Origin of the sequence: Phocaeicola sp. ICN-14070 (genome assembly GCF_037892625.1) — a bacterium.
GTDB lineage: Bacteria > Bacteroidota > Bacteroidia > Bacteroidales > Bacteroidaceae > Phocaeicola > Phocaeicola plebeius.
In genome coordinates, this window is the sequence record NZ_JBBKBF010000018.1 from 1 (window position 1) to 57,512 (window position 57,512).

A 57,512-nucleotide genomic window follows, 5' to 3' on the forward strand; every position below is an offset into this window, starting at 1 on the left:
TAAACAAGAAAATATGGAATATGAGGCCTTAAATGTGGCTCCATATATTTATGAACAGGATGGAACAACCTTGACTAAGGTGGCGCGTTCTGAATTGGGGGTATCTGCTGATGGTCAGTTTACTCGTGCATATTCAACAACAAGATATCAAAGCATAAACCTCTATACCAATTATATGTTTTCACTGGCAGATAAACATAACTTTACTGTTATGGCTGGTTATCAGGAAGAAAACAATGATTTTAGCTGGATGAAGAATTCTGTTACCGGACTGTATTCAAATTCAAATCCTAATGTGGGTATGGGTACGGGAGATAAAGTAGTGGTAGATACTCGAAATGGATGGGCCACACGAGGATTTTTCGGACGTATCAATTATGATTATGATGGTAGATATCTGGTTGAATTGAATGGCCGATATGATGGGTCTTCACGTTTTGCTAAAGATAGCAGATGGGGATTCTTCCCTTCTGTATCATTAGGATGGAATATACATCGTGAAAAATTTATGCAGAAGGCCGAAGGATTTTTATCAAATCTTAAGCTCAGGGTATCTTATGGATTGTTAGGTAATCAGGCCAATGCCGGATTATATACATTTGCTTCCACAATGAATATCAATAATGGCTTAGGACAATATATATTCAGTGATGGTCGTCACATGTATACAAATCCTCCAGCAGTAGTTAACCCTAATACTACTTGGGAAAAAGTAGAAAGCAAAAATATTGGTCTTGATTTTGGTTTCTTTGGAAATGCTTTGACGGGTACTGTGGATATTTTCCAACGAGATACAAGAGATATGCTTGGTCCTGGACATGATTTCCCGGATATGTTTGGAGCATCAGCCCCTCAGGAAAACAATGCAAATTTGCGTGATAGAGGATGGGAGTTGTCACTGAACTATAGAGGAAAAATAGGGAAGGATATAGATTATAGTATTGGTGCTTCTATTTCAGATGCAGTAACCGAAATCACTGAATATTCAAATCCTACAATGAATGACCCGGCTGGTTCTTGGTATAAAGGAAGAAAGTATGGAGAATATTGGGGATACTTGACAGATGGGCTGATTCAGACAAAAGAAGAGGCTGATGCGTATAATAAAGCGTATGATTTGACTTACTTTAGTGGAAAACCTTGGGAGCCGGGAGATGTGAAATATGTGGATCTTGATGGTAAGGTAGGTGAAGATGGTAGAAAGATTATAGACCGTGGAGGTAATAAAGTGGGAGACATGGGTGATATGACCATCATAGGCAACAGTACTCCTCGTTATCAATATACAGTAAACGGTTCAATAAGCTGGAAGGGACTGAGTTTAAGTATGATGTTCCAAGGTGTAGGAAAGCGTGATTGGATGCCAAGTGGTGTTTATTTCTGGGGATTCAGTTCTTTTGCTCAGGTCACAGTATTTAAGGAACACATGGATTATTGGCGTCCGGATAATCCAGGTGCTTATTATCCAAAACCTTATATTAATAGTGCAGGAGGAGTAGGACCTTTCCAGGATAAGAATATACAGCCCACTGATCGTTATTTGCAAAATGCAGCATATTGTAGATTGAAAAACCTTACATTGAGTTATACATTGCCTGATGCATGGGTAAAGAAACTGGCTTTGCAGAAAGTACAGGTATTCTTCTCTGGTGAAAACTTGTTGACTTTCACAAAACTGAAAGGAATGTTTGATCCGGAAGCCATATTTACTTCCAATACTTATACCTCAGAAGGTGGCAAGAACTATCCGATGAACAAAGTCTTGTCTGTAGGTCTGATTGTTAACTTATAATACATTGATATATATGAAAAAAATAAACATACTTTTAGCAGTGGCTTTTTCTTTTGGATTAGCCGGATGTTATGATTTGGATAAGATGCCGGAGGGGGTACTTTCTACGACGAATCCGTTTCAGAGCGTAGGTGAAATAAGAAACTATGTGGACCGGTATTATGAAAGCGGTTTAATGGAACAAGGATTTATGGCTGGCGGTGGCGGCGGTATAGCAGGTCAGGACTATGATAGTGATAATATGACCAGTATGACAGCTGATACACGATTGATGGGACAAACATCATTAAGTAATGCTGTTGCTATACAGAATTATACCTATGTGAGAGATATTAATTATTTGCTCAATAATATCGAAAGCTGTCCTGAAAAAGGAAGTGCTGAATATAATCAGCTCAAGGGAGAGGCTTTGTATTTCCGGGCATGGTATTACTATAGAATGTTGATTAATTATGGAGAGTTAGCATGGGTAGACAAACCTTTGGAACCCAATATGGAGGTAATGATGCTGCCACGTGAAAGTCGTACATTTATTGTAGATAAGATTCTTGAAGATTTGGGAAATGCGAGAGACTTGATGGGTGAACAGGGTAATTCTGCTTCTATGAGACTTCATAGAGACGTGGCTCGTGCCTTGATAAGTGAAGTGGCTTTGTTTGAGGCTACTTGGGAACGCTATCACTACGCAAAAGAGAAGAGTAAATCTGAAAAATTTTATGATTATACATTAAGTGAATCTGAGTTGAATGCGAAGATTGAGAGCTATCTTGAAACTGCAATCACAGCATGTCAGCAGGTAGAATCTCGTAATGTATGGAAAATATACAATACGGGTGATATTCAAAATGATTATAGAAAATTGTTCGATACGCAGGATCTTACTACTAACCCGGAAATTCTTTGGTTCAAAATGTATGATGGGGATAAAGTGGGAAATAGTGTGACGCGTTACTTGAATACAGGAGGGGGAAACATTGGAATATGTGCATCACTTGTAGATGATTATTTATCAAAAGATGGTAGACCTTTGTATGGTGAGGAATTGCTGAATCTGAAGAAAAATTATCCCGATGAATTGAATCCGGAAAAACGCGATCCAAGATTGTCGCAAACGGTAGCTTTCCCAGGGCAGCGTATGAAGCCGGAAAGAGACGCCAATCCATACATCTTCCAATGGCCTTCTTTGGCTGGCGATGGAACAGCTTTTGGGACCAATTTAACAGGTTATGTCATGTTGAAGCATGTGCAGATAGACTGCGAAGGTGATTATATAAGTGAATATAAAGGTACGACACCTGCTATTCAGTTCCGTTATGCGGATATTCTGTTAAATCATGCGGAAGCTTTGGCAGAACAGAACGGTTCAGCAAATGCAAATGAAATTATCCGGGTGTTACAGCCTTTGCGTGACCGTGCCGGTATGCCTGCTGTAGATTTTGACAGAGAATATAATACTGATGCAAGTTATCCATTCAAGGATTTGGACAAATATGTACAGGTTGTTCGTCGCGAAAGAAGAGTGGAAACAGCATTAGAAGGAAAACGATTTAAAGATATTTTGCGTTGGGCGGCAGCAGAGGAGCTTATTATTGGTAAGTCACCTACAGGAGCATTGTTTATTGGAAGTAACTTGCCACAGCATTATGGCAATGAATTGAAGTATGATCAGGCAAGTGATAACAATTTGTTCCTGACAGGGAATAAAGGAGATGCTCTTCGTTATATTTTGCCTGTTCCACCGTCTTCTATGCCACAAGGATGGCAGTTTAAGCCCAATAGAGACTATTTGCAGCCCATACAGGAAAGAATGCTGAATTTGATGGATGGATTGTGGAAACAGAATCCAGGATGGTAGTAAGTTTCTGGTGATAATGAAAAAGGTTTTCCATATCTGTCCATAGTATGGAAAACCTTTATTATTAAATTTTTAATAGAATCGATATATGAAAATCAAACAATTAAAAAGATGGATGTTATTCATCCCTTTTGTATGTGGAATTTTGTCGTGTTCGCAAAAAGAAGTTACACTTGGAGATTTGGAAGTAATTCCCCTTCCTAATGAAGTTTCTCTATTGAACGACGGAACATCTTTTGTGATTGATGAGTCGACCACAATATGTTACCCGGAAGGTAATGAAAAAATGAAACGGAATGCAGAATTCTTGGCTGCGTATATAAAGCAAGTTGCTGCTACTGAAGTAAGGTTATCTACTGATGCTAAAGGAGAAGATAATGCCATTGTTTTAAGTCTGGACAATACTTTGTCAAACGATGAAGGATATGAGTTGAGTGTATCCAAAGAACAGATTTCTTTGAAGGGTAAAACTGAAGCAGGAGTGTTTTATGGGATACAGACTTTACATAAAGCATTGCCTGTAACAGATGGAACCACGCTTGCGGCTGTTCCTTGTGGAAGCGTAAAGGATTATCCACGTTTTGGCTACAGAGGCTTTATGGTAGATGTAGGCCGGCACTTTTTCAGTGTTGATTATTTGAAAGAGATTATTGATATGCTTGCTTTACATAATATCAATTATTTTCACTGGCATCTTACAGAGGATCAGGGATGGCGTATCGAAATCAAGAAATATCCGAAGCTGACGGAAATAGGTTCAAAAAGAAAGTGTACAATAAAAGATTGGGAAACAAAAGAGCTTGACAGTATCCCTGTAAGTGGATATTATACTCAGGAAGAAGCCAAAGAGATTGTCAGATATGCTGCCGAACGGTATATTACCGTTATTCCGGAAATAGATATGCCGGGCCACATGCTGGCTGCTTTGGCATCTTATCCGGAACTGGGATGTACGGGTGGTCCTTATGAGGTAGCAACAACTTTTGGGGTTTTTAGAAATGTGTTGTGTGGAGGAAATGAAAAGACGTTACAGTTCGCAAAAGATGTGATTAATGAGATAATGGATATATTTCCTTCTCCCTATATTCATATAGGTGGAGATGAATGTCCTAAATACCATTGGAAAACTTGTGCCAAATGTCAGAAAAAAATCAGGGAGTTAGGATTAAAGGCCTCAAAAGAACATACGAAGGAAAATCAGCTTCAGGCCTGGTTTATGGGTGAAGTGGAAAAAGAAATCCACAAACGAGGCAGGGAAATGATGGCATGGGATGAAATTTTGGCAGGAAATCCGGCAAAGTCTACTATTGTCATGGCTTGGACTACACCGGAAGCGCGTTTGAAGTCTATAGAAAGCGGATATAGAACAATAGCTTGTCCGATATCGAATCTGTATTTTAGTAATCCTAAATATAATAAATTAAAGGGGTTAAGTAGTATAGATAGAGTTTATTCATTTGAACCCGTTCCTGAAGAAGCTACCTCAGAGCAGAAAAAGAACCTGTTCGGGGCACAGGCTTGCATCTGGACAGAATGGACTAAGGATAGTGTGAAGATGGAATGGCAGATGATGCCTCGTATTGCTGCTTTGGCTGAAATTCAATGGACTGAGCCTGCAAATAAAAATATCCAAGATTTCTTGAAGCGATTGAAGCATCAGTTAGACGTATACAAAGTATATGGATATAACTATAAAGAGGATATACATGAAGCGCTGGATAAATAGGTGGCTAGAAGTTTGTTTTATAGGTTCTTGCGACTAAAAACAAAACACCCAACTTTACATCGTAAAGTTGGGTGTAATCTTTTAAATTTACTGATTTTCAGTATTTTGCGGAGAGACAGGGATTCGAACCCCGGGTACCTCGCGGTACAACGGTTTTCAAGACCGCCGCAATCGACCACTCTGCCACCTCTCCAAAACTCTTCGTGAGAGCTGCCTTGTTTTTCAAAGGCGGTGCAAAGGTAGGGATTATTTTTTACTTTGCAAATATTTCTGAATATTTTTTCTCTTTTCTCTTGGTCTTTCCGTCTTATTCCCGAATAAAGCGCTGTACTGAATATTTGCATATTTAAAGTAAAAAACAATGCCGAATAACAGTTTGTCATAACATTCCCTACGGAAAAATCGTTATCTTTGCACGGCTTTTTATAAGATAAATAGTTTTATTACATCATCTAAGGTATATTTATGAGTAAGAAGATTCTACTTAGCTGGCTTTTCATGGCCATTTTATGCTTGCCGGTACTGGCTCAGATACAGGAACCGGTAAAGTTTAAGACTGAATGGAAATCGGTTTCTGCTGATGAGGTGGAAATTGTATTTACCGGAAAAATGGAAAAGGGATGGCATGTATATTCTACCGACCTGCCTGAAGGAGGCCCTATTTCGGCTACTTTCAATACGGATAAGATTGAAGGGGCAGAGGTGGTTGGAAAACTGAAATCTGCCGGTAAGGAAATTGACAAGATGGACCCGATATTCGGTATGCAGGTTCGTTTCTTTGAAGGCACGGCTACCTTTGTGCAGAAAATCAAGTTGAAAGGTGGAAAATATGAAGTGAGCGGTTATCTGCAATATGGTGCTTGTAATGACGAAAATTGTTTGCCTCCTACTAATGTAGAGTTTTCTTTCAAAGGGGAAGCTGCTGGAAAGCAAACAGCGGAAGAAGCGGTCGCAACGACAGAGGACCTGATGTTAGCAGATACGGCATCGGTGGATTTGGTTCCGCTTCGCATTGGTGAAGATACGGCTGCGGGTGAAGCTGCCGACTACTGGAAACCGGTTATTAAGGAGTTAAGTTCATTTGGTGAAAACGTGAACAATGAGTCTCATTCATGGATTTATATCTTTTTTGCCGGATTTGTAGGTGGACTGCTGGCTTTGTTTACTCCTTGTGTATGGCCGATTATTCCGATGACGGTAAGTTTCTTCCTGAAACGTACCAAGGATAAACGGAAAGGTATTCGGGATGCCTGGACGTATGGCGCCTCTATCGTAGTGATTTATGTTACTTTAGGTTTGGCCATTACGTTGATTTTCGGTGCCAGTGCCTTGAATGACTTGTCTACGAGTGCGGTATTTAATATCTTGTTCTTCCTGATGCTGGTGGTTTTTGCCGCTTCTTTCTTTGGGGCATTTGAAATTACCCTTCCGTCGAAGTGGAGCAATGCGGTAGACAGCAAGGCAGAACAGACTACCGGATTGTTGAGTATTTTCCTGATGGCTTTCACGTTATCATTGGTTTCTTTCTCTTGCACCGGTCCGATTATCGGTTTCTTGCTGGTGGAAGTATCTACTTCTGAAAGTATCGTGGCACCGGCCATCGGAATGCTGGGATTTGCCATTGCGTTGGCTTTGCCGTTCACCCTGTTTGCACTCTTCCCGTCATGGCTGAAGTCCATGCCGAAATCGGGAGGCTGGATGAATGTCATTAAAGTGACACTGGGATTCTTGGAACTAGCATTCGCTTTGAAGTTCCTTTCTGTAGCCGATTTGGCTTACGGCTGGCGTCTGCTGGATCGTGAAACCTTCTTGGCATTGTGGATTGTGATTTTTGCGTTGCTGGGTATGTATCTGCTGGGAAAAATCAAGTTCCCGCACGATGATGACGATACTAAGGTAAGTGTGCCCCGTTTCTTTATGGCACTTGCTTCTCTGGCATTTGCCGTATATATGGTACCGGGCTTGTGGGGTGCCCCGTTGAAGGCAGTGAGCGCTTTTGCTCCTCCTATGCAGACACAGGATTTCAATTTATATAAGAATGAAGTGCATGCGAAGTTCAATGACTTTGATGCCGGAATGGAATATGCCCGTCAGCAGGGAAAACCGGTGATGATTGACTTCACAGGCTATGGTTGTGTGAACTGCCGTAAGATGGAACTGGCTGTGTGGACAGATCCTACGGTAAGCAAGCTGTTGAACGAAGACTACGTGCTGATTACGCTGTATGTGGATGAAAAAACCAAATTGCCAGAACCGGTGAAGGTGATGGAAAACGGTACGGAACGTACACTGCGTACGGTGGGCGATAAGTGGAGTTACTTGCAGCGTTCCAAGTTTGGAGCTAACGCACAGCCTTTCTATGTGTTGCTCGACAACGAAGGAATGCCATTGAACAAGTCTTATTCGTACGATGAGGATATTCAGAAATATGTGGAATTCCTGCAAACAGGATTGAAGAACTATAAAAAATAATCAGTATGATTGCACAAGCAGAAAGAGAGCGTATCATCGCACTCATTCAGCGGGAGGTGGTCCCTGCCATCGGTTGTACGGAACCGGTGGCTGTGGCTCTTTGCGTGGCCAAGGCTACGGAAGTATTGGGGAAGTGTCCGGAAACGATTACCGCACGTCTGAGTGCTAACATCTTGAAAAATGCCATGGGAGTTGGTATTCCCGGTACGGGTATGATTGGTTTGCCCATTGCCATTGCACTGGGGGCCTTGAAGGGTAAGTCGGAATATGGACTGGAAGTCCTGAAAGACATCACTCCCGAGAGTGTGGAAGAAGGAAAACAGATGATAGCCGGTCAAGGCATTAAGATAGAACTGAAGGAAGGTATCGAAGAGAAACTGTATATCGAGGTGGTTTGTTCGGCCGGTGGAGATGAGGCTACGGCTATCATCAGCGGAGGACATACGAACTTTGTGTATGCAGAGCGGAACGGTCAGGTTTTGTTCGATCATAGAACCAAGACGGGAGCTGAAGCAGATACAGAAGAAGTGGACTTGAATCTGAGCAAGGTGTACGACTTTGCTACTACAACTCCGCTGGATGAGATTCGCTTTATTCTGGAGGCCAAACGCCTGAACTTACAGGCGGCGGAACGTTCGTTTAAAGGAAATTATGGGCATGAACTGGGAAAAACCTTGCAGAGCAGCCGCAGTGAGCAGAGTATCATGGGAAGCAATACATTTACGCACATTCTTTCGTACACATCTGCTGCATGTGATGCCCGTATGGCAGGAGCCATGATTCCGGTGATGAGTAATTCCGGTAGTGGAAACCAGGGAATTGCTGCTACGCTTCCGGTCGTAGTTTTTGCGGAAGAGAATCACAAGACGGAAGAAGAACTGATTCGTGCCTTGGTACTCAGTCATCTGACGGCTATTTACATCAAGCAGAATCTGGGACGTCTGTCGGCTTTGTGCGGTTGTGTCGTGGCGGCTACAGGAAGTAGTTGCGGAATTACTTACCTGATGGGAGGGGAGTATAAGCAGGTAGCTTATGCCGTGCAGAACATGATTGCTAATCTGACAGGTATGATTTGCGACGGTGCCAAGCCAAGTTGTGCTTTGAAACTGACCAGTGGAGTTTCTACCGCTGTGTTCTCTGCCATCCTGGCCATGGAAGGAAAGTGTGTGACTTCAGTAGAAGGTATTATTGAAGACAATGTGGATTTCAGTATCCGTAATCTGACGAAAATCGGTTCTGAAGGCATGAACGAGACCGACAAGCTGGTGCTCGACATCATGACGCACAAGCATTGTGATTGAGTTGTTCCGGTAATGAAACAGACTACAGACGCGAATTATATACAACAACTCATTACTGAAGGTGAACATGTGCATCAGGATTTCAAATTTGCCATTTCCGATGCCCGGAAAATAGCGAAGAGTTTGTCGGCTTTTGCCAATACCGGAGGGGGAAGGTTGCTTATAGGGGTAAAAGATAACGGGAAAATAGCAGGAATACGTTCGGAAGAGGAGCTTTACATGATAGAAGCTGCAGCTACAATGTATTGTAAGCCTGCCCTACAACTTGAAAACCAATTATATAGGGTGGAAGGCAAAGATGTACTGGAGGTTTATGTTCCCGAAAGCAAGGAGAAGCCTGTCTATGCCCTCGATGAAGACAATCGGCCCAAGGCTTACTTGCGCATTAAAGATGAAACAATCTTGGCCACTCCGGTCCACTTGAACGTGTGGTTTCACAATAAAAAAGAAGTGGTAGTGACTTATACAGAGAAAGAACAGTCTATATTAAACCTGGTGGGGCAGCACGGCGAATTGACGTTGAATAAGTGTGTCAGGCTTTCAGGGCTTCCGCGGAAGCTGGTAATTGGTTTGCTGGCAGATTTTATTCGTTTTGACCTGGTGGAACCGGTATTCAGAGAGCATACATTTTATTTTAAACTCAAATCTGATTAATAAATTTCATGGATCTATTCACGAATATCATAAATGAAGCCAACTATGTCTTGTGGACTTATGTCCTGGTAATCATGTTGCTGGGATGCGCCATCTGGTTCAGTGTTAAGACTCGTTTCGTACAGTTCCGTATGTTGGGTGAGATGATCCGGTTACTGGGTGATTCGACTGCTAAGATAAACGGACACGAGAAACATATCTCTTCTTTTCAGGCTTTTGCCATTTCGCTGGCAAGCCGTGTTGGAACCGGCAATCTGGCTGGTGTGGCTACGGCCCTTACGGTAGGTGGACCAGGAGCGATTTTCTGGATGTGGATTATTGCGCTGCTGGGTTCCAGCAGTGCCTTTGTGGAATCTACGTTAGCCCAGCTTTTTAAAGTCAAAGGAAAACATTCCTATGTCGGAGGCCCTGCCTATTATATGGAGCGTGGATTGAAGAAACGTTGGATGGGAGTACTTTTTGCGGTACTGATTACGGTCACGTTTGGTCTTGCATTCAATTCGGTGCAAAGTAATACCATGAGTGCTGCCTTGCAAAGTGCTTTTTCTGTAGAGCCTTTAAACTCAGGAATTGTCATTTCGGTATTAACCCTTGTCATCATTTTTGGAGGTGTACATCGTATTGCTGCTATCAGTAGTGTCATTGTTCCTGTCATGGCTGTCGGTTATATTGCATTGGCTTTGTTTGTTGTATTGGCTAACATTGACCGTATTCCAGCAGTTGTTGAACAAATTGTCGGTAATGCTTTTGGCTGGCATCAGGCCGTTGGTGGCGGAATAGGAACGGCTCTGATGCAAGGGATTAAACGGGGACTTTTCAGCAATGAGGCTGGTATGGGATCTGCCCCTAATGCTGCGGCAACGGCTCATGTAACCCATCCCGCTAAACAAGGATTTATTCAGGCACTGGGAGTGTTTACAGATACTCTGCTTATTTGTTCCTGTACAGCTTTTATCATTTTGTTCGATGAGGATTATATTGGTAGTGGCCTGGATGGTATCCAGCTGACCCAAGCAGCGCTGACCAGTGAGGTTGGTAATATCGGAGGCATCTACGTAGCCATTGCTACTCTTTTTTTCGCTTACAGCAGCATTTTAGGAAACTATTATTACGGAGAAGCTAATATCCGCTTTTTCACTTCTCGTCAGTGGCCGGTAGTTTTATACCGTATGTTGGTTGGGGGGATGGTTTTGTTTGGCTCATTGGCAAGTCTGAATCTGGTATGGAACTTGGCTGATGTTACTATGGCTTTAATGTCCATTTGCAACCTGATTGCAATATTCTTGCTTGGCAAATATGCTTTTCGCTTGCTCGATGATTACTTGGCACAGAAGCGGAAAGGCATCAAAAGTCCGGTCTTTCACAAAGAGCAGATGAAAGATATTGAGCAGGATTTAGAATGTTGGTAACTATTTTCGTATCTTTGCAAATCAAAAAACAATAAAAAGTACAAGTATGAGTATATTTTCAAAACTATTAGGCAAGAAAACAGCAGAAGGTGCTGATGAAACGGTACGTGTGGGTGGAATGGAAGATTTCATGACGTTGATTCGTGTGTATTATCAGGCAGTAATGGCGGCTCAGCTGGGTATCAGTAACATTAACTTTCTGCCGGATTTGGCTGTATTTAAGCGTACATTGAAGGTTCCTACGCAGAATAATAAACTTGGTATCGCAGAGCGTACACGCTGCCGCAAGATGCTGATGGATATTTATGGTCTGCCTGAAACTTTTTTCAAGGAAATCGACGGCTCTATCAAGCGCAATTGCCGCAATGTGAACGATATAAAGAATTATCTTTTCATGTTCCAGGGATTCAGCCAGGATTTGATGATGGTTATCGGCAACCTGATGCAATGGAAGTTCCGTATGCCGGGTATATTTAAGAAGATGCTTCGTAACATGACGGAAAAAGCCGTACACGACATCCTGACAAAAGTAGACTGGAAGGATGATGGCGTACGTAAGACTTGCGGAAACATTCGTCAGTATCAGCATGCGCTGGGCTATTCTGAAAGCTGGATGACAGAATATGTCTATAACATCGTATTGCTGGCTAAGAAGGAACCTAAACCAAAAGCATGACGTTGGACGAGCATTTGCTTTCAGGAGTGGAGCATCATCCGCTGGAGCCCTTTCTTCCGGAGAATGCAGTCTTGCTGATGCTGGGTAGTTTTCCTCCGCAGAAGAAACGCTGGAGTATGGATTTCTTTTATCCCAACCTGCAGAATGATATGTGGCGTATTTTCGGCTTCATTTTCTTTGATGACAAGGATTACTTTCTCAGTCCTGAAAAGATATTTGATAAAGAGCGTATCATTGCTTTTTTGCGTGAAAAAGGGATTGCTCTGTACGATACGGCTTCGTGCGTGCGCAGGTTGCAGGATAATGCATCCGACAAGTTTTTAGAGGTCGTTTCGCCCACGGATATCGGTCTGCTTCTTCAGCAGCTTCCTTCCTGTCGGGCGGTGGTGACTACCGGTCAGAAAGCGACGGACGTGTTTTGCGAACAGATGGAAGCAAAAGAGCCGCCAGTGGGAGGGGGAAGTGCGTTTCATTTCAGAGATCGTGAACTGACCCTCTATCGGATGCCGTCTTCCAGCCGGGCTTACCCTTTAAAACTTGAAAAAAAAGCGGCGTATTATCGTCAGATGTTCAATGACTTATCTTTATTGTAGAGGGATTCAGGAAAAATATTTTTCGAAATCCCTTGCAGTTTCCAAAATTTGTACTACTTTTGCAACCGCAAACACGGGAATAGCTCAGTTGGTAGAGCATCGGTCTCCAAAACCGAGTGTCGGGAGTTCGAGCCTCTCTTCCCGTGCCGAGATAAAAAGCTGTAACTATTTGGTTACAGCTTTTTTCTGTTTATAGCCTATAGACAATGGGAAAAGAGTTTCCGGTGTCAGTCTCTTTTCCTCGTTTTTAAGGTGTATTTTGAAGAATGGGAGGAAAGTATATGAATCATCAATCTCAAGCAGTATTTAGCCGGAATTCGAGGCCGGTGGTTGTGATGAATTTTACAGGAGTGTACAATTATGAGCCTTTTGCTCGGAATCGTCAGTTTGTGTGGCTGGACTGCCAGCATTTGAATGGAACTGAATGCTATTGTGATGAAGAAGGTGCTTTTGCCTTGCAGCGCATGATAGCAGATTATTTTCCGCTGGGAATTCATTTTATAGATTCAGGAAACTATCATTATGTGACGAAATTTTGGACTGACAAGCTGACTACTCCATTTGCTTTACTGGTGTTTGATCATCATCCTGACATGCAGCCTCCTTTGTTTGAACATATCTTGTCGTGCGGAAGTTGGGTAAAAGATGTGCTCGATACGAATACGAATTGTAAAAAGGTTATTATTGCCGGTGCTTCAGACCGTTTGTTACAGGAAGTTCCAAAGGAATATGGTGACCGTATCCATTTTTATAGTGAATCTTCTTTGGATCAGGAAGCAGGCTGGAAAGCGTTTGCCTCTGAGCATGTGAGTGAACCTGTCTATATTTCTATAGATAAAGATGTGCTGGACCCTTCTTCTGCAATAACCAACTGGGATCAAGGTTCACTGACTTTATCAGAACTGGAGCAGTTGTTGGCCGTTGTATTTCGGCAAGAGCAGGTCATAGGTATTGATATTTGTGGGGAATGCCCTGCTACCCTAAATTTGTTTGAAGAGATGCGAGAGACGGAAATCGATAATCGGGCGAATGGAGAGCTATTGCGCTTTTTCCGTTCGTTTGAGAAGAGATAGTCTATGTCAGAAGTTGTATATTATAAAAAAAGTCCGAAACGTGTTTTGCTTCGGACTTTTTTATGGTAAAAAGGATAATTATTAGTCCAATACAGTTACCCATCCGTATGGATCAGCTTCGTCACCGTACTGGATGCCACGCAGCTTGTGATATAGTTTTTCGCTGATAGGGCCTGGTTTGCCATCTTTTGCAATGACGTATGACTTCTGGTTCTCCAGGTCGTCAATGCGGCCGATAGGACTGATTACGGCTGCTGTACCGCAAGCTCCTGCTTCTTCGAAGGTAGTCAGTTCTTCTTCCGGAATCGGACGACGTTCTACTTTCATTCCCATGTCTTCAGCCAGCTGCATCAAGCTGCGGTTGGTGATAGAGGGCAGGATAGAGGTTGACAGCGGAGTGACATAGGTATTGTTCTTGATACCAAAGAAGTTGGCTGCACCACATTCGTCGATGTATTTCTTTTCTTTTGCATCCAGATAGAATTCGCTGGCGTATCCTGCATCGTGTGCCATTTTGTTGGCGCGGAGGCTGGCAGCGTAGTTACCACCTACTTTAAATGTACCGGTTCCGAGTGGTGCTGCACGGTCGTACTGGCGGATAATTACGTATGGGTTAGTGGCAAATCCACCCTTGAAGTACGGACCTACCGGAGTGACGAATACCACAAACATGTATTCGCTGGCAGGATGTACACCTACTTGTGCACCTGTACCAATCAGCAGCGGACGGATGTAAAGAGAAGCACCACTTTCGTATGGAGGAATGAAGCGTTCGTTGGCTTTTACCACCTTCTTCACAGCTTCACAGAATTTTTCAGTCGGAAGTTCTGGCATCAGGATACCCCGGCAAGTGCTTTGCAGACGTTCTGCATTAGCTTCCGGACGGAAGATACGGATTTTACCGTCTTTTCCGCGATAGGCTTTCAGTCCTTCGAAAGCTTCCTGTCCGTAGTGCAGACAAGTGGCAGCCATGTGAATGTTCAAGGTTTCTTCTGAACAGAGTTCGAGTTCTCCCCATTTTCCGTCGCGATAGTAGCAACGTACATTGTAATCTGTCCGCATGTATCCGAAAGACAGATTCGACCAGTCTATTTCTTTCATGGTTATCTTATTTTATAAGTTTTTTGAATGTTCTTTTAGCTACGCAAGCAAAAGTACGGTTTATATTTACAAAATCCAACACATAACCATTCTTTTTTGACATAAATAAAGGGGATGGAAGAATACTTCCTCTTTTTGCAATAAAAATCTTTATGGTAAAGTCGTTTGTTTCTGTTCCTTAAATGTTTTTATAGCCAACTCAAGAGGGAAGTGTAAAAGAGTCATTGGGGTATTTGACTTGATTTTTTCTGCTGATATGGGCATAAAGAGAAAGATTTTCTGTAAGTTTGCATGGAATTGAACAGAGAGATAAATACTGCAAAAAGATTTTATAATTATTTGTGGGGTATCAAAATGAACTGAAATGTGTTTTTGTGTGATAAAAATGTTATATTAGGAGAGAGAATAACTGGATGAATTTGAAACTAAAATACATACTAATTGTTTTTTTGATTATTGGAATACGAGTTCGGATTCCTGCACAAGAAACGATTCTTCCTGCCATTCAGCAGCAGGAACAGATATTGAAGCGCAATCCTGAAGATATGAGAGCCTTGAAAGAATTATGTTTTCTTTATTTGCATAAGGCTGATTATCATAAAGCTGTAGAATATGGGGAAAGACTGTTTAAGGTAGGATATGAAAAGCAAGATTATAAGTTTGGTGTTCTTTATGCACATATTGGATTGGGGCAGGCGTGTATTATGTTGGGAGATACGACTGCAATAAACCATCTTGGGCAGGCTAAATTGTTGGCTGAAAGTGAGAGGAACGATTCAGCTTTATGTTCTATATATAATGGGATGGGACTTTATGCCAGCAATATTCATAGGGATTATTATTCAGCATTGCACTATTTCTTTGAAGGGATAGAAGCCGCTCACCGATGCCATTATAAAGAATTGGAAGCTATTCTGCTTGGTAATGTTTCCAGTGTGTATTTTTTGAAAGATGACCCGGCCGGACTTACTTATTCTTTACAGATTTATGAGTTAGGGCATCAGTTAAATTCTGCTTATCTTATTTTTATTGGAGCCTTGGATGCATCTTATATGTATTATTTGCTTCATGAATATGATAAGGCTTTACCTTATATACAAGAAGCTGAATTTATAATGAAGCAGAATGAATATTATAATCAAGGAAATGTATATGCTATTTATGGGATGATTGAGTTTGCAAAAGGCAATCGGGAACAGGCCGTAGAATATTATAAAAAGGGACTGTCCTTAAATGATATTAATCAGACCTCCTATAAAGTATTGTTGTTGAATGAATATGCCAAAGCTTTGGCAGAAGAAGGAAAAAACAAGGAAGCAATAGATTTGCTTTTTAAGGCTTTGTCTTATACAAAGGAAGAGAATTGCGAAATTCATCGTAATAAGGTGATAACCACTTTATCGGCTTGTTATGAGAATATGGGTCAATATGTGGAGGCATTGGCCTGGCAACGTAAGCTTCAGCAGGAAACTGATAGTATTTTTAATACGGATAAAGAAAAAGTCTTGAGTGAACTTCGTATTAAATATGATACGGAGCATCAGGCAAATGAGATTAAAAAGGGTAAGCTGGCTTTGCTGCAAAAGGAAAAGAAGGAGCAGGCTTTAATGGGTACTTTGGTCATTATTTTGCTGGTAGTATTTGCTTTGTGGTATCGTTATAAACGGCAAAATCAGTTGTATACCCGTATCGTTTGTCAGCATCAGGAAGCTATCCGAAAAGAACAGCAGTTAAGAGAAGTCATTACTTTACTGCGAGCACAACAGGAGAGTGTTTCTGCATCGTCTCCAATGAGTGAAAAATACGCTGCTTCTTCACTGACAAATGAGAAAAAGAATTCATTGTTTCAGCGTCTGGAAAAGCTTATGCAGGAAGATGCGGTGTATAAAGAGAATTTTTTGACGAAGGAACGGGTGGCTGATTTATTAGGTACTAACCGGACTTATTTGTCACAAGTCATCAATGAACAAACTCAACAGAATTTTACTCAATATATCAATAATTATCGAATTAATGAAGCTATTCGCTTATTGAGTGATCCGGAAACAGATCTTCCCCTTAAGGCTGTAGCGGCAGAAGTAGGGTTTAATTCAATGAGTACGTTTTACAAAATATTCCAGAATACGGTAGGAGTTCCTCCCAAACAATACCGTAACAAGGTAATGTCTATGCATAAGAATGCATGATACTGCCTTTTTATAACAAAATGTTGTCCTAATGTAACAATTGTCGAACTTGGATACGTCTTTATTGTTAAAGTTATATCTTTTTTTTACATTTTTGCAACGAGAGAATCGTAAAAATGTCTGAGGACATAAGTCTATAACCTCTAAAAAAGATGTAAGTATGGAAAAAAACGTATTGCACGACATTCGGCTCAAAATGGAATTTTTGCTACTGTGTGCTATGTTGGTCTTGTCTGTCTCTCCAGCTTATGCTCAGAGAAACCGTACCATTCATGGCATTGTAGTCGATGAAAACAAGGAACCCCTTCCTGCAGCTCATGTCAAACAGGTGAATGATGACCCTAAAGGATCGATTGCAGCGGTCATTACGGATATACAAGGGCATTTCACTTTGACACTTCCGTATGGCACGAAGGAAATAGAGGCTTCTTATTTAGGATATACATCTCAGCGCATTAAGCTGACGGCAACTAATGATTATTACATTGCTCTTCAACCTTCTACAGAACTGCTCGATGAGGTAGTAGTGACAGGTTATCAGACTATTTCAAAAGAGCGTGCCACAGGGGCATTTTCAAAGGTAGATGCCAAGAAATTGGAAACACAGCGTTTGAGCGATATGGGTTCTATGCTCGAGGGACGCGTGGCAGGATACAGTGATGGCAAGATTCGTGGAGTTACGTCCATGAATGGGTTGACCACTCCGTTATATGTGATTGACGGATTTCCCGTGGAAAAGACTACGAACGACGGCTATGGAAACTGGATTGAAAGTGTGCCCGATTTGAATATGGAAGATATAGAAAGCATCACTGTTTTAAAGGATGCAGCAGCTACTTCTATTTATGGAGCACGTGCAGCGAATGGAGTAGTGGTGATTACTACCAAACGGGCTAAGAAAGATGAACTGAATGTTTCTTTCTCGGCCACTCTTACAGTACAGCCGTACGACACGTATGCAGATAAATATTTGGCTGGGTCTTCTACTATGGTAGAGCTGGAGCGTGAATGGGCCAGACAGAATCCGCATTTGAGTGGGGATAATGTACAAAGCTACGCCCAAACAGTGCTGGATAATATGTCTTATTCTTCACTTGGCATACGCAATATCTTGAATTATTATGCGGGACACATCTCTCGTGATCAGATGGAGAGTAATCTGACGAATTTGGCTTCACAAGGTTATCGGTATTATCGGGATATAGAAAAATACGGTAAGCGTAATCCTTTTTCACAGCAATATAATCTGAATATCGGTAAAGGTACCGAAAAGAACACTTTTAATGCGTCTGTTTCCTATCGTAACAATCAGCTGGAGGATAAGTATTCAGAGAATAGAACCATTGGCATCAATTTGCAGAATTCTACGAAGATGACTTCCTGGCTTACCTTGGATGTAGGTACATATTTGAACTATGGGAAAGGTACTACGCAGTCATTTAACCTTTTCTCACCGGGGTATACTTATATGCCGTACAATGGGCTGGTAAATGGTGACGGTACGTATTACACCAATACAGAAGAGGAACGTTATAGCTTGTACAACTTGAATTTGCTGCATAACAACGGATTGTACAATCTGGATATTACTCCTTTAGATGAAATAAAAATGAACCAGACTAAGAACCGTGATTTCAGCAACCGAACATTTGCTCGTTTGACATTCAAATTTACCGACTGGTTGAAGTATACAGCTTCTTTTCAGTATGAATATGCGGAATATAAGACAGAACAACTGAAAAGCAAGGACTCTTACGAAGTACGTAATCAAGTGAATACATTCTCTACTTCCAATAATGATGGAACATCCACTTTTGCCTTGCCGTATGGAAACATCTTTTTCACTTCTTCCAATACGACACATGCGTATAATTTCCGTCAGCAGTTGGATTTCAATAAAACATTTGCGGATGTACATGATGTAACTATGATTTTAGGTACTGAAACACGGGAAAATAAACTGGAATATAATGATCGTACACTTTATAATTATGACCCTCAGTTGCTTACGTATAGCTTGATTGATGCGGGAGCGTTGAGTAATTTCCGTGGACAATGGGGATATGCATCATTCGGACAGCAGAATTTTGCTTATATCCGTGAACTGATTAACCGCTATGTGTCTGTGTATAGTAACGCAGCTTATACATACGATGGAAAATATATGGTAAGCGGTAGTATTCGCTGGGATAAGACCAATTTGTTTTCTACGGGTTCCAAATATCAGAAACGTCCTATTTGGTCAGTAGGAGCTGGATGGAATGTGGATCGGGAAAAGTTTTTCCATGTATCGTGGGTGAATATGCTAAAATTGCGTGCAAGTTATGGTATCGGAGGTAATATTGCCAAAAACTCTGCTCCTTATATGATTGCTTACTACAGTAACAATAATCAGGTAGGAGGTATCCAGGGAACTATTTCAAGCCGTCCAAATCCGAACTTGCGTTGGGAAAAGACCACTACATTGAATGTGGGAGTAGATTTTGCCTTGTTGGGAAATCGATTGAATGGTTCTATTGAATATTATAACAAACGGGGTACAGACTTGCTGGCTAACACGAACGGAGTTCCTACAGAAGGATGGGGGTACAGCACTTATTCCATTAATAACGGAAAAATGACGAATCAGGGATTTGAATTGACCTTGTCAGGAGATGTAATTCGGAATAACGACTGGAATTGGAATATCAGCGGTGTGCTGGGCTACAATAAGAATAAGGTAACTTATATTAATGTAGAAGCTCCTGTGTCGTATCTGGTAATTGATTATCCGACGGCTTATCCTCGTGTGGGAAATCCGTACAATGCGATTTACGGATACCAGTGGGCCGGACTGAGTGAAACGGGAACTCCTCAGGTGTACGATGCCAAAGGAAATTTATACACCGATATGACTCCTCCTGAGATTGAAGATTTAGTTTATTTGGGAACTACCGTACCGGTTTACAATGGTTCTATTAATACGAATTTGCGCTGGAAGAACTGGGAACTGGCTGCTCAGTTCTTGTTTGAAGGAGGGCACAAAATGCGTAATACCAATGTGGCTTTTATCTCTTCAGGTATGGGAGTCGTAAGCAAAGACATAGAGAATCGTTGGCGTGAACCGGGCGATGAGGCTTACACAGATGTGCCGCGCTATATTTCATCTGAGAGTGAATTGTACAACTATAACTACCAAAGCATGTATGCCAATTCGTCCATTAACGTGATTGATGCTACTAACTGGCGTCTAAGAAATTTGTCATTGACATACCGTATACCTGCCAGTGTGTGTCATAAACTATATTTGAAGAATGCACGTATCATGCTGGGTATGGAAAATGTATTTATGGTAGCCAAGAGCAGTAATGCCAAGTATTTGCTTGGTGGATATACGAAACCTAATTATCTGTGTGGCGTTTATCTGAATTTTTAACCTCGATTTTTGTAATATGAAACTTATGAATAGAATTATATATTTCTGTATTACATTGGCATGCTTTTTATGCAGCTCATGTAATGATTACCTGAATATTGCACCGAAAGGTAATAAGATACCTACGACTTTGGCGGATTTTGAAGCTTTATTGCGTGATCAGTATACCATCAGCAGAACGCCTGTAGAAAATGCCTTGTATTTGTTGAATGATGTATATCTGACAAATGCGAAGGTAAATACTCCGAGCTTGAGCCAGGCTAATTATATGTGGGATGAATCAGCTGACCGTATTATGCTGAATAATGCGGATGAGGGGACTTATTATGTACTTTATGGAGCTATTTCCAGTTGTAATCTGATTATCGCAAATGCACCTACAGCTACAGAAGCTACAGATGCAGAGCGAAAGGAAGTGATGGCGTATGCAAAAGTGATACGTGCACTTTGTTACGATGTGCTGGTTAATTATTATGCCGATACGTATGACAAGGCTACGGCAGCAGAGAAGCGTAGTGTACCTCTTATTACCAGTGCGGATATTGATGCTCCTTATACGCAGGTTTCTATTCAGGAAATGTATGATTTTATCATACAGGATACGAAAGAAGCCATTGAGATGGGAATTCCAGCACAATCCATGACGGCTATTCATCCGAATTTGGGAGCTGCTTATGCTTTGTTGGCTCGTGTGTACTTGCAGATGCAGAATTATGACGAGGCTTTGCGCTATGCGAACCTGGCTTTGGAACAGAATAATCAGCTTTTTGACTGGAATGCATTTTATGAGGAACATCAGGCGGCAATTGACGATCCGGATAATTATGACAAGATTGTTACCCCTATGCAATATGATTATGTGGAAAATTATTATTTGCGTTATGGAGTACAGTCAAACTTTGATAGTTATGAATACAACATACCAGTAGAAAGAGCTGGACGTTTTGAAGAAGGAGATGCTCGTTTCCTTTCACGCTGGAAATTGAAGGTAGACAATAATGATACATATTATAAGGCTTTGGAGTCTGGCTTCTTCAATCATGGCGGTTTGACAACTTGTGAAGCGTATCTTATTAAAGCGGAATGCCAGGCTCGGTTAGCTCAGAACAATGATTATGCTGAATCTATGAATACTCTGAATTCCGTGCGGATAACCCGTATTCGTCCTGATAAGTATCAGCCGGCTACAGCTGCTACACTGGAGGAGGCTCTTTCTCTGATTCGTCGTACCAAAGATAATGAGTTGATATTCTCTATTGTTCCTTTTGCAGACGCCCGTCGTTTTAATCTGGAAGGTACGTATGCCAGTACTTTAATCAAAACTTATGAGGGGAAGGAATATAGTTTGAGTCCGACGTCTCATTTATGGACCATGCCTTTTCCGGCAGGAGCTCTTAATAATCCTGGAAACGGATCGATAGAACAAAATGTATCTAAATAAACATTATTATGAAAATGAAGAAAATCTCTGGTTTAGCCATTTTAGGTTTGATGATGCTGTCATGCGGCAGTCAGCCGAAAGTAGATGGCTATGTGTTGAAAGGTAATATTGAAGGCTTGCCCGACGGCACGCATGTGCAGTTGGTACCGGTAAGCCATGACAGTGAATTGCCTTTTGCCGATACGACGGTAGTCAACGGGCAGTTTGTGTTTACAGGAACAATGGAAGAGCCAAGAGCTTTTCATTTATTGGTGAAAGATGCGTATGGTTCGCGTAATCTTATGTTGGAAAATGCCCAGATGGAGGTTACGGGAAAGCTGGTGGCCAAGAAGGAATCTGACGGGGGAGTTTCCTATAATCTGTCTTCTTTGTCGGTAAAGGGTTCTCCGCTGAGTGCGCGTTATGATTCGTTGTTGTCTGCGCGGACGTATCTGGACTCGTTATATGCCTTCAATGCCCGTAAATTTGCTGCTTTTGACAGCTTGATGATGGCTGCTTATAAATCAAAGGATCAGGCGAAAATTAAGGAACTTCGGCAGAGTGAGGATGGTAAAGCCAGGGCAGCTGCCGATAAGGTATTTTTTACTACGGTAGATTCACTGTATCATCAGGTAGTCATGGCGAACAAGGATTCATTCTGGGGGCCATTGATGATGATTTCGTTTACCAGCTATTTGAGTGAGGATATGAAACCTTGGTATGAAGCATTGTCTTCTGCTGCCAAGGAGTCGTACTACGGGCAGAAGGTAAAAGAAGAGCTTTATCCGGCAGGTAAAGAAGGTACGGTGGTACCCGATTTTAAGGTTAAAGATAAATCAGGAAAGGAAGTAGCCCTTTCCACATTACGACAAGGAAAAAAATATGTGCTGATTGATTTTTGGGCTTCCTGGTGTAACCCGTGTCGGAAAGAGATTCCGAACCTGAAGAAGCTTTATGCACAATATAGCGAAAAAGGTTTTGAGATTGTAAGTATCTCTATCGATCAAAAGAAGGCTGACTGGGAGAAAGCTTTGAAAGAAGAGGGACTTCCTTGGCCGAACTTCCTGGATGAAACAGGAGTCGCTGCACTCTATAAGGTGAAATTTGTACCTACAATGTATCTGATTAATGCAGACGGTGTGATGGTTGGTGAAAATTTGCGAGGTGAGGCTTTAGCTGAGAAATTGAAGGAACTTTTCCAATAGGCCAAAGAGAATCGGGAAATGCCGATTCTGATAGTAATCATATAGAAACGGCACATAAATCTGGTTACTCGGATTTATGTGCCGTTTTTTGTGGGTTTCTTTCAAAGTAACTATCAATTATATAAGAACTGTCGTTTCTATAAAAAGAAAGGAGTGCAATAGCACTCCTTCTTTCATGCAATCTCGTATATCGGATTATTTTTTACGGTTGGCTTCCACCCACTTGCGGGCATTTACGAAGGCTTCCATCCACGGAGTAATCTGGTCTTCTTCTTTGCGGTCAAGCGGATAGTATGCGTTTTCCCATGGGAAGCAAGCACGTTCCAGGTGAGGCATCATGGCCAGATGACGGCCGTCCTGGCTGGCGATACCGGCTACGCTGTAGTCTGAACCGTTCGGGTTGCCTGGATATTCATCGTATGAATACTTCAGCACTACGTTGTAGTGGTCTTCCGGATAAGGCAACGAGAACTTACCTTCTCCGTGAGCTACCCAGATACCCAGTTTAGAGCCGCTCAGTGAGCCGAACATCACGCTGCGGTTCATCGGTACGGTTACACCCAGGAAGTTGGATTCAAACTTATGTGAGTCGTTATGCAGCATCTTGCCTTTCTTCTTGTCTTCCGGAGTAATCAGTCCCAGTTCCATCATCAGCTGGCAACCGTTGCAGACACCCAGTGACAATGTATCTTCGCGAGCGTAGAAGTTGTCGAGGGCAGCCTTTGCTTTCGGGTTGAACAGGAAGCTTCCGGCCCATCCTTTGGCAGAACCCAGTACGTCGGAGTTAGAGAATCCACCGCAGTAAACTACCATGTTGATGTCTTCCAGTGTTTCACGTCCGCTAATCAGGTCGGTCATTGTTACGTCTTTTACGTCGAAGCCTGCCAGATACAGCATGTAAGCCATTTCACGTTCACCGTTAGTTCCCTTTTCACGGATGATGGCTGCTTTGATGCCGCTCGGTGTACGACGGTTCGGATCGAGACCGAACTGCGACAGCTTGCCGGTGAATGACTTGTCGAATACAAATTCCAGCGGTTGCTGCTTGTAGTTTTCGAAACGTTTCTTGGCACAGCCGTTCATGCTCTGCTTGCGGTCGAGCAGGTAAGAAGTAGAATACCATACATCACGCAAGTAGTCGATACCGAACTGGTAAGTTGCATCGTGCAGAGTTGCCAGAATGTGACGTTCTTCAGTCGGCACACCAATCTTCACGTAACCTACACCTGCATCTTCCAGAATCTTCTTGACTTCTGTCTTGTGTTTGTCGGCTACCTGGATAACTACACCCGGATTTTCGGCGAACAGAATCTTCACGATGTCGTCGCACTTAATCTTGTCGAGGTTGATTCCCATACCACCTTCTGTATTGGCAAAGCACATTTCCAAAAGGGTAGTAATCAAACCACCGGCAGAAATATCATGTCCGGCCAGAATCAAGCCTTTGTTCACCAGTTCCTGAACAGCCAGGAATGCATCGCGGAAGTATTCCGGATTCTGTACAGTCGGCACGTCATCACCTACCTTGTTGAGTGACTGTGCGAAAGCAGAACCACCCAGACGAAGCTGGTCGAAGCTGAAGTCAATATGATAGAAGGTAGATTTCGGTTTGTTGACCATTACCGGAGAAACCACTTTCTTGATGTCGGATACTTCACCACCGGCAGAAACGATAACGGTTCCCGGGCTGATAATCTTTTCACCGTTCGGATATTTCTGTGTCATTGACAGAGAGTCCTTACCGGTCGGCACGTTGATTTGCAGTTCGCAGCAGAAGTCTGACAATGCTTTCACTGCTTTGTACAGACGGGCGTCTTCACCTTCCTGTGCACGGCAAGGCCACATCCAGTTGGCTGACAATGAAATGCTGTCCATTCCTTCTGCCAGCGGAGCCCATACCAGGTTGGTCAGTGCTTCTGATACAGCCAGTACAGAACCTGCTTCCGGATTAGCCAAGGCAGCCTGCGGAGCATGTCCCAGTGCAGTAGCGATACCTTTTTCGCCACGGTAGTCGAGGGCAACCACACCACAGTCGCTCAACGGCAACTGCAATTCACCCTGACACTGCTGGCGGGCAATCTTACCTGTTACGGAGCGGTCTACCTTGTTGGTTAACCAGTCCTTGCAGGCTACAGCTTCCAGCTGCAGCATGCGGCGCAAATATTCATTCAGTTTGGTGACATCGTAAGAAACGTTTTCATAATGACGTTCTACAGTCTTGTCCACCATATAAGTTTTCGGAGAAGAGCCGAACATCTGGTCTACGGCCAGGTCGAACGGACGTACGCCATCAGCCTGTTCGAAGGCAAAACGATGGTCGCCGGTAGTTTCACCTACCACGTACATCGGTGCACGTTCGCGTTCTGCAATCTTGTGTACATGTTCGATGGCTTTTTCGTCAATCAGCAAGCCCATACGTTCCTGTGATTCGTTGGCGATGATTTCCTTGGCAGAAAGTGTTTCGTCACCGATAGGCAACTTGTCCATGTGGATCAGACCACCGCAGTCTTCCACCAGCTCAGACAGACAGTTTACGTGTCCGGCAGAACCGTGGTCGTGGATAGATACAATCGGGTTTTCGTCTTCTTCGCACAATGCACGTACCACGTTGTAAGCACGTTTCTGCATTTCTGCATTGGCACGCTGGATAGCGTTCAGCTCGATGCCTGAAGAGTAACGTCCTGTTTCTACAGAAGAAACGGAACCACCACCCAGACCGATGCGGTAGTTGTCACCACCCATGACTACGACCTTGTTTCCTGCTTCGGGGCTACCCTTTAAGCAGTCGCGCTGTGTGCCGTAGCCCACACCACCTGCCAGCATGATAACCTTGTCGTAAGCATATTTTTCGTTGTTTTCTTCGTGTTCGAAAGTCAGAACAGAACCACAAATCAGCGGCTGTCCGAACTTGTTACCAAAGTCAGAAGCACCGTTTGATGCCTTGATCAGAATCTGTTCCGGAGTCTGGTACAACCATTTGCGCACTGGCAGAATGTTTTCCCAGTCGCGTCCTTCGTCTGTACGCGGATAAGAAGTCATGTATACGGCAGTTCCGGCAATCGGCCATGAACCTTTACCACCACCCATACGGTCGCGGATTTCACCACCTGTACCAGTAGACGCACCGTTGAACGGTTCTACGGTAGTCGGGAAGTTGTGTGTTTCCGCTTTCAGTGAGATGACGGTCTTAATATCTTTAATAATGAAGTAATCAGAAGTAGAGTGATCGGCCGGAGCGAATTGTTCTACCACCGGACCTTCGGCAAAAGCTACGTTGTCTTTGTAAGCCGAGATAATCTTGTTAGGATTTTCCTGTGTAGTTTTCTTGATCATCTGGAACAGAGAAGACTCCATTTCCTGTCCGTCGATGATGAACGTACCACCGAAAATTTTGTGGCGGCAGTGTTCAGAGTTAATCTGTGCGAAACCGAATACTTCCGAGTCAGTCAGTTTGCGGCCCAGATCCTTTTCCACCTTCATCAGGTAGTCCATTTCTTCGCGTGACAGCGCCAAACCTTCCTTTTCGTTGTATTCTTCCAGGTTTTCGATGTATATGATAGGCTGCGGTTTGATGTCTACCGTGAAAATTTCCTGATCCAGTCCGTGATACATACGTTGCAACATCGGGTCGTGGTCGGCATTTTCATCTTTCACCGGGAAGTATTCCTCGATACGACGGATACCGTTGAGACCCATGTTCTGGGTGATTTCAACCGCATTTGTACTCCATGGAGTAATCATTTCACGGCGTGGGCCGATGAACCATCCTTTCAGGTTGTCTTCGTTTTCCACAGTGGCATCGCTGTACAGCCAGCATAGTTTCTTGACGTCTTCAGCATTCAGTTCCTGATTGCATTCCGTGGCAATCACACTGTTTGTGGGTGTTCTGAAAAATAGAATCATAGCACTTGTATGTTATAATGAATATTCAATGCGCTTTAAAAGTGGTACAAAGGTAGAGAAAATCCTCGGAATTACGAAGAAAAATAAAAGTTATCACAGAATATGCCTATCTTTGCACCTTAAATCTAAAAACTCTTTCTATTTATGTGGTTACAATTACTGTTTGTGTTACTGGCAATTATTGTCGGAGCGCGTGTAGGCGGCATCGGTCTGGGAGTCTTTGGAGGCTTGGGGCTGGCCGTACTTACCTTTATCTTTGGTCTTGAACCCACCACTCCTCCTATTGATGTGATGCTGATGATTGTGGCAGTGATTGCAGCTGCCGGTTGCATGCAGGCTGCCGGAGGGTTGGATTTGATGGTGAAATGGGCGGAGAAAATCTTGCGTCGCCATCCTCAGCGCATCACGCTGTTGAGTCCGCTGGTGACTTACCTCTTTACCTTCTTTGCCGGAACGGGGCATGTGGCCTATTCCGTACTTCCGGTTATTGCCGAAGTGGCTCGTGAAACGGGTATCCGTCCGGAACGTCCGATGGGGATTGCTGTCATTGCTTCCCAGCAGGCTATTACTGCCAGCCCTATTTCTGCGGCTACGGTGGCTCTGTTGAGTATGCTGGCCGGATATGACATTACTTTGTTTGATATTTTGAAGATTTCCATTCCCTGCACCTTGGTGGGTGTACTGGCCGGTGCGATTTATTCCATGCGGGTAGGTAAGGAACTGAAGGATGACCCTGTATATCAGGCACGCTTGAAGTCGGGCGAACTGTCGGGTGCCAATTATTGTACGGCTGAGGTGGCTAATCCTGGCAAGGCGCTGACCTCCGTACTGCTGTTTTTAGGTGCCACGGTGGGTATTGTGCTATTTGGTTCCATAGATAGTCTTCGCCCGTCGTTTCAAACCTCAGAGGGCGTAGTGGTGATGCAGATGGCACACATCATTGAAGTGCTCATGCTGTCGGTAGCCGCACTGATTCTGCTGCTGACTGGCACCAGTGGGATGAAGGCTGCTAAAAGTTCAGTCTTCAATGCGGGTATGCAGGCGGTAGTGGCCATTTTCGGTATTGCGTGGATGGGCGATACCTTTATCTCCGGTAACATTGCCGTCATCAAAGAAAATATATTCGGTTTGGTAACTGATATGCCGTGGCTTTTCGGTATTGCGCTTTTTGTCATGTCTATCCTGCTGTTCAGTCAGGCGGCAACCATCCGTGCCTTGCTTCCTTTGGGCATGGCACTGGGCATTTCGCCCTATATGCTGATTGCCCTCTTTCCGGCGGTCAACGGGTATTTTTTCATCCCGAATTATCCAACGGTGGTGGCGGCCATCAATTTTGATACCACGGGTACCACCCGCATCGGAAAATACGTACTGAACCATTCTTTCATGATGCCGGGACTGATTTCTACCATTGTAGCAGTCGGACTGGGTATTCTGGCCGTACTCTTTGTGTGATAGAAAACCGAAAGTCTCCCTTCATTGAGGGAAAAACGGACTTGTTGGTTGTATGTCTCCCTTACGTGAACTTTACGTTTCTCCAGCCGGAGCTGTAAGTTTCCCGTAGGGGAGACATATGGTTTTGTGCCGGGAGACGTAAAAAATGCAGTAATGTCTTCCTGTTATTCCTTTAGGGCTTCTGAATTTGTCGTTTTTCAGATATACTCTTAATGATAATCGTATAAAAATGTAGGTACTTTCGTAAAAAAGTAGCATCTTTGCATTATGAATTGGATTGAACAGGTTACTATACTTGATTTGTTGCTGAAGGGATTGATTATCGGCATTGTCGTGTCTGCTCCTTTGGGACCGGTCGGTGTGCTCTGTATTCAGCGTACGTTGAACAAAGGGCGCTGGTTTGGTTTCGTGACGGGAGTCGGGGCGGCATTAAGTGATATTTGCTATGCGTTGATTACGGGATACGGAATGAGTTTCATGGACGAACTCATCCTGAAGCATCATATTTTTCTTCAGGTAGTGGGCAGCATCATGTTGCTGGCTTTTGGTATCTATACCTTCCGCAGTAATCCGGTGAAGTCGCTTCGCCCGTCTTCGGGTACGCGGGGAACTTACCTGCACAACTTCGTTACGGCCTTTTTTGTCACCCTGTCCAATCCCTTGATTATTTTCCTGTTCATCGGTCTGTTTGCCCGTTTCTCATTTGTCATGCCGGGCAGTCCCATCGGTTTCCAGTTAGTGGGTTATCTGGCCATTATTTTGGGAGCATTGGGCTGGTGGTTCAGCATTACTTATTTTGTCAATAAAGTACGTTCACGATTTAATTTGCGCGGCATCTGGGTGCTCAACCGCATCATTGGTGTCGTGGTCATGATAGCGGCGGTGGTGGGAATCGTCCTGGCCATTGCCGGCAAATCTTTTTCTTGATAGGATATGTATATTTCTCAACAACTTAAAAAAAAGAATATCGCCGAATACCTGCTGTATATGTGGCAGGTGGAGGACTTGATTCGTGCCAATGGCTGCGATATGGAGCGCATCCGTAAGAATATCATCGAGCCTTATCCGGCTACCGACGAGCAGAAGAAGGAACTGGCCCGCTGGTATGAGGACTTGATTAACATGATGCAGCAGGAAGGGGTGCTGGAAAAGGGTCATGTGCAGATTAACAAGAACATCATCGTCTGGCTGACTGACTTACACCTGCGTTTGTTGCGTTCGCCTAAATTCCCTTATTACAGTGCGGCGTATTACAAGGTGCTTCCTTTTATTGTGGAACTGCGTGCCAAGGGTGGCGACAAGGACGTGCCTGAACTGGAGACTTGCTTTGATGCCATGTATGGGGTACTGATGCTGAAATTGCAGAAGAAGGAAATCAGCGAAGAAACCATGAAGGCGCTGAAGGCCATCAGTGACTTGCTGGCGATGCTGGCCGGATATTATATTAAGGATAAGGAAGGCGATTTGGAACTGGATTAAAACATCACAGAACATGAAAAAGATATTAGTGACGGGAGCCAACGGACAGTTGGGCAATGAAATGCGTCTGCTGGCAGAAGAGCACCGGAATTTTGAGTATTTCTTTACCGATGTGGCAGAGTTGGATATCTGCGATGAACAGGCGGTAATGGAATTTGTATCGGCTCATCAGATTGATGTGATTGTGAACTGTGCAGCTTATACGGCAGTCGACAAGGCGGAGGACAACGTGGAACTCTGCGACAAACTGAATCATGTGGCTCCGGGCTATCTGGCCAAGGCGGCACGAAGCCGTAACGGCTGCCTGGTGCAGGTGTCTACGGACTATGTGTTCGACGGTACAGCCCATATCCCTTATAAGGAAGAAGATACACCGTGTCCGAATTCCGTATATGGCTCTACCAAACTGGCTGGTGAGCAGGAAGCGCTGAAGCAGTGTCCCAATACGATGGTGATTCGTACGGCATGGCTGTATTCTACGTTTGGCAACAATTTCGTGAAGACCATGATTCGCTTGGGGCAGGAGAAAGAAACGCTGGGAGTTATCTTCGACCAGATTGGTACGCCGACTTATGCACGCGATTTGGCTCAGGCCATTTTTGTGGCACTGGAGAAAGGTATCGTGCCGGGTATTTATCATTTCAGCAACGAAGGCGTGTGCTCCTGGTATGATTTTACCAAAGCTATCCATCGTCTGGCAGGTATCACTACTTGTCATGTGTCTCCGCTTCACACAGAGGATTATCCTACGAAAGCTTGTCGTCCGCACTATTCCGTGCTCGACAAGACCAAGCTGAAGAAAACCTACGGCGTGGAAGTGCCTTACTGGATGGACAGTCTGGCAGAATGTATTGAAAAATTAAAACAATAAATATGGCAAATCAGGAAATAGCAAGAAGACGAACATTTGCGATTATCGCGCATCCGGATGCCGGTAAAACCTCGTTGACGGAAAAGCTGTTGCTTTTCGGTGGACAGATTCAGGTGGCCGGAGCCGTGAAATCAAACAAGATAAAGAAAACTGCCACGTCCGACTGGATGGACATCGAAAAGCAGCGTGGTATCTCGGTTACTACCTCCGTGATGGAGTTTGACTACCATGACTATAAGATCAATATCCTCGATACACCGGGTCACCAGGATTTTGCTGAAGATACATATCGTACCTTGACGGCAGTGGACAGTGTAATCATCGTGGTGGACGGAGCGAAGGGTGTGGAAACACAGACCCGTAAGCTGATGGAAGTCTGCCGTATGCGTAACACGCCGGTGATTATCTTCGTCAACAAGATGGACCGTGAGGCTAAGGACCCGTTCGATTTGCTGGATGAACTGGAGGAAGAACTGGTTATCAACGTGCGTCCGCTGACGTGGCCGATTGAGAGTGGTCCGCGTTTCAAGGGTGTGTACAACATTTACGAGCAGAAACTGAACCTTTTCCAGCCTTCTAAGCAGGTGGTGACGGAGAAAGTGGAGGTGGACATCCATACAGAGGATTTGGACAACCATATCGGTACACCGCTGGCTGAAAAGTTGCGCAGTGAACTGGAACTGATTGACGGGGTATATCCGGAATTCAACGTAGACGATTACCTGAAAGGAGAACTGGCTCCGGTGTTCTTTGGTTCGGCTTTGAACAACTTCGGTGTGCAGGAATTGCTCGACTGTTTTGTGGAAATTGCGCCAAGTCCGCGTCCGGTACAGGCAGAAGAACGCGAGGTGCAGCCTGAGGAACCTAAGTTTACCGGTTTCGTGTTCAAGATTACGGCCAACATCGACCCGAACCACCGTTCGTGTGTAGCCTTCTGTAAGGTATGTTCCGGTAAGTTCACCCGTAATACGCCGTACCTGCATGTGCGTCATAACAAGACGATGCGTTTCTCTTCACCCACGCAGTTCATGGCACAGCGCAAGACTACAGTGGATGAGGCTTGGGCTGGCGATATTATCGGTTTGCCGGACAATGGTACGTTCAAGATTGGCGATACGCTGACCGAAGGTGAACTGTTGCACTTCAAGGGGTTGCCGAGCTTCTCTCCGGAAATGTTCAAGTACATCGAGAATGCCGATCCGATGAAGACCAAGCAGTTGAATAAGGGTATCGATCAGCTGATGGACGAAGGTGTGGCACAGCTGTTTGTCAACCAGTTCAACGGACGCAAGATTATCGGTACGGTAGGTCAGTTGCAGTTTGAGGTTATTCAGTACCGTCTGGAAAACGAATACAATGCCAAGTGCCGTTGGGAACCGTTGAGTCTATATAAAGCCTGCTGGATTGAAAGCGATGATCCGGCTGAACTGGAAGCTTTCAAGAAACGTAAGTATCAGTATATGGCGAAAGACCGTGACGGACGCGATGTGTTCCTGGCCGATAGCGGTTATGTGCTTCAGATGGCACAGATGGACTTCAAGCACATCAAGTTCCATTTCACCAGCGAGTTCTAAGGAAGACATAAAATGTGAACATAGAAAAAGGCAGGAAAGTGAATTGCTCTCCTGCCTTTTTTATGTTCTTAAATTGGGATATTCACTGAATGTTCCATTTTAGTTTTGGCATGTCTGTCAAAATCTGCTTGTGTTTTCAATAAATCGTTTGGATATTTTGTCTTTATTATTAATTACTATTAATATTAGTAGTTCTACTAAAACTTTTAGTTGTCTGTCTGATAATTTTCATATCTTCGTGTAGTATTAATCTTAAATGAGCTGTTTATGAAGAAACTGACACCAAAAGAAGAAGAAATAATGAATATTTTATGGACTCATGGTCCTTTGTTTATTCGTGAAATGTTGGCATTCTATTCAGAACCGAAACCCCATTACAATACAGTAGCTACTCTGGTGAAGCTGTTGGTAGAAAAAGGCTTTGTCAGTTATCGGGCGTTTGGAAACACCTACCGTTATGAAGCAAAAATAACAGGAAATGAATACAAGGGTTCGGCTATCGGAGAGATTGTTTCTCAGTATTTTGACAATTCTTATACCAAGGTGGTTTCTCAGTTTATTGAAGATGAGAAAATGAATCTGGATGAACTGAAGCAGCTGATAGCTCAGATAGAGCAGGGGAAGAATAATCGTAAATCTTGAACCTATGGTAGCCTTTTTAACCTATCTACTGAAAAAGCTCTTTCTGCCTGACATTGCTTTATGGATTCTACAAGTTGCTTTGTGCTTCGACCACTCGCTTTTCTTTGAACCGATGGGTGCTGGTGGGCGGAATGCTGACTTGTCTGTTATTGCCTTTTGTTTCTCTGGAATTAGAGCATGAACCCTTAGTGCAGTCTCCTTTTATACTTATGGAGGAATGGAAACAGCCTGTTGATGTAGTATCTGCTTCTGCTTCCGGTATGGTGGAAATTACTCAGAAGGAAGCCAATTATTGGGGTTGGCTTGTGTTATCGATGGCAGTTTATCTGTCGGGCTGTGCTTTCATCCTTTTGCAATGGGTTGTAGGCTATATCCGTCTGTTCCGTTGGATAAGTCGGCAGGAATATAAAGAATGTAATGGATTTCGATGGGTGTTGTACGATATTCCTGTCCGTCCTTTTAGCTGGGGAACGTATATCGTCATGAACAGTCAGGAGTATGAAGAATATTCTCCGGTCCGTCTGCATGAGGAGATGCATTGCCGGTATGGGCATTGTTATGACAATCTGTTGATACAGTTTATTCTAATCTTTCATTGGTGGAATCCGTTGGTGTGGAAACTGAGGTATGAACTTAATGGTGTTCATGAGTATCAGGCCGATGAAGGTGTGTTGAATCAAGGCATCGATGTAAAAACATATCAATTATTATTGGTGAGGAAAGCAGTGGGCTCAAGGCTCTACTCTATGGCTTGCGGCTTTACTCACAGTTCACTCAAAAAACGTATATCTATGATGTCGAAAAGAAGAACCAGTAAGTGGGTCCGGCTACGTGTCTTGTTAGCCGTACCTTTGGCTGCAGGGGTCGTGTATGCCTTTGCGAGGCCGGAAGTGAAAGAAACGGTAGCGGATTATGGTGCAGCTCTTCAAACGAAGAATCAAGGAAAAGAAAAATCCGGATTAATGGTGAGGGACACATCACAGCAGCGGAATGCAGACAACTTGATGCTGGATCATATATCGTCGGAAAAGGCGTATGTGCTGGAATTGTATTGTAACCAGCGGAACCAGTTTCTTTTCGGGCCTGAAAAGCCTATTTCAAAGAAGAAGTTTGTTGATTATGAAGCCATGACGGACGAGGCCAGGAAGCAATTGAAAGACTCTTTCGTCAAATTGTATTCTGAACAGAAAGAGGAAATGTTTCCTATTGTTGTCCGTATTGTTGCAGACCGTAATGCGAAGATGGGAGCTATTACTGCCGCCAAGCAGAAATTGGTAGAAGCGTATGATGAGGTCAGACGGGAGCTTTCGAAAACTTATCCTCAGAAACTGGTGAATGAATGCCTGATTTCCCGTTTCTATTATGCTTCTCCGAAAGCATATGCGGATGTACCGGCAGGTGTGGCCGATAAGAGTGTTCCGTTGCCGGGATATGAAGTCCGTTTTTTGAAAGATAATGTGATAGTAGGTGAGTTGGAGGATTTTTCACTGGATGAACTTTCTTCGAAAATCAAGCAGTGGTGTAAGGAAAATAAGGCTGAAAACCTTGCAGTGTCATTGAAGGTACCTTCAGATGCTTCTGAAGGAGTAGTATATGATATCAAGCAGGCATTACGTGAAGGATATATGCTTAAACTGAATCTCATGAATGGTTTTTAGAATTGATCCGTGTAATTAGTCTGTATTTGAAAACTTAGTTTTAGAATTTATGAAACGTTTTGTCTTTTATTTAAGTCTTATATTCGTTGTATCGGTGTTTGCTTCTTGTCAGAAGGATGGTAAAAGTATTGTTACTCCGGTATCTAGTGGGAGGCCTTATGAGGTGTTGGTGGTCGCTGATGACAAATGTTGGAACAGTCCGGATAGTGCGCTTTTCCATGTACTTGATACCGATGTACCGGGATTGCCCCAACCGGAACGTTCTTTCCGGATTTCGAGAATTCGTCCGGAGTATTTTGACCGTAGTACCCGTCTGTTCCGCAACATCATTATTGCGGATATTCAGGACATCTATACTCAGACTAAATTCAAGTATACCCGTGACGCGTATTCTTCTCCACAGATGATTATGACTATCCAATCGCCGAATCAGGAAGAGTTTGCCGAATATGTATCCAAGAATGGACAGGTGATTATTGATTTCTTTACCCGTGCAGAAATGAACCGGGAAGTAAAATTGTTGGAGAAGAAGCATAATGATGTCTTGTCTGCCAAGGTACAAAGCTTGTTTGACTGTGATATCTGGATGCCGGTAGAACTGGCTTCGTACAAGGTTGGCCAACAGTTCTTGTGGGCTTCCAGCAATTTGAATGATTTGAACTTTGTTATCTACACTTATCCGTATACCAGCAAGGAAGCTTTTACAAAGGCATATTTCATAGAGAAACGAGATTCTGTGATGAAAGCCCACATTCCGGGAGCAAAAGAAGGTATGTATATGGTGACTGCCGATTCCATTTTTGTAGAAGCTCGTAACATTGCGGTGCAGGGTGATTATGCATATGAAGTACGCGGTTTGTGGGAAATGGAGAACGATGCTATGGGAGGTCCTTTCGTTTCACATGTTCGTGTGGACCGTACGAACGGTCGGATTGTCGTAGTAGAAGGTTTCGTCTATAATCCGGGAAAACTGAAACGTGACCAGATCCGTAAACTGAATGCTGCCCTTTATACGTTGAAACTTCCTCAGGAGAAAGAGGTGGGAGAACTTCCTGTTGACAATCAGATTTCGGAAGAAAAGGTAATGAAAGACAGCTTATGAAATATAGTGCATTTATTATATCGTTGATTAACAATCTCTTGTCCTGTCGTGAAAGCATTAACTGAATTCGAAGTCGGACTTTCCCCTGTTTGGGTGGCCAAACCTTCTTTGCAGGGGAATATCTAGAGATACAAAAAGCCAACTAATTCGCAATGATTTGTGTGTGAATTAGTTGGCTGATTTTATACCATTTATTGAGTAGCCTTTTTATATCCTTAAATTTGTTTCCTTTGCCAGCTTCCCTTTTTCAGATAGAGATAGCTCAGCAGACCGATGGCTCCGGCATACACGTGTTCGGCAAACCAGCATACGGCTACATCCATTTTCAAAAGAAGGATGACCGTGACAATAAAAATCAGGTAGCAGGTCAGGGCTACTATCTCCAGCAGGAAGGCAGAGCGGGTGTCACCTGTACCGGATACGGACTGGAAGAAAATGAATCCGGCGCATTGGAGGAGATAGCTGGAGCAGAGTACCCAGAGGGTAGGGACGGCAGCTTCTACCAAGTCGGGCATGTCGGTATAGATGCGAAGCACATATGTAGGCAGACAGGCTATCAGCAGAATAACGGGCCAGACAATGCAGGTGCAGAGCCGCACGTGCTGCCGGATGGTGGGCATGACGTAGCGGGCTTCTCCGCTGCCAATCAGGTTGCTGACCAGGGAGCTGCAGGTGGAGGCAAAGGCCGTGATGGTCATGAACGGGATACTTGATACGTTACGTACAATGTTGGTGATGGCCAGTGAGCGTTCGCCCAAATGCTCAATAAAGATAAAGAACAAGAACCAGGTACTGATGGAGACCGCATTCTGTATCATGGTCCACAGTGATACACCCATGATGCGTTTCAGTTCCGTCCATCGGAAACTTACCAGTTGGTTCAGTCCGTATTTGGCGCAGTCTACTTTCCGCGTGGTGTAGATAATGAAAAAGAGCATGGACACCAGTTCTGCCAGTGAAGAACCGATGGCTGCTCCGGCAATACCTAATGCCGGAAATCCCAGCTTTCCGAATACCAGTATATAATTGAATACCACATTCGACGTCACCATGACGATGGAATTGAGCGTGAGCGTTTTAGTTTGTGTGGTACCTACAAAGAACGCACGGAACATGATGGCTACGAATGAGAAGAAAAATCCAAATACGCGCCAGTTGATGTAGCTCACCGCCGCCTCACAGATGCGCGGGGATGCCACCACGTGCGACAATATCCAGGGAGAGAACAGCCGGGACAGGGTAAACATGACCAGTGCCATGCCTAACAGAAAGTAAATCCCCTGATAAAAGATGGAACCAATCATCCTGAAGTTACCTTCTCCGTTGCGACGGGCAATCAATATCTGCGAGCCGATGCTGAAGCCGAATCCTAACATGAAGATGGCCAGGTAATATACTCCGGCAATGGCCGAGGCTCCCAGTTCCACTTCGCCCACACGTCCCATGAAAGCCGTATCGGTCATACCGATAAGCTGTTCCATAATCAGACTGATCAGGATAGGGTAGGCCACTTTCCATATTTCTCCATTGGTGTATTTGGTATGCATAAAAGGCAGGTATTAGTTAGGTGAGATGCAAAGATACGACATTTCTGCACAAAAAAAGACTATCCTTTTGCAAGGACAGTCTTTTGTTTGTCTTTTCTGAAAGAAGAATTAAGCTTCAGCAGGAGCTTCTTCAGCAGCAGGAGCTTCTTCTGCGTTTGCAGCAGCTTCAGCTTCAGCCTTAGCAGCAGCTTCAGCAGCTTTCTTTTCAGCTACCTTCTTAGCGATTTCTTCGTTTACTTTCTTTTCAGCTTCCAGACGTGCTTTAGCTTCAGCTTTCTTAGCTTCTTCTTCCTTAGCCTTCAAAGCAGCCAAACCTGACTGTTTGTTTTCTTTCCAAGCGTTGAATTTAGCTTCAGCCTGTGCTTCATCGAATGCGCCTTTAACTACACCGCCCAGCAAGTGTTTCTTCATGTAAACACCTTCGCGAGACAAGATGTTGCGTACTGTGTCAGTAGGCTGTGCACCTACCATTACCCAGTGTAATGCACGTTCAAAATTCAAATCTACTGTGGCAGGATTGGTGTTCGGATTGTAAGTACCAATTTTTTCAGTAAATCTACCATCACGTGGTGCTCTTGCATCTGCAATAACAATTGAATAGAACGCATATCCTTTGCGTCCGTTTCTTTGCAATCTGATTTTAGTTGCCATTTTTTAATTTAGTTTTTTAATGTAAATGATTTGAATTATGCTAATAACCCGTATTAGCGGGTGCAAAGGTACAACTTTTCTTTTGTTCTACAAAGAGTTGCGCAAATTATTTGTTGATTTCGCGCAGCCATTTCTCCAGTTCGCCCGTCCATTGGCGTTTGTAGGGGAAGCTGTCGCGGTATCCCCAGCCGTGTCCTCCCACCGGGTAAGTGTGCAGGCTGGCAGGAACTTTGTTCTTGACGAGGGCTGTGTAGTAGTTCACGCTGTTGGCCACCGGTACTACCGTGTCATCGCTGCTGTGCAGAATGAAGGCAGGGGGTGTTTGCGGAGTGACCTGCAATTCATTGGAATATTTCTGTTCCAGTTCCTTCGAGGGATTCTTTCCCAGCAGGTTGTCGTGAGAACCCATGTGGGTGTAAGCAGGGTCCATGGTGATGACCGGGTAGAAAAGAATCTGGAAATCCGGGCGAGTTTCCGCATCGGTGAAATGAGTGGCGGTGGTGCTGGCCAGATGTCCTCCGGCTGAAGAACCCATGATGCCCAGTTTTTTTACATTCCATTCCTGAGCGTGCTGGCGCATGATGCGCAGAGCCTGCTGTGAATCGCTCAGAGGCACTTCATTGTGTCCGTTGGGCATGCGGTAGCGGAGCACAGCATACGTAATGCCCTGGCTGTTGAACCAGTCGGCCATGCTTTTCCCTTCGTGAGCCATGGCCAGATGTGAGTATCCTCCTCCCGGACAGGCTACGATGGCCATTCCGTTCCCTTTTTTAGCCGGATAGACGTAGAGAATGGCTTCTTTTGTATAACTTGGAGAATCGGTATCTCCATTTTTTTCTTCTGTGATGCCGTTGTCATTAGGGGCACCGTTGGGCCATACTTTCATTTCAATCGGTTGTTGTGCGAAAAGCGTGCCCGACATAAGCAGCAACCCCATTAGTAGCAGTGTTTTCATGTGTGTGATATATTAGAGATTATTTTGTCAGTTTCATGCTGGCTTTTACCAGGTAAGTAATCAGCAGCAGATAAGCTACCAGTGACACCAGTTCGCTCATCGGGTTAGCCAGCCATTCTTCGTGGATAAGATTGATGTCGCAGTAGCGCATGATGGCACTCACTACACCCATCAGGGCACCTCCGGCAATGAATCCGGATGCCAGCAGGGTACCTTTCTCACCGCGTGCGTTGTTGACAGCTTCGTCCTTGCTGCGTGAAGTCACGTACCAGTTGATGGCTCCACCCACCAGCAACGGGAGGTTCAGTTCCAATGGAATGAACATACCCAGTGCGAAGGCCAGGGCAGGTACCTTGCAGAACGTCAGTACCAATGCCAGTGCTGCACCGATGCCGTAGAGCAGCCATGGAGCACCTACACCGTTCATCAGCGGGTCAATGACAGCCGCCATGGCGTTGGCCTGCGGAGCAGCCAGTTGTCCGCTGGTGAATCCGTAAGAATCATTCAGCACCATAATCACGCCGCCTACAGTAGCTGCGGAAACCAGTGTGCCGAGGAATTTCCAGCTTTCCTGCTTCTTGGGTGTGCTCCCCAGCCAGTAACCGATTTTCAGGTCGGTAATGAAACCGCCGGCCATGGACAATGCGGTGCAGACCACGCCACCCATTACCAGTGAAGCTACCATACCCGTGGCACCTTTCAGTCCTACTGCCACCATGATGACAGAAGCCAGAATCAAGGTCATCAGCGTCATGCCTGATACCGGGTTCGTTCCTACAATGGCGATGGCATTGGCTGCTACGGTGGTAAACAGGAAGGAGATTCCTGCTACCAGCAGAATGGCTACCACGGTATGCAGGATGTTGCCTTGCATTACATCGAAATAGAAGAAGAGTACCACGAGCAGCAGGGTGAACAGCGAACCGAAGGCGATGATTTTCATGGACAAATCCTTCTGAGTACGTTCCACATTTTCTTCGGCTTTTTTGCCCTTCATTTCACTGGCAGCCAGGCTGACTGCACTCTTGATGATGCCCCATGAACGCACGATACCGATGATGCCGGCCATGGCAATACCTCCGATACCGATGCTCTTGGCATATTCCTTGAAAATAAGTTCGGGTGACATGTCTCCGACGGCTGTCGTGATGTCCGGATTCCAGGCATTCAGCACCTGGTCGCCCCAGAACAAGGAAATGCCCGGTACGATAATCCACCATACGGCCAGTGAGCCGGCACAGATGATGGCCGCATATTTCAGTCCGACGATGTAGCCGAGTCCCAGTACGGCAGCTCCCGTGTTAATCTTGAATACCAGTTTGAACTTGTCGGCAATGGTCTCGCCCCATCCGCAGATGCGGCTTGTGAAGTTCTCGTTCCACCAGCCGAACGTTCCCACGATGAAGTCATAAAGACCACCCACCAATCCGGCCATGAGCAGCGGTTTGGCCTGGTCGCCTCCCTTTTCACCCGACACGAGCACCTGGGTGCTGGCCGTAGCTTCCGGGAAAGGATATTCGCCGTGCTTGTCTTTTACGAAATATTTACGGAAGGGAATCAGGAACAGGATGCCCAGCACACCACCCAGCAGGGAGCTGATGAACATCTGCATGAAGTTGACCGTCATTTCCGGATATTTTTCCTGCAGGATGTAGAGGGCCGGCAGGGTAAAGATGGCACCCGCCACGATAACGCCTGAGCAGGCACCGATGGACTGAATCATGACGTTTTCACCCAGTGCACCTTTGCGTTTGGTGGCGCTGGAAATACCCACAGCGATAATAGCAATAGGGATGGCAGCTTCGAACACCTGGCCCACTTTCAACCCTAGATAGGCAGCGGCAGCCGAGAAAATAACGGCCATGACGACTCCCCATGTCACAGACCAGAAGTTAACTTCAGGATACGTTTTTCCGGGAGACATGAGGGGTTCGTATTTCTCTCCCGGTTTGAGCGGACGGAATGCGTTTTCGGGCAGTCCCGTCGGTTTTTCTTGTGTCTCTTTCATGAATAATATTACATTTTGATTTGATTAATATTCTTAAGGGTGTCCAAAAGTAGTAAAAATCCTTTATATTCATTCAAAAGTGGGCTCATTTTTGTGCCATCGGAAAACGCACTTGCGTTTGAAAGAAAACGCCTTTACGTTTGGAATCAAATGCACTTGCGTTTTAAGTAAAATGTACTTGCGTTTGAAATGAAACACAAAGGCGTTTTTTCATGTACTTTTTCGGGCATAAAAAAACAGGAGAAACATCGCTGAAATGTTCCTCCTGTCAAGTATGAAAAATGATGAATCGTTACTGATTGATGTCGGCCGATGCCGGGGTCATGTCACCTTCTACTACCAGACGAGTGATTTCGTTCTTGGAGTTGGTGCGAAGGGTGATGGTCTTGCGGAAATGTCCCGGGAATTTGCCGGCACCGTTGTAAGTGACTGTCACTTCACCGCTTTCTCCCGGTTTGATGGGTTCTTTCGGATATTGAGGTATGGTGCATCCGCAAGAAGCAATAGCCTGATGAATTACCAGCGGGCCGTCGCCTGTATTCTTGAATTTGAATTTGCAAGTTACTTTCGGACTGCTTTCAGAGAAAGAGCCAAAGTTGTATGAGGTCTTTTCGAATGTAATTTCTGCCGTTCCCTGAGCAATGACAAACAATACATTCATGACACATAATAAGGTTGTAAATAAAATTTTCTTCATTTTCTTTGATTTTAATCCTTACTTCTGACAACTCCGCAAAGATACTACTTTTGTGTGAAACTGTTACTTTTGTGCAGTTTAATTAACAAACTTGAAGTGTTGTTATCGGTTTACCTGCTTTACACCTTTCACCGTTTTAATCTTCTTTATCAGCGATTCAAGCTTGGCATTGTCGTCTACGGTCACCGTCAGCATGCCCGAAAACAGTCCGTCGTGCGAGTCGATGCTGATGGAGCGCAACAGGATGTTGTTCTCCTTATTTATAATGGACGTGATGTTCGTCACGATGCCGATGTCGTCATGGCCGATAATACGGAGAGTAATCGGATACTGTTTGCCCTGGCTCTTTCCGGCCCAGCGGGCTTTCACGATGCGGTAGGGGAAGCGGGAACGCATCTCCTTGGCATTCGGGCAGTCGCAACGGTGAATTTTGATACCGCCGTTGATGCTGACGAATCCGAACACTTCGTCGCCGTAAATCGGGTTACAGCATCTGGCCAGCGTAAAGTCGAGTCCTTTCAGGTTCCGGTCGATGACCAGCACGTCATCCTTGTAGTCCTTCGCGTCGGTGGGCTGCTGCATGTTGAAGCCTTCCGCACTGCGGTAGCTGATTTCTTCGCGCTGTTCGGTTTCCCGTTTCTGCATGTCAAGGTACTTGTCGATGATGTCGTTCACGTCCATCGATTCGTTGGCAATACTCTGATAGAAGTCAGTCACGGTCTTGAAGCCCAGTTTCCGAATCAGACGCATCAGGATGGCCTCATCATATTCCAGCTTCCGGTTCTTGAATTTACGCTCCAGCGTTTCCTTGGCAAACTGTGTCTGACGGGCTGCAATCTCCTTCAGGGCCTGACGTATCTTGTTGCGTGCCTTCGACGTGGTGACAAAAGTCAGCCAGTCACGCTTTGGTGTCTGCGTGTTCGAAGTCATGATTTCCACCTGGTCGCCACTGTTCAGTTTCTGGCGGAGCTGTACATTTTTCCCGTTGACGCGGGTACCCGTACACCGGCATCCCAGGTTGGAGTGGATAGAAAAGGCAAAGTCGAGCACGGTAGCCCCTTGCGGCAGTTTGTACAAATCGCCTTTGGGAGTAAATACGAATACCTCGTCCTTATATAAATCCAGCTTGAACTGGTCCATGGCCTCCATGTCGCTGTCGGAGTTTTCCAGCGTCTCACGAATGGAGTTCAGCCATTCATCCAAACCGCTTTCTCCCTTTATACCTTTATACCTCCAGTGGGCTGCCAGACCTTTTTCGGCAATTTCGTCCATGCGTTCCGTACGAATCTGTACTTCCACCCATTTCCCTTCCGGTCCCATCACGGTGATGTGCAGTGACTCATATCCGTTACTTTTCGGCACGGACAGCCAGTCGCGCAAACGCTTGGGGTTGGGCAGATACATATCCGTCACGATGGAATAAGCCTGCCAGCACTCCTGTTTCTCCTTTTCAAGCGGAGAATCAAGAATGATGCGGATGGCAAACAGGTCGTACACGCCTTCGAAAGGACATCCCTGTTTCTTCATCTTCTGGTAGATGGAGTGGATGGACTTGGTACGTCCCTTCATGTGGAACTTCAGTCCGGCATCTTCCAGATTTTTGCGTATCGGTTCGATAAAAGCCTCGATGTAGCGGTCGCGGGCCTGCTTGGTGGCATTCAGTTTCTCTTTGATATGATAGTACACGTCGTGCTGCGTGTATTTCAGTGACAAGTCCTCCAGTTCTGATTTCAGTTTATACAATCCCAGCTTGTGGGCCAGCGGTGCATACAGATAGGCAGCTTCGTTGGACACCTCCAGGCGTGCTTCTTCGTTGGGGCTGTCCTTGATTTGCCGCATCAGGTTCACGCGGTCGGCAATGATAATCAGGATGACCCGCATGTCTTCGGCAAACGACAGGAGCAGATTGCGGAAGTTTTCTGATTCAATGATGGGGCTTTTGGAATACAGTTCGTTGATTTTGACGAGTCCCCGTATGATGCCGGCCACGTCTTCTCCATATTCTTCCTTGACCGATTCCAGACTGCAAAGATTGTATTTCACGGATTCATGGAGCATGATTCCTAGAATCGAGGCGCGGCGCATACCGATTTCTTCGGCCACGATGACAGCCGTCTGCATATCCTTGATAATGGGATTCATCTGGAATACATTTCGCGGAATGGTACCTTCTGCCATCGCCTTGACCAGATGGGTTTTCAGCTTGTGGCAGTCATCCTTTTGTAATGTATCTTTCGACAACCGCAGCAGTCGTTTGTAGAGTAGAATCAGTTGTTTGTGTTCCTCTTGTGTAAAAAAGTCGTTGTTCTCCATAATTCCTCGTTTTGCTGTTTGTGGGTAAAGTTACTTTTTTTCTGTTGATATGATGCACTCTTCCCGTATTTTTTATATTTTTGAACGTCATTCTAAAAACAGGAAGAAAATTCATTACCTAAATAAAGAGTTAATATGTTAACACACGAGGACAAAGAATTGTTGGCCAAGAAGGGCATTTCGGAAGAAAAGATTGCCGAACAGTTGGCTTGTTTTGAAAAGGGGTTTCCATTCTTGAAGCTTTCAGCAGCTGCTTCCGTAGAAAACGGAGGTATTATGAAAGCCGATGAGAAAGAATGCGAACAGTATCTTGCCGCATGGGATGCATACAAGGCAGGCGATAAGAAAATCGTCAAGTTTGTTCCGGCTTCGGGAGCTGCCAGCCGTATGTTCAAGAATATGTTCGAATTCTTGGGAGCTGAATATGACAAACCTACTACAGACTTTGAGAAGAAATTCTTCGACCACATTCATGATTTTGCATTCTACAATGACTTGAATGCGGCTTGTTTGGATAATACAGGAAAGAACATCAATGCCCTGTTGTCTGAACATAACTACAAGGCGGTGGTTTCTAACTTGCTGGAGTCTGCCGGACTGAACTATGGAGCGCTGCCTAAAGGCCTGCTCAAGTTCCATCGTTATGCAGATGGCGTACGTACACCGCTGGAAGAGCATCTGGTAGAAGGTGCGTTGTATGCGGCCGGAAAGAGTGGGGAAGTGAATGTACACTTCACTGTCTCTACTGAGCATCGTGCATTGTTCGAGAAACTGGTGGCTGCCAAGGCTGCCGAATATGAGGCTAAGTATGGTACGACTTATCACATCAGTTTCTCTGAACAGAAACCGAGTACGGATACAGTGGCTGCCGACATGGAAAACAAACCGTTCCGCGACAAGGACGGTAAATTGTTGTTCCGTCCGGGTGGTCACGGTGCCTTGATGGAGAACCTGAACGACCTGGATGCCGATATCGTATTTATCAAGAACATTGATAATGTGGTGCCCGACCGCTTGAAAGCTGATACAGTGACTTACAAGAAACTGTTGGCTGGTGTATTGGTTACGCTGCAGAAGCAGGCATTTGAATACCTGGAACTGCTGGATGGCGGACATTACAGCCACGAACAGCTGGAAACTATTATCCGCTTCGTACAGCAGAAGTTGCGTTGCCGCAGAACGGACTTGAAAGAGCTGGAAGATGCTGATTTGGTTATCTATCTGCGCAAGAAACTGAATCGTCCGATGCGCGTTTGCGGTATGGTGAAGAATGTGGGCGAACCGGGTGGTGGTCCGTTCCTGGCCTATAATCCGGATGGAACCATTTCTTTGCAGATTCTGGAAAGCTCGCAGATTGACATGAACGACCCGGAAAAGAAAGCCATGTTCGAAAAGGGTACACACTTCAATCCGGTGGATTTGGTATGTGCCGTTCGCGACTACAAGGGTAATAAGTTCGACTTGCTGAAACATGTGGACAAGGCTACCGGCTTTATTTCTTACAAGTCTAAGAATGGAAAAGACCTGAAGGCACTCGAGTTGCCGGGCTTGTGGAACGGTTCAATGAGCGACTGGAATACCGTGTTCGTGGAAGTTCCTTTGAGCACTTTCAATCCGGTAAAGACCGTGAACGATTTGCTGCGTGAACAGCATCAGTAATTTCCGGATAGTAGAAAAATAGAAATGTCCGCCTGTCATCTTTGTGAGATGGGCGGACATCTTTTTTATATATGAAGAAAGTTATTGCACATTTCTTTCTTGTTGAGATAATTTCTCTCTGTATTCTTTCGGGGAAAGTCCTAAATTTCTTTTTACGTATTTGTCAAAAAATGACAAAGTGGCAAAATTGAGTTCATTGGCAATTTCCTTGATGCTCTTATCGGGAGATTTCAGCAGGCACACTATATCCTTCATGACATAACAGGTGATGAGGTCGGAAGCTGTTTCACCGGAATTTTCCTTACATACAGCCGACAGGTATTTGGAGGTGACAAACAACCGGTTGGCATAGTAGCTTACCGACCGTTCCTTGGGGTAAGAAGATATCAGCAGCTCCATGAAGGCATTGAACAGATTGTTGGATGAATTGAATGCAATGGGCTTCAGCTGGATGTATTTTTCCATGGCATCCTGAAACTCGTAGATGAAGGCTTGCAGGAGGGCATTGATCAGCTCCTTCTGGTGGCGGTGAGGGGTACCTGTCAGTTTGGAATTCAGCAGATTATAGTACTGGCAGAAAAGCTGGCTTTCTTCATCGTTCAGGGAAATGATAGGATGCTGTTTCAGGTACAGGCGTGAGTACCAGTTGTTTGCGGATGTGGACATCACAAAAATACGTTTGGCATATTCTGGTGAGAGACAGAATCCGCAGCATTCAAAATCATCACCTATCATACCGTGTTTTAGCAGCGTTTGTGGGTGACAAATCATCAAATCATTCCGACCGATTTCATAAGAATTGTTGTTGAGAGATAAGGACGCTTTTCCTCTCAGACATAAGATAGCCAGGAAAAAGTCAGCCCGTATGGAGGAATACTGTTCGGTTTCATTTACTTTATTTACCTGGTTCAAGATGATAATCTGTTCGTCTTTATAGGCAGCTACCTTTTCCATGATTTCGGTGCTGGACATTCTGATGAGTTCTATTTCTTTCTCCATAACTTTGATTAATCTATTCGATTGCAAATGAACAGAATGTTTTTCAATTCTTAGTGTCCTATTTTTCCTGATGAGTATGCTATAGGGAAGATAGTAAGGCCGGATAGAAAAATAGAACACTTCCAAGGTAGTATGTATGCCAGATATTTCATGTAATGCCTTTTTCTTTGCGCTCACAAATTGCAGACATACTAAACATTTTAGAATTTATGAAAAAGAATTATCTGATGGCCGTTTGTTTGTTTCTGACTGTGATGTCAGGGTGTGGAAATAAAGAGCAGGCACCGCAGCAGGCTCAGTCTATGGAGGCAGTGGCAAGGAAGAATCTGACCGACTGTCAGCTGTATGCTCCGTTTTCCGGAGTCATTGCCGAGAAGAGTCTGTAGGTCGGACAGAACGTGGTGCCTGGTGTACAGGTGCTGAAACTGGTATCCGACGATCGGCTGAAGGTACGGATTTCCGTGCCGGAGACGGAAATCGCGCGCGTGGCAAGAGGACAGAAAGCCGTGATAGAGGCACCGGTTCTGAATGGAACAACGGCGGAAGGCGTAGTGACGGAAAAGGGGGTACAAGCCAATCCGCTGTCACGGTCGTATGAGGTGAATGTCAGTATTTCCACCATTCCGATTACTATCTTTATCTCACTGGGGCTTTTCTATGCCTTTGGCATTGAGTTGAACACCGTCACACTGGCTGCCTTGATTGTGACGCTGGGAATGATTGTGGACAACTCCATTGTCATCATCGACAGTTATCTGGAGAAAATCGGCGAAGGAATGTCGCGCTGGCATGTGTCTATCTTCAGTGCCACGCATTTCTTCAAATCCATATTCTCGGCTACACTGGCCATCAGTATCACATTCTTCCCCTTCCTGATTGTGATTCCCGGCATGATACACGACTTCCTGCTGAGTTTCCCCTGGTCCATTACGCTGATTTTGGGCATCTCCTTGCTGGTAGCCATGCTGCTGGTACCGTTCATGCAGTTCTGGTTCATCCGTAAGCCGATACCTTCGCATAAAAAAGGATTCTCGTTCATGGAACTCCTGCAGACCTATTATAATAAGTTGCTTGACAAATGCTTTGCCCATCCGTATGTTACTTTGCTGGGAGGAATCGCTTCCGTGCTGGTGGGTATCTTCCTGATGGGGAAACTGCCGCAGAAACTGATGCCGGTGGCCGACCGTAACCAGTTTGCCGTAGAAATCTATCTGCCTACGGGTTCGGCTGTAGAAAAGACGGCCTGGGCAGCCGATACCATGGAGCATGTGTTCCGTAAAGACCCGCGGGTGACTTCCGTCACTTCATTGCGGAGAGAATCTGGATTCACTGAAAACCGTGGCCGGGAAATACCTGAGCATGTTGCGTCAGATGCCGGAAATACGGCTGGCACAGACCAACTTCAGTGAACCGCAGACTTCGGCCAAGGTGGTGCTGAAAGAAGATGAGGCTTCTCGTCTGGGCATACAGAATGTGCAACTGGAAAGCACGCTGGCCATGCGCTATGGCGACGGTATAAAGGTGGCCAGTGTGTGGGAAGGCGATTATGATATTCCTGTGACATTGAAAAGTGAGAGAGCCGATTGTGCCGGTTTCTCCGATCTGGAAAACGAACTGATTCCGGTATTGGGCGGTACGCAGGTTCCCTTGCGGCAGGTGGCAGAAGTGGTACCTTCCGTAAAAGACGGACAGCTGGTACGCCGGAACGGTATCTATACCATTCAAGCGTATTAGCATTGCTCTGCTGATTTTTGCCAGCATGACGCTGTGTGTGTTCGGTACGGCAGTGGGTGTACTGATACAAGGAGTGGATTTCGGTATGACTTGTACACTGGGTATCATCAGTTTGATGGGAATCATCGTGCGTAACGGCATTATCATGATTGACTATGCCGAGGAACTTCGGGCTACGGAGAAACTCTGTGTGCGTGATGCCATTTATCATTCTGCCCGCCGACGTATGCATCCCATCTTCCTGACCTCGGCCGCTGCCTCCATGGGAGTCATCCCGATGATATTGGGCAAGAGCGGACTCTGGATGCCGATGGGTACGGTGATTTGTTACGGTACGCTGATTACCATGCTCTTCCTCTTGACGGTGCTTCCGGTGGCTTACCTGCTGATTTTCAGAGGAAGCAGTCAGAAACGTGCCCAACTGGAAGCGTTGGAGAAAGCCTGATGAGGTGATTAGGAATCAATCAAAAGAAGAATCATTATGAAAACGAATCGAAACAGAATAATAGCTTTTCTATTGATAGGTGGGGCGTGCATGAATGGGGCTTTCGGACAGAAAGCCTACACGCTGGATGAATGCATTCAGGCTGTCTTGACAAACAATGTGCGAATGAAGAATGCAACCAATGAACTGGAAATGGCCAAGCAGGACAAGAAAAAGGCTTTTACCAATTATTTCCCGAGCGTGAGTGCGGCTGGAACCGGTTTCATGGCTGATAAAGGATTGATGCAGATGAGTTTGGGACCGGACATGAACATGTCCATGCTGAAGAACGGAATAGCAGGGGGAGTCGGTGCCTCCCTGCCGTTGTTCACCGGCGGACAGATTGTGAACGGAAACCAGCTGGCCAAGGTGGGAGTGGAAGTGAAACGCCTGCAACGGAACTTATCCGACAATGAAGTATGCCTCACCACGGAACAATATTTCTGGCGGGTAGTGATACTGAAAGAAAAGCTGAAAACCTTGTCCAAGGTCGAAGCCCAACTGGCACGCATCCTGAGTGATGTGGAAGCTTCGGTACAGGCTGGAATCGTGACGCGGAATGACCTGCTTCAGGTACAATTGCGGCAGAATGAAACAAAGAGTACTCGTTTGCAGGTGGAAAATGCCTTGTCGGTATCCCAGAATATGCTGGCACAGTACACCGGACTTTCATCCGATACCCTTGACGTGGCTTTTGCGGTGGATGCTCAGCTGCCTGCATGCCCCGACAGCCTTTATTGCGATCCGGAATCGGCATTGGGACTTACCAGCGAATATGCTTTGCTACAGCAGAATGTGAAGGCCAGCCGCTTGCAATACAAGATGGCGGTAGGGAAGAACCTGCCTACGGTGGCCATTGGCGGAGGTTATGTATACCATAACTTCTTGCCGGAAGACCAGCGTTTCTGGGTGGGATTTGCTACGGTGACCGTTCCCCTGACCGGATGGTGGGGAGGAAGCCATGCCATTAAGAAAGAAAAGCTTCAGGTGAAGAACACGGAAAACCAGCTGGCCGACCAGGGAGAACTGCTGGTTATTCGCATGAAGAATGCCTGGAACGGGGTGAACGAGGCATACGAGCAGATGAAGATTGCCCGTCTGTCCATAGAGCAGTCTACCGAGAATCTCCGCCTGAATACCGATTATTACAAGGCAGGCACCTGCACGATGAGCGATTTGCTTGATGCACAGACTTTGTATCAGCAGAGTTGCGACAAGTACGTGGAGAGCTATACGGATTATGAACTGAAAAAAGAGAATATCTGCAAGTCACGGGGCGTCGTTAAAACAACTTTTTCTTGATGTGAAGGGCTGTCGGGAAGTATTTCCGATGGCCCTTTGTGATAAATTTTGCATATTAATTGCATATTGATTTAATTTGAGTTATCTTTGCAGCGCAATTGGGAAGCCGATAAAGTAAAAACGTCCTGAAGAAGACGTGGCTTTTTCAGGAACTTTTGTAGGTTTCTCACGTGAGAAACGTAGGGTTCCCGACCGGGAAACGTACGGCTCTGCAAAGTGAAACATTGGTTTCAGGGCAGGGAAACGTAAAAACATATTCTACGTTTTCACAAAAACAGACTAGGGTTAGAACTTACACAGATTAGAATATAGTATACAGCGTATGAACATGTGCAGGCAACATAAGGTAGTTCGGATAAAGGTCAGTACGGCGCTTTACCGGAGATGTCATGCCCGTGCGCATTGGTTCAGCGGATTTCTTCATGAAAGTTTGTAAGGCACGGGAAGTTGCGTCTTCCTGACGTGGTGTGAAATCTTTCTTATAAACTTTTATTCTCAATTTTGTTATGTGGATTATTTTATTGATTGTCCTGGCAGGTATTCTGGCAGGATATAGCCTTCGTATGTGTGCTTTTTTGAGAAAAGTGAATCTGACTATCTCGTGTACCATCTGTCTGATGTTGTTCGTGTTAGGACTTTCTGTGGGTTACAATCCGTTGATTGTAGGAAACTTAGGTTCTTTCGGCGGACAGGCATTGCTGCTCAGTGTGGCCGGCATTACGGGTAGTGTGTTGCTGGCACGCGTGGTATATCTGTTGTTCTTTAAGGAAGGAGGTGAAAAATGAAAGGAAGTTTGCTGGTATTGTCCATGTTCTTTGTAGGCTGTGTGCTAGGCTACGTGTGGAACTTTTCCGGATGGGAGTTGGGAGATACACACCACTTGTCCATGTATATTCTGTATGCTCTGATGTTTCAGGTAGGCGTCAGCATTGGCGGGGGAGAGGATTTCAAGGAACTGCTTCGTGGTTTCCGTCCCAAGATGCTGCTGATACCGCTGGCCACCATCGGAGGAACCCTGCTGTTTTCGGCATTGGTCAGTGTGCTGCTGACTCGCTGGAGTGTGTTCGACTGTCTGGCCGTGGGCAGTGGACTGGGGTATTATTCGCTTTCGTCCATCCTGATTATGGAACTTAAAACCCCTGACCTTGGTGCACAGTTGGCTACGGAACTGGCCACGATTGCACTTCTGACGAATGTCATCCGCGAGCTGGTGGCACTGGTGGGAGCTCCTTTCATCTGCAAATACTTCGGGAAACTGGCTCCTATTTCGGTGGCCGGAGTAACCTCGGTCGATGTAGCCCTTCCCTCCATTATCCGTGTGTCTGGAAAGGAAATGGTGCCCCTTGCCATCTTCCATGGGTTGCTGGTCGACATGTCCGTGCCGTTTTTCATTTCTTTGTTTTGCAAGCTGTAAAAGGAATCCCCGTCTGCAAAGCAAAGAGATGAAAACGGCGGCGGGGAGCCTTAGATGTCCATGCCCATGATGTAATCGTTCATGTAATATCCGTTGCCGATGGGGAAGTCCCCTTCGCGCACCTTCTTCATGCCCATGTGTTCATAGAATCCAAGTGCCGGATTCTGCCGGTTCACATTCAGTTCCATGCGGCAAGGTTCCGGATGAAGTTCCTTGATGCCCTTTATGGCCTGCTGGAACAGTTGCCGTCCGAGTTTGTATTTCTGGAAGTAGGGGAGTACGTAAATCTTCTGCAAGTGGAACAAATCCGTATCCTCCTGCTGGATGGACACATAGCCCGCAGGCTCACATTCTTCGTAAGCGATGTAGTAAATGTGATGCTCTTTCTCCATCTGGTTTCTCAGGCTCTCGCTGGAATACATCCAGTCTATCATGTAATCAATCTGTTCCGGAGTCAGAATGTGCTGGTAGGTAGCCGGAAAGGTCTGTGCCGCCAGCGTCCGGATGACTTCAATGTCTGCAAGAGTAGCTTTTTTAATCGTAAACATAGGCATTTCCTTTTTATAATGTGTTTTCTGCAAAAGTAGTTTATCTTTTGTATGTATGGGTTTTATCGAAACATAAACTTGTTAAAAGTTTTGAAATTATAATACCTTGCAATACATAGTATCAATATAAAACCTATATTTGTGTCATACAAGATAAATGAGATGAAATGAATGTAGACAATGTAAAATCGCAGATGCGCAAGGGGATGCTGGAGTATTGCATTCTGTTGCTGTTGCACCGGGAGTCTGCTTATTCTTCCGATATTATCCAGAAGCTGAAAGAGGCCCGGCTGATTGTGGTGGAAGGCACGCTTTACCCGTTGCTGACCCGCCTGAAGAACGACGGACTCCTGTCGTACGAGTGGGTGGAGTCCACGCAAGGACCACCCCGCAAGTATTATGGACTGACTCCGGAAGGGGAGGAATTTCTGAAAGAACTGGAAAGTGCCTGGGACGGACTTTCCGACACGGTGAATCATTTAAGACAAAACATTTAAAAATCACATGACATGAAAAAGACACTGACTGTAAATTTAGGTGGCACCGTATATCATATAGATGAAGATGCCTATATCCTGCTGGATAATTATTTGAACAACCTCCGCTATCATTTCCGTAAGGATGAAGGAGCGGAAGAGATTGTGCGCGACATAGAATCCCGTATTGCCGAACTGTTTGATGAGGCATTGCGTGGCGGATTACAGGTAATTACTATTAAAGAGGTGGAAGAGGTAATTGCCCGTATGGGAAAGCCGGAGGAACTGAATGGTGAAGAAGAAGGTAACCCGTCTGCATCGAACAGCAAGACTTTCGATAGTGAATCGACGGAAACCCGCCGCCGCTTGTTCCGTAATCCGGACGACCGTATTCTGGGTGGAGTGGTATCGGGCATTGCAGCCTATTTCGGCTGGGATGTGACCTGGACCCGCATCGTCTTTATTCTGGCTGGATTTTTTATTCATGGTTTGATTCTGGCTTATCTGTTGGCATGGATTATCATTCCGCTGGCACATACGGCTACGGAAAAGTTGCAGATGCGCGGAGAACCCATCAATGTGGAGAACATCGGCCGGACGGTAACCGACGGTTTTGAAAAGGTAAACGAGTATGTGCATTCAGAACAGCCCCGCTCCGCCTTACATAAGTTTGGCAATGGGGTGGTAGCCGTGGTCGGTTTCCTGCTGAAACTTTGCTTGGTGCTGTTGCTGATATGCTGTGCTCCTTTCCTGCTGGTAGGACTCATCGTCTTGTTTGCCCTGCTGATGGCCGCCACGGGAGTCATCGTCAGTCTGCCTGCCTTCTTCTATAATATATTGCCTTGGGTAGACTGGGGTGGTGTGTGCACCATGCCGGGAATGATTGTCGGGCTCACCGTATGCGGTCTGCTGATTGTCGGTATCCCGGTAGCCGGACTGATTCAGGCCGTCATGCAGTCGTTCGGTAGCTGGAAGCCCATGGGTACCTCTACGAAAGTAGTGCTGGTATTGTTGTGGATGATTGCCCTGGCTATAGGAATTGTATTGTTCTTTCAGATTCCTTTCCTGACAGAACCACTTTTGTCAGCTCCTTTCTGGGGTGAGTTCCTCTGATTTTGTCAGTCTCACCTGAATGTGTGAGACAAGAATGTCACATAAAACAGCCAAAATGGCAGTCCGTGTCAGAAAAAAATGCTGGCACGGGCTTTTTTTTGTTCTGGCATGGCATTTGTCTTTTAAAGGGCGTAACGTTTCGGCGTTACAGAATAAACCAAATTAGAAAATAATAAAAATAGATACAATTATGGGAAAGATTATTGGTATTGACTTAGGAACAACAAACTCATGTGTTGCAGTATTTGAAGGTAACGAACCGGTGGTAATTGCCAACAGCGAAGGTAAACGTACCACTCCTTCAGTAGTAGGTTTCGTAGACGGCGGCGAACGTAAGGTAGGTGACCCTGCTAAACGTCAGGCTATCACAAACCCGAAACGTACAGTATATTCTATCAAACGTTTCATGGGTGAAACTTACGATCAGGTTCAGAAAGAAATTTCTCGTGTACCTTATTCAGTAGTAAAGGGTGACAACAACACTCCGCGTGTAGACATCGACGGACGTCTGTACACTCCGCAGGAAATCTCTGCAATGATTCTGCAGAAGATGAAGAAAACTGCTGAAGATTATTTGGGACAGGAAGTAACAGAAGCTGTCATCACCGTTCCGGCATACTTCTCTGACTCTCAGCGTCAGGCTACGAAGGAAGCTGGTCAGATTGCTGGTCTGGATGTAAAACGTATCGTGAACGAACCGACTGCAGCTGCATTGGCTTACGGTGTAGATAAGGCTAACAAAGATATGAAGGTAGCCGTATTCGACCTTGGTGGTGGTACATTCGATATCTCTATCCTGGAATTCGGTGGCGGTGTATTCGAAGTATTGTCAACTAACGGTGATACTCACCTGGGTGGTGATGACTTCGACCAGGTTATCATCGACTGGTTGGTTCAGGAATTCAAGAATGACGAAGGTGCTGACCTGATTACTGACCCGATGGCTATGCAACGTTTGAAGGAAGCTGCTGAAAAGGCAAAAATTGAATTGTCTTCTTCAACTTCTACTGAAATTAACTTGCCGTACATCATGCCGGTAGCTGGTGTGCCTAAACACTTAGTTAAGACTTTGCCTCGTGCTAAATTCGAACAGCTTGCTCACAACTTGATTCAGGCTTGTCTTGAACCTTGTAAGAAAGCAATGAGCGATGCAGGTTTGAACAACTCTGATATCGACGAAGTAATCCTGGTAGGTGGTTCTTCACGTATCCCGGCTGTACAGAAACTGGTAGAAGACTTCTTCGGTAAAGTTCCTTCTAAGGGTGTAAATCCGGACGAGGTAGTAGCCGTAGGTGCTTGTATCCAGGGTGCCGTATTGAACAAGGAAGCTGGTGTAGGTAACATCGTATTGCTGGATGTCACTCCGTTGACACTGGGTATCGAAACAATGGGTGGTGTAATGACCAAGTTGATTGATGCCAACACAACCATTCCGTGCAAGAAGAGCGAAGTGTTCTCTACTGCAGCTGATAACCAGACAGAAGTTACCATCCACGTATTGCAGGGTGAACGTCCGATGGCTGCTCAGAACAAGTCAATCGGTCAGTTTAACCTGACAGGTATCGCTCCGGCTCGTCGTGGTGTACCTCAGATTGAAGTAACTTTCGATATCGATGCCAACGGTATCTTGAAGGTTTCTGCTAAGGATAAGGCTACAGGTAAGGAACAAGCTATCCGTATCGAAGCTTCATCTGGTTTGAGCAAGGAAGAAATCGACCGTATGAAAGCTGAAGCTGAAGCTAATGCAGAAGCTGATAAGAAAGAAAAGGAACGCATCGACAAGTTGAACCAGGCAGACAGCTTGATCTTCTCTACAGAAAATCAGTTGAAAGACCTTGGCGATAAGATTCCGGCTGACAAGAAAGCTCCTATCGAAGCTGCTCTTCAGAAACTGAAAGACGCTCACAAGGCTCAGGATTTGGCTGGTATCGATGCTGCAAGCGCAGAACTTCAGGCTGCATTCCAGGCTGCAAGTGCTGAAATGTACGCTCAGACAGGTGGCGCTCAGGCTGGTCCTAACGCAGGTCAGGCAAATAACAATGCAGGTCAGGGTTCAAGCAAGAACAATGACAATGTACAGGATGCTGACTTTGAGGAAGTGAAATAAGCACATAGAGAAATAAGAATACAATATCAAATGGAAAGCGTGTAGCTCAATGAGTTACACGCTTTTCTTGTTTTTGGCCGTACACAATAATATTGCTATCTTTGCGTTATTATTATAAACATCTGTACCTTATTTGTACCTGTAAGAAAAAGTAGATATGATGAGAAGAATAGATATTAAGAACTACAAAATGAATGAATTATGGCAGTAGCAAAGTATAAGATAGTACGGAAATGTCCTGTGTGCGGAGAAGAGTTCTTCGCAAGGACTTTGGAGTCCTGGTATTGTTCACCCAAATGCTCCAAGGTGGCGTGGAAGCGTAAGCATGATGAAGAAAAACGCCAACTTGAACTGGACAAGATTGTAAGCAATATGCCCAAGTCTAAAGAGTATATCAGCATAACGGAAGCGTATGCTATGTTTGGTGCAAGCCGCTCAACCATTTATAGGCTCATCTACATGAAAAAGATTTCCTTCATTGAGCCAGAGAAAGGAATACGACTTGTATGCAAAGGAGAACTAATGAATCTGTTTCCGTTAAGACAGTCTCCGCTTGACACCAAGCCAAGGAAACCAGTTACCATGTACCGCATGGAACCAGAGGATTGCTATACAATAGGTGAGATTTCCAAGAAATTTCATCTGGATGACAGCACCGTGTATGCTCATATACGAAAATACTCAATACCGACCCGGCAAATCGGTAATTATGTGTATGCTCACAAGGAATCAATAGACAAACTTTATAAAGATATAAAACCATTATGAAAAGATTAGATTATACTAAAGTCTCCGTCAAATTAAAGAAAAGTGAGTGGAGAGATGAGTGGTTCATCTATCTTGAAGCTTATCCTGTTTATGAGACGGGAAATGACAAACCCAAACGAGTGCGTGAATATCTCAGGAGGTCTATTACTACCCCTATATGGGATAAACGACGAAGCGAGCGAGCCGTTGCTGGTAGAATAAAGTACAAGCCCAAGCGAGATGACAATGGCGTTATTCAGTGTAAATCCAAGCAAGATATGGAAACTTGCCTTTATGCGGATGGCGTTCGAGTCCTGCGTCAAAAAGAGTACGACAACATGGCTCTCTTTACTGACCAGCAAATGGAAATGGCAGAACAAAGCGAACGCTCAAAATGCAATGTTCTGGAGTATATTGAGAAGTTAATCAAAGAAAGAGAGGAAACTGCGTCAGAATCGATAGTTGTCAACTGGCGCAGATTGCACACACTGTTGTCAATGTTTGCCAAGTGTGACTACATACAGTTCTCGCAGATTGACATGAAGTATATTGAGGCATTCCGTTCCTTCTTGATAAAGGCACCGCAGGGTGGTTCTAAGAAAGGAACTATTTCAAGGAATACGGCATCGACGTACTTCTCTATCTTCAAGGCGGCACTCAAACAAGCTTTCGTGGATGGCTATCTGAATTGTGATATTGCTGCCAAGGCTAAAAATATCATGTTTCAGAGTGCTCGAAGAGAGTATCTGTCACTGGAAGAACTTAATATATTGGCAAAGACTCCGTGTGATGATATACTAAAACGGGCAGCCTTGTTCTCTGCACTGACAGGAATGCGACATAGCGATATTCAAAAGCTTAAATGGTCAGAGGTTGAAGAATACAATGGTGGGTACCGTCTCAATTTCACTCAGCAGAAGACTAAGGGCGTTGAATACATGCCTATATCGCCACAGGCATACAAGCTTTGCGGTGAGCGCAAGAAAGACGGAGAACTGTTGGTGTTTGCCGGACTGCCTGACCCTTCATGGATATCTAGGCCTTTGGAACGGTGGGTAAAAGCATCAGGGATTACCAAGCACATCACCTTTCATTGCTTCCGCCACACCTATGCAACGTTACAATTGGCTAACGGTACAGACATATATACCGTAAGCAAAATGTTAGGGCATACCAATGTAAAAACCACGCAAATC

The 57,512-nt window shown here is 44.9% G+C and carries 42 protein-coding genes, 2 tRNA genes and 3 pseudogenes; 36 read left to right on the forward strand and 11 right to left on the reverse strand.

Annotated features, from left to right (window positions below; translation table 11 throughout):
• The 3 genes from WKT20_RS07050 to WKT20_RS07060 form a co-directional block, all read left to right on the forward strand.
• The coding region (locus WKT20_RS07050) for a SusC/RagA family TonB-linked outer membrane protein (protein ID WP_340417092.1) at positions 1 to 1,792 on the forward strand (1,792 nt) is incomplete at its 5' end.
• Between the two features lie 13 nt (positions 1,793 to 1,805).
• Complete coding sequence (locus WKT20_RS07055) at positions 1,806 to 3,647, forward strand: RagB/SusD family nutrient uptake outer membrane protein (RefSeq protein ID WP_340417093.1); 1,842 nt, start codon at positions 1,806 to 1,808, stop codon at positions 3,645 to 3,647.
• 88 nt (positions 3,648 to 3,735) lie between these two features.
• Positions 3,736 to 5,373: a beta-N-acetylhexosaminidase gene (locus tag WKT20_RS07060; RefSeq protein ID WP_340417094.1), complete on the forward strand. Its 1,638-nt coding sequence runs from the start codon at positions 3,736 to 3,738 to the stop codon at positions 5,371 to 5,373.
• 108 nt (positions 5,374 to 5,481) lie between these two features.
• Here the strand turns inward: WKT20_RS07060 and WKT20_RS07065 are convergent.
• Positions 5,482 to 5,566 (reverse strand) — tRNA-Ser (locus WKT20_RS07065).
• A 272-nt stretch (positions 5,567 to 5,838) separates the two neighbouring features.
• On the opposite strand from WKT20_RS07065, the gene WKT20_RS07070 reads away from it, so the two are divergent.
• From WKT20_RS07070 to WKT20_RS07105, 8 genes are all read left to right on the forward strand, one after another.
• Positions 5,839 to 7,845 (forward strand): protein-disulfide reductase DsbD family protein, encoded by a 2,007-nt coding sequence (locus WKT20_RS07070; RefSeq protein WP_118165154.1) that lies wholly within the window; start codon positions 5,839 to 5,841, stop codon positions 7,843 to 7,845.
• Positions 7,846 to 7,850: 5 nt separating this feature from the next.
• Positions 7,851 to 9,146, forward strand: a complete 1,296-nt coding sequence (locus WKT20_RS07075; RefSeq protein ID WP_118242481.1) for an L-cysteine desulfidase family protein — start codon at positions 7,851 to 7,853, stop codon at positions 9,144 to 9,146.
• Between the two features lie 12 nt (positions 9,147 to 9,158).
• Positions 9,159 to 9,800, forward strand: coding sequence for an AlbA family DNA-binding domain-containing protein (locus WKT20_RS07080; protein ID WP_007563484.1), 642 nt, complete (start codon positions 9,159 to 9,161; stop codon positions 9,798 to 9,800).
• An 8-nt stretch (positions 9,801 to 9,808) separates the two neighbouring features.
• The gene (locus WKT20_RS07085; protein WP_118242479.1) at positions 9,809 to 11,209 is read left to right on the forward strand and encodes an alanine/glycine:cation symporter family protein; all 1,401 of its coding nucleotides are present in this window, start codon (positions 9,809 to 9,811) and stop codon (positions 11,207 to 11,209) included.
• Between the two features lie 46 nt (positions 11,210 to 11,255).
• Positions 11,256 to 11,885 (forward strand): hypothetical protein, encoded by a 630-nt coding sequence (locus WKT20_RS07090; RefSeq protein WP_118242477.1) that lies wholly within the window; start codon positions 11,256 to 11,258, stop codon positions 11,883 to 11,885.
• Entirely contained in the window at positions 11,882 to 12,478 is a 597-nt protein-coding gene (locus WKT20_RS07095) for a uracil-DNA glycosylase family protein (protein WP_118242475.1), read from the forward strand. The genes WKT20_RS07090 and WKT20_RS07095 overlap by 4 nt, the downstream gene beginning before the upstream one ends.
• 73 nt (positions 12,479 to 12,551) lie before the next feature.
• A tRNA-Trp gene (locus tag WKT20_RS07100) sits at positions 12,552 to 12,624 on the forward strand.
• Between the two features lie 135 nt (positions 12,625 to 12,759).
• Positions 12,760 to 13,551: an arginase family protein gene (locus WKT20_RS07105; RefSeq protein ID WP_445323269.1), complete on the forward strand. Its 792-nt coding sequence runs from the start codon at positions 12,760 to 12,762 to the stop codon at positions 13,549 to 13,551.
• Positions 13,552 to 13,632: 81 nt separating this feature from the next.
• Here WKT20_RS07105 and WKT20_RS07110 read toward each other — a convergent pair whose 3' ends face one another.
• The gene (locus WKT20_RS07110; protein ID WP_117700630.1) at positions 13,633 to 14,652 is read right to left on the reverse strand and encodes a branched-chain amino acid aminotransferase; all 1,020 of its coding nucleotides are present in this window, start codon (positions 14,650 to 14,652) and stop codon (positions 13,633 to 13,635) included.
• 449 nt (positions 14,653 to 15,101) lie between these two features.
• On the opposite strand from WKT20_RS07110, the gene WKT20_RS07115 reads away from it, so the two are divergent.
• The 4 genes from WKT20_RS07115 to WKT20_RS07130 all read left to right on the forward strand — a co-directional run bounded on the left by WKT20_RS07115 (position 15,102) and on the right by WKT20_RS07130 (position 22,878).
• Positions 15,102 to 16,838 carry a helix-turn-helix domain-containing protein gene (locus WKT20_RS07115; protein WP_182423961.1) on the forward strand — a complete coding sequence of 579 codons (1,737 nt, stop codon included), beginning with the start codon at positions 15,102 to 15,104 and terminating at the stop codon, positions 16,836 to 16,838.
• 160 nt (positions 16,839 to 16,998) lie between these two features.
• Positions 16,999 to 20,253, forward strand: coding sequence for a SusC/RagA family TonB-linked outer membrane protein (locus WKT20_RS07120; protein WP_370859450.1), 3,255 nt, complete (start codon positions 16,999 to 17,001; stop codon positions 20,251 to 20,253).
• 25 nt (positions 20,254 to 20,278) lie between these two features.
• Positions 20,279 to 21,694, forward strand: a complete 1,416-nt coding sequence (locus WKT20_RS07125; RefSeq protein WP_118242544.1) for a RagB/SusD family nutrient uptake outer membrane protein — start codon at positions 20,279 to 20,281, stop codon at positions 21,692 to 21,694.
• An 8-nt stretch (positions 21,695 to 21,702) separates the two neighbouring features.
• Positions 21,703 to 22,878 carry a TlpA disulfide reductase family protein gene (locus tag WKT20_RS07130; RefSeq protein WP_118242469.1) on the forward strand — a complete coding sequence of 392 codons (1,176 nt, stop codon included), beginning with the start codon at positions 21,703 to 21,705 and terminating at the stop codon, positions 22,876 to 22,878.
• A gap of 195 nt (positions 22,879 to 23,073) precedes the next feature.
• Here the strand turns inward: WKT20_RS07130 and purL are convergent, their stop codons facing one another.
• Complete coding sequence (gene purL / locus WKT20_RS07135) at positions 23,074 to 26,781, reverse strand: phosphoribosylformylglycinamidine synthase (protein ID WP_340417096.1); 3,708 nt, start codon at positions 26,779 to 26,781, stop codon at positions 23,074 to 23,076.
• Between the two features lie 144 nt (positions 26,782 to 26,925).
• On the opposite strand from purL, the gene WKT20_RS07140 reads away from it, so the two are divergent.
• From WKT20_RS07140 to WKT20_RS07180, 9 genes are all read left to right on the forward strand, one after another.
• Complete coding sequence (locus tag WKT20_RS07140) at positions 26,926 to 28,236, forward strand: anaerobic C4-dicarboxylate transporter family protein (protein ID WP_304204619.1); 1,311 nt, start codon at positions 26,926 to 26,928, stop codon at positions 28,234 to 28,236.
• A gap of 267 nt (positions 28,237 to 28,503) precedes the next feature.
• Complete coding sequence (locus WKT20_RS07145; protein ID WP_007563496.1) at positions 28,504 to 29,163, forward strand: LysE family translocator; 660 nt, start codon at positions 28,504 to 28,506, stop codon at positions 29,161 to 29,163.
• Between the two features lie 6 nt (positions 29,164 to 29,169).
• Positions 29,170 to 29,715 carry a DUF4924 family protein gene (locus WKT20_RS07150; protein WP_270653127.1) on the forward strand — a complete coding sequence of 182 codons (546 nt, stop codon included), beginning with the start codon at positions 29,170 to 29,172 and terminating at the stop codon, positions 29,713 to 29,715.
• Positions 29,716 to 29,728: 13 nt separating this feature from the next.
• Positions 29,729 to 30,586: a dTDP-4-dehydrorhamnose reductase gene (gene rfbD, locus WKT20_RS07155; RefSeq protein WP_270653126.1), complete on the forward strand. Its 858-nt coding sequence runs from the start codon at positions 29,729 to 29,731 to the stop codon at positions 30,584 to 30,586.
• A gap of 2 nt (positions 30,587 to 30,588) precedes the next feature.
• Positions 30,589 to 32,160 (forward strand): peptide chain release factor 3, encoded by a 1,572-nt coding sequence (locus WKT20_RS07160; RefSeq protein WP_007563501.1) that lies wholly within the window; start codon positions 30,589 to 30,591, stop codon positions 32,158 to 32,160.
• Positions 32,161 to 32,427: 267 nt separating this feature from the next.
• The gene (locus tag WKT20_RS07165) at positions 32,428 to 32,802 is read left to right on the forward strand and encodes a BlaI/MecI/CopY family transcriptional regulator (protein WP_118242458.1); all 375 of its coding nucleotides are present in this window, start codon (positions 32,428 to 32,430) and stop codon (positions 32,800 to 32,802) included.
• 4 nt (positions 32,803 to 32,806) lie between these two features.
• Entirely contained in the window at positions 32,807 to 32,983 is a 177-nt protein-coding gene (locus WKT20_RS07170) for a hypothetical protein (protein WP_340417097.1), read from the forward strand.
• A gap of 28 nt (positions 32,984 to 33,011) precedes the next feature.
• Positions 33,012 to 34,460, forward strand: a complete 1,449-nt coding sequence (locus tag WKT20_RS07175; RefSeq protein ID WP_340417098.1) for a M56 family metallopeptidase — start codon at positions 33,012 to 33,014, stop codon at positions 34,458 to 34,460.
• 49 nt (positions 34,461 to 34,509) lie between these two features.
• Positions 34,510 to 35,562 (forward strand): DUF4837 family protein, encoded by a 1,053-nt coding sequence (locus WKT20_RS07180; protein WP_118441638.1) that lies wholly within the window; start codon positions 34,510 to 34,512, stop codon positions 35,560 to 35,562.
• 215 nt (positions 35,563 to 35,777) lie between these two features.
• Here WKT20_RS07180 and WKT20_RS07185 read toward each other — a convergent pair whose 3' ends face one another.
• From WKT20_RS07185 to WKT20_RS07210, 6 genes are all read right to left on the reverse strand, one after another.
• A complete protein-coding gene (locus WKT20_RS07185; RefSeq protein ID WP_117700635.1) occupies positions 35,778 to 37,109 on the reverse strand; it encodes an MATE family efflux transporter in 1,332 nt (443 codons plus the stop codon).
• Between the two features lie 108 nt (positions 37,110 to 37,217).
• Positions 37,218 to 37,760 (reverse strand): 30S ribosomal protein S16, encoded by a 543-nt coding sequence (locus tag WKT20_RS07190; protein ID WP_117700636.1) that lies wholly within the window; start codon positions 37,758 to 37,760, stop codon positions 37,218 to 37,220.
• Positions 37,761 to 37,866: 106 nt separating this feature from the next.
• A complete protein-coding gene (locus WKT20_RS07195; protein WP_118242452.1) occupies positions 37,867 to 38,715 on the reverse strand; it encodes an alpha/beta hydrolase in 849 nt (282 codons plus the stop codon).
• A 19-nt stretch (positions 38,716 to 38,734) separates the two neighbouring features.
• Positions 38,735 to 40,723, reverse strand: coding sequence for an OPT family oligopeptide transporter (locus WKT20_RS07200; protein WP_340417099.1), 1,989 nt, complete (start codon positions 40,721 to 40,723; stop codon positions 38,735 to 38,737).
• A gap of 292 nt (positions 40,724 to 41,015) precedes the next feature.
• The gene (locus tag WKT20_RS07205; protein ID WP_117700639.1) at positions 41,016 to 41,420 is read right to left on the reverse strand and encodes a DUF1573 domain-containing protein; all 405 of its coding nucleotides are present in this window, start codon (positions 41,418 to 41,420) and stop codon (positions 41,016 to 41,018) included.
• Between the two features lie 102 nt (positions 41,421 to 41,522).
• A complete protein-coding gene (locus WKT20_RS07210; protein ID WP_340417100.1) occupies positions 41,523 to 43,733 on the reverse strand; it encodes a RelA/SpoT family protein in 2,211 nt (736 codons plus the stop codon).
• A 135-nt stretch (positions 43,734 to 43,868) separates the two neighbouring features.
• Between WKT20_RS07210 and WKT20_RS07215 the strand changes: the two genes are divergently transcribed.
• A complete protein-coding gene (locus tag WKT20_RS07215) occupies positions 43,869 to 45,392 on the forward strand; it encodes a DUF4301 family protein (protein WP_117700641.1) in 1,524 nt (507 codons plus the stop codon).
• Between the two features lie 81 nt (positions 45,393 to 45,473).
• Here the strand turns inward: WKT20_RS07215 and WKT20_RS07220 are convergent, their stop codons facing one another.
• Positions 45,474 to 46,391, reverse strand: coding sequence for an AraC family transcriptional regulator (locus WKT20_RS07220; RefSeq protein ID WP_340417101.1), 918 nt, complete (start codon positions 46,389 to 46,391; stop codon positions 45,474 to 45,476).
• A gap of 209 nt (positions 46,392 to 46,600) precedes the next feature.
• Between WKT20_RS07220 and WKT20_RS07225 the strand changes: the two genes are divergently transcribed.
• The 6 genes and pseudogenes from WKT20_RS07225 to WKT20_RS07245 all read left to right on the forward strand — a co-directional run bounded on the left by WKT20_RS07225 (position 46,601) and on the right by WKT20_RS07245 (position 51,325).
• The gene (locus WKT20_RS07225; RefSeq protein WP_340417102.1) at positions 46,601 to 46,777 is read left to right on the forward strand and encodes a hypothetical protein; all 177 of its coding nucleotides are present in this window, start codon (positions 46,601 to 46,603) and stop codon (positions 46,775 to 46,777) included.
• A gap of 30 nt (positions 46,778 to 46,807) precedes the next feature.
• Positions 46,808 to 46,951: pseudogene (locus WKT20_RS18315) on the forward strand (HlyD family efflux transporter periplasmic adaptor subunit); the annotation flags it as partial.
• Between the two features lie 45 nt (positions 46,952 to 46,996).
• Positions 46,997 to 48,570, forward strand: a pseudogene (locus WKT20_RS07230) (efflux RND transporter permease subunit); the annotation flags it as partial.
• A 36-nt stretch (positions 48,571 to 48,606) separates the two neighbouring features.
• Positions 48,607 to 49,895 (forward strand): annotated as a pseudogene (locus WKT20_RS07235) (TolC family protein).
• 522 nt (positions 49,896 to 50,417) lie between these two features.
• Positions 50,418 to 50,696, forward strand: coding sequence for a LysO family transporter (locus tag WKT20_RS07240; protein ID WP_278453835.1), 279 nt, complete (start codon positions 50,418 to 50,420; stop codon positions 50,694 to 50,696).
• The gene (locus WKT20_RS07245; protein WP_007563544.1) at positions 50,693 to 51,325 is read left to right on the forward strand and encodes a lysine exporter LysO family protein; all 633 of its coding nucleotides are present in this window, start codon (positions 50,693 to 50,695) and stop codon (positions 51,323 to 51,325) included. The genes WKT20_RS07240 and WKT20_RS07245 overlap by 4 nt, the downstream gene beginning before the upstream one ends.
• 50 nt (positions 51,326 to 51,375) lie before the next feature.
• Here the strand turns inward: WKT20_RS07245 and WKT20_RS07250 are convergent, their stop codons facing one another.
• The gene (locus tag WKT20_RS07250) at positions 51,376 to 51,873 is read right to left on the reverse strand and encodes a GNAT family N-acetyltransferase (protein WP_117700668.1); all 498 of its coding nucleotides are present in this window, start codon (positions 51,871 to 51,873) and stop codon (positions 51,376 to 51,378) included.
• 167 nt (positions 51,874 to 52,040) lie between these two features.
• Between WKT20_RS07250 and WKT20_RS07255 the strand changes: the two genes are divergently transcribed.
• The 5 genes from WKT20_RS07255 to WKT20_RS07275 all read left to right on the forward strand — a co-directional run.
• Complete coding sequence (locus WKT20_RS07255; RefSeq protein ID WP_007563549.1) at positions 52,041 to 52,370, forward strand: PadR family transcriptional regulator; 330 nt, start codon at positions 52,041 to 52,043, stop codon at positions 52,368 to 52,370.
• Between the two features lie 12 nt (positions 52,371 to 52,382).
• Positions 52,383 to 53,462 carry a PspC domain-containing protein gene (locus WKT20_RS07260; protein ID WP_117700645.1) on the forward strand — a complete coding sequence of 360 codons (1,080 nt, stop codon included), beginning with the start codon at positions 52,383 to 52,385 and terminating at the stop codon, positions 53,460 to 53,462.
• A 190-nt stretch (positions 53,463 to 53,652) separates the two neighbouring features.
• The gene (gene dnaK / locus WKT20_RS07265; RefSeq protein ID WP_340417104.1) at positions 53,653 to 55,569 is read left to right on the forward strand and encodes a molecular chaperone DnaK; all 1,917 of its coding nucleotides are present in this window, start codon (positions 53,653 to 53,655) and stop codon (positions 55,567 to 55,569) included.
• A 201-nt stretch (positions 55,570 to 55,770) separates the two neighbouring features.
• Positions 55,771 to 56,337 (forward strand): hypothetical protein, encoded by a 567-nt coding sequence (locus WKT20_RS07270; protein ID WP_005812876.1) that lies wholly within the window; start codon positions 55,771 to 55,773, stop codon positions 56,335 to 56,337.
• Positions 56,334 to 57,512, forward strand: a 1,179-nt coding sequence (locus WKT20_RS07275; RefSeq protein WP_340417105.1) for a site-specific integrase, incomplete at its 3' end; no start/stop codon positions are given. The genes WKT20_RS07270 and WKT20_RS07275, both read left to right, overlap by 4 nt.

What these genes read in the sequence shown, in the direction of transcription:
- WKT20_RS07055 (WP_340417093.1), top strand. Translation starts at nt 1,806, where the DNA reads ATGAAAAAAATAAACATACTTTTAGCAGTGGCTTTTTCTTTTGGATTA.
- WKT20_RS07060 (WP_340417094.1), top strand. Translation starts at nt 3,736, where the DNA reads ATGAAAATCAAACAATTAAAAAGATGGATGTTATTCATCCCTTTTGTA.
- WKT20_RS07070 (WP_118165154.1), top strand. Translation starts at nt 5,839, where the DNA reads ATGAGTAAGAAGATTCTACTTAGCTGGCTTTTCATGGCCATTTTATGC.
- WKT20_RS07075 (WP_118242481.1), top strand. Translation starts at nt 7,851, where the DNA reads ATGATTGCACAAGCAGAAAGAGAGCGTATCATCGCACTCATTCAGCGG.
- WKT20_RS07080 (WP_007563484.1), top strand. Translation starts at nt 9,159, where the DNA reads ATGAAACAGACTACAGACGCGAATTATATACAACAACTCATTACTGAA.
- WKT20_RS07085 (WP_118242479.1), top strand. Translation starts at nt 9,809, where the DNA reads ATGGATCTATTCACGAATATCATAAATGAAGCCAACTATGTCTTGTGG.
- WKT20_RS07090 (WP_118242477.1), top strand. Translation starts at nt 11,256, where the DNA reads ATGAGTATATTTTCAAAACTATTAGGCAAGAAAACAGCAGAAGGTGCT.
- WKT20_RS07095 (WP_118242475.1), top strand. Translation starts at nt 11,882, where the DNA reads ATGACGTTGGACGAGCATTTGCTTTCAGGAGTGGAGCATCATCCGCTG.
- WKT20_RS07105 (WP_445323269.1), top strand. Translation starts at nt 12,760, where the DNA reads ATGAATCATCAATCTCAAGCAGTATTTAGCCGGAATTCGAGGCCGGTG.
- WKT20_RS07110 (WP_117700630.1), bottom strand. Translation starts at nt 14,652, where the DNA reads ATGAAAGAAATAGACTGGTCGAATCTGTCTTTCGGATACATGCGGACA.
- WKT20_RS07120 (WP_370859450.1), top strand. Translation starts at nt 16,999, where the DNA reads ATGGAAAAAAACGTATTGCACGACATTCGGCTCAAAATGGAATTTTTG.
- WKT20_RS07125 (WP_118242544.1), top strand. Translation starts at nt 20,279, where the DNA reads ATGAATAGAATTATATATTTCTGTATTACATTGGCATGCTTTTTATGC.
- WKT20_RS07130 (WP_118242469.1), top strand. Translation starts at nt 21,703, where the DNA reads ATGAAAATGAAGAAAATCTCTGGTTTAGCCATTTTAGGTTTGATGATG.
- purL (WP_340417096.1), bottom strand. Translation starts at nt 26,781, where the DNA reads ATGATTCTATTTTTCAGAACACCCACAAACAGTGTGATTGCCACGGAA.
- WKT20_RS07140 (WP_304204619.1), top strand. Translation starts at nt 26,926, where the DNA reads ATGTGGTTACAATTACTGTTTGTGTTACTGGCAATTATTGTCGGAGCG.
- WKT20_RS07145 (WP_007563496.1), top strand. Translation starts at nt 28,504, where the DNA reads ATGAATTGGATTGAACAGGTTACTATACTTGATTTGTTGCTGAAGGGA.
- WKT20_RS07150 (WP_270653127.1), top strand. Translation starts at nt 29,170, where the DNA reads ATGTATATTTCTCAACAACTTAAAAAAAAGAATATCGCCGAATACCTG.
- rfbD (WP_270653126.1), top strand. Translation starts at nt 29,729, where the DNA reads ATGAAAAAGATATTAGTGACGGGAGCCAACGGACAGTTGGGCAATGAA.
- WKT20_RS07160 (WP_007563501.1), top strand. Translation starts at nt 30,589, where the DNA reads ATGGCAAATCAGGAAATAGCAAGAAGACGAACATTTGCGATTATCGCG.
- WKT20_RS07165 (WP_118242458.1), top strand. Translation starts at nt 32,428, where the DNA reads ATGAAGAAACTGACACCAAAAGAAGAAGAAATAATGAATATTTTATGG.
- WKT20_RS07170 (WP_340417097.1), top strand. Translation starts at nt 32,807, where the DNA reads ATGGTAGCCTTTTTAACCTATCTACTGAAAAAGCTCTTTCTGCCTGAC.
- WKT20_RS07175 (WP_340417098.1), top strand. Translation starts at nt 33,012, where the DNA reads ATGGAGGAATGGAAACAGCCTGTTGATGTAGTATCTGCTTCTGCTTCC.
- WKT20_RS07180 (WP_118441638.1), top strand. Translation starts at nt 34,510, where the DNA reads ATGAAACGTTTTGTCTTTTATTTAAGTCTTATATTCGTTGTATCGGTG.
- WKT20_RS07185 (WP_117700635.1), bottom strand. Translation starts at nt 37,109, where the DNA reads ATGCATACCAAATACACCAATGGAGAAATATGGAAAGTGGCCTACCCT.
- WKT20_RS07190 (WP_117700636.1), bottom strand. Translation starts at nt 37,760, where the DNA reads ATGGCAACTAAAATCAGATTGCAAAGAAACGGACGCAAAGGATATGCG.
- WKT20_RS07195 (WP_118242452.1), bottom strand. Translation starts at nt 38,715, where the DNA reads ATGAAAACACTGCTACTAATGGGGTTGCTGCTTATGTCGGGCACGCTT.
- WKT20_RS07200 (WP_340417099.1), bottom strand. Translation starts at nt 40,723, where the DNA reads ATGAAAGAGACACAAGAAAAACCGACGGGACTGCCCGAAAACGCATTC.
- WKT20_RS07205 (WP_117700639.1), bottom strand. Translation starts at nt 41,420, where the DNA reads ATGAAGAAAATTTTATTTACAACCTTATTATGTGTCATGAATGTATTG.
- WKT20_RS07210 (WP_340417100.1), bottom strand. Translation starts at nt 43,733, where the DNA reads ATGGAGAACAACGACTTTTTTACACAAGAGGAACACAAACAACTGATT.
- WKT20_RS07215 (WP_117700641.1), top strand. Translation starts at nt 43,869, where the DNA reads ATGTTAACACACGAGGACAAAGAATTGTTGGCCAAGAAGGGCATTTCG.
- WKT20_RS07220 (WP_340417101.1), bottom strand. Translation starts at nt 46,391, where the DNA reads ATGGAGAAAGAAATAGAACTCATCAGAATGTCCAGCACCGAAATCATG.
- WKT20_RS07225 (WP_340417102.1), top strand. Translation starts at nt 46,601, where the DNA reads ATGAAAAAGAATTATCTGATGGCCGTTTGTTTGTTTCTGACTGTGATG.
- WKT20_RS07240 (WP_278453835.1), top strand. Translation starts at nt 50,418, where the DNA reads ATGTGGATTATTTTATTGATTGTCCTGGCAGGTATTCTGGCAGGATAT.
- WKT20_RS07245 (WP_007563544.1), top strand. Translation starts at nt 50,693, where the DNA reads ATGAAAGGAAGTTTGCTGGTATTGTCCATGTTCTTTGTAGGCTGTGTG.
- WKT20_RS07250 (WP_117700668.1), bottom strand. Translation starts at nt 51,873, where the DNA reads ATGTTTACGATTAAAAAAGCTACTCTTGCAGACATTGAAGTCATCCGG.
- WKT20_RS07255 (WP_007563549.1), top strand. Translation starts at nt 52,041, where the DNA reads ATGAATGTAGACAATGTAAAATCGCAGATGCGCAAGGGGATGCTGGAG.
- WKT20_RS07260 (WP_117700645.1), top strand. Translation starts at nt 52,383, where the DNA reads ATGAAAAAGACACTGACTGTAAATTTAGGTGGCACCGTATATCATATA.
- dnaK (WP_340417104.1), top strand. Translation starts at nt 53,653, where the DNA reads ATGGGAAAGATTATTGGTATTGACTTAGGAACAACAAACTCATGTGTT.
- WKT20_RS07270 (WP_005812876.1), top strand. Translation starts at nt 55,771, where the DNA reads ATGGCAGTAGCAAAGTATAAGATAGTACGGAAATGTCCTGTGTGCGGA.